The following is a 57,671-nucleotide window of genomic DNA, read 5'->3' on the forward strand; positions in this document are numbered from 1 at the left end:
GGTGGACTTTTTACTACTAAAAACCCTATTTTGTTTATTGATGAAATTCATAGATTTAGCAAATCGCAACAAGATTCCTTATTGCAAGCCGTTGAGAAAGGTTGGGTTACTTTAATTGGCGCCACTACTGAAAACCCTAGTTTTGAGGTTATTTCTGCTCTGTTATCGCGTTGCCAAGTGTATATTTTAAATGCTTTTGAAAAAAAGGATTTAGAAACTTTACTTAACCGAGCTATTAAACATGATGAATTTTTAGCTAAAAAAAATATTACATTACAAGAAACTGCTGCGCTTTTAAGGCTTTCTGGTGGTGACGGACGCAAACTTTTAAATGTTTTTGAGCTTATTGTAAGTTCTTTTGAAAATGATAAAGATATTGTAATTACTGATGCTATTGTGCTTGAAAAAGTGCAAAATAACACGGTGCGTTATGATAAAACAGGTGAACAGCATTATGATATTATTTCGGCTTTTATAAAATCTATTAGAGGTAGTGACCCCAACGGTGCTGTATATTGGCTAGCTAGAATGATTGAAGGTGGTGAAGACATAAAGTTTATTGCCCGCCGTTTATTAATTTTAGCTAGTGAAGATATAGGTAATGCCAACCCAACGGCTTTGGTTATTGCTAACAATGCGTTTCAGGCAGTTGCTACTATTGGTTACCCGGAGTCTCGTATAATTTTAAGTCAATGCGCCACGTATTTAGCCTGCTCGCCAAAAAGCAATGCTGCTTATATGGCTATAAATGAAGCACAACAAAAAGTGCGCGAAACAGGCGATTTAAGTGTGCCCTTGCATATTAGAAATGCGCCAACAAAACTTATGAAAGAGCTTGGTTATGGCGAAAATTACAGGTATGCACATAATTATGAAAACAACTTTGCCCAACAGGAGTTTTTACCCAATGAAATTAAGAACACTACGTTTTATAAACCAGGAAATAACGCACGTGAAAACGCACACCGTGAATTTTTAAAACAACGCTGGAAAAATAAATACAACTACTAAACTATAATTTTTTATTAAAATTTAATGTTAAGTGTTTCCTGTTTTAACTGTCCGTTTTGGTAATACTCTAAAAACCAAGCAGTGTCTTTTTTGTATAAAATAGCCGAAGTATCTTCAACTAAATACACATTATTTAAACCTGTTGTTTTAATTTTATATACCACTTTAGGCGAACTATCAACTAACTGAAATCCGTTTTCAATAGCTTGGGCATATAAAACATTGCTAGTTGATTGTTGTACTACTTTTGTTGTTACTTTTTGAGTTTGTACTGTGATTTGAGCGGGCGTATTAACTTCAACTACTTGCTTTTTTGAAGTTTTTAAGCTTTCAATTTCTGCTTTTAAAGCTTCAATTCCTTTTGAAACTTCATTTTTTTCGGCTGCATTTTTTGGTTGTGCTTTTGCTACTGTAGAAATAGATGTAATAGCGTCACTTGGTTGGTAAGAGTAATTTAAGTTTGCTATGTGGTTAAACGCTGCTCTTAGGGCTAAATTATAAGCTTTATCATACTCTTTTTCTCTACTTTCACCAACTGGTGAGGTATACACTACCCTATCATTACAATCTTTTAATTCTACTTGTAGTTTGGTTTTAAACATTCCGGAATCTTTTAAAACATCAGATTTTAAACCTAAACATCTGTTAAATTTTAAATCGTCTGGATATTCTTCACCTTCCATAATAGCCGTAAAGCCATATTTATTGAATAAAAATTGCGCTAACCCATTTAATTGATACTGATTTTTTTCTTTTAAGAAATCAAATTTGTTGGGTACAATAACGTATTTGTAGTTGTTTAAATTTTGCTGCGCATAAACCGATGTAAAAAGTAAACAAGTAATTATTAAAGATATAAACTTAAATTTCATTGTATTTTTTATTATTAGTGGTATTTGTAAAGATACATTTTATTATAAATATTCTTTTAGCTGAATTAGATTATCTATTGTTTTAACGCCATTAGCCTGCGTTGTATTATTTACTTTTAAATAAATTACATCCATACCTATATTTTGAGCACCTACAATATCGGCTTCATAGCTATCACCTATCATAACACTACTTTCTGCATTAGCCTGTGCTTTATTTAATGCGAAATTGAAAATTTTAGGGTTTGGTTTTTTTACACCAACCATTTCAGAATTTGTTATGGTTTTAAAATAATGTAAAATATTAGATTTTGTTAATTTTTTATGCTGAACCTCATCAAAACCATTAGTTATTATGTGTAATTTATATTGATTTTGTAAATAATTCAAAACATTTACCGTGTTATCTAACAAATAATTATAGCTTGTTAAATGTTTGATATAATCATCAGATAGTTTTAATATTACTTCTTTTTCAACATATGTATTTAATGCTGAAAAAGCATCGTGAAGCCTACCAAAACGTAATGATTCTTTATCTATTTTTTCATCTCTATACAGCTTCCAATAATTAAGGTTTATAGGCTGGTAAGCTTTCAAAAACTCTTCAATATTAATATCAATATTATTAAGTGTGAATATTTTATTAAAGGTAAGTGCAGAGTTTTTATCAAAATCCCACAAAGTGTGGTCTAAATCAAAAAAAACATCGGTTATATTTTTAGTCATTTTGAGCAGATTCTATTATTATATTAAATAGTTCTTTAAATCCTTTCCACCTGTAAACATCAGAAAAGGTATAGTTATGAAAAACAGGCACAAACTGCCCATTTACTTGCTTTACTTGGTTAATAATTTTATAAAGCGTTTGTTTTTTATCTAATAATGAGCGGTTTTTTAATAATACAAAATCCATGATATGGTACGGGTGAATCATTAAAGGTGTTTGCACTTCATAATCTAAATCATAAAAAAGAAAAGGTGTGCAAGAACCTGCCCTAAATCCGGCATGGTTTACATAACCCATACTGTAATCTTCATTAATTTCTAAATCAACTAAATTCCTGTAAGATTCGGGTAAATTTAACCTAGAAAACGAATGTCTAGATGCTTGCAGAGACATGTTTACTATAGATTCTATTTTGTTTTTTTCTTTTTTTAGAATTTCAACATCATCAATAGCAAAATAAGATGCTTTAAGCCCTACATTACAATAATCGGCTACATGTTTAATTAAAGATATAAAGTTTTTTTTGTTTGGGTTTATACCTTTATCAAAGGTTGAATAATCGCCTAGTAAAAAGAAAAACAAAAACTTATAATCACTAGATTTTTGCCTATTTATTATATACTTAAATGTATCATACGGATCATGTTTTAAGCCTAAAAGCACTGCAAACCTTAAGTATAAACTTTTAAACCTAAACCTTAATACATCTTTTATAACGCCACCCATTGTACGTACAATACCTTTTAGCTTGTAATTGTAAGCACAAGGTACATCTATAATAGGTTTTATGCTGTATGTTCTTTCTGGAAATACAAAATCTGGAAACTGTAGCTGTAATGCAGCTTTAAATTTATATGCCCAAATATCTACAACCGGCTGATGCAAAAACCCATGTTTAAACGCCAAACTTTGTATTGCTGTAAAACGGCCATATTCATCTTTTACATGTGGCAAATACTCTTCATAACGAGATAGCATATAAAATGTAGCCGAAAATATATCAAAAGGTATAGCGCCCTTTTCGCCTATATAAAAGAAGCATTTGGTGTTTTCCCAATCGTGCACGTTTATACTGATGTCTGACAAACCCTGTTCAAACATTATTTCATGACTTTTTATAAAAAACTCATTACCTAATTGTTGTTTAGTGTATGACATTTTAAGGCTATCATGCGCTATAAATTTTTCAATGGTTGTTGTAAAATCTACTTCTATACCCAAAACACGTGTGCAAATATGCTTAAAAGCATACTTAACTCTTGGTGATATTTTATGTGTATAAACTAGTAACATTACGGCTTCAGAATTTATTTAGTTAGCTATAAAATGGCTTCATCGGCAAAACTAAAATAGGCTTTTTCAGTAATAATTAAGTGGTCTAGCACTTTAATATCTAAACTTTGGGCGGCAATTTTAAGTTTATTGGTAATTTGTTTATCGGCTTCACTTGGTTTTAAAGTTCCTGACGGATGATTGTGTGCTAAAATTAAAGCCGTAGCACCAAGTTCTAAAGCTTGTTTAAACACTAAACGCACATCAACCAACGTACCTGTTATACCGCCTTTACTTAACTGATTTTTTTGCAGTACTTTATTTGAATTATTTAGATAGATTATCCAGAATTCTTCATGTTGAAGTTCGCCAATTATAGGTTGCATTAATTCAAAAACCGAAGTGCTTGAGGTTATTTGCCTTTTTTGTAGAGCCTCTTCTCCTCGCCTTCTTCTTCCTAATTCTAAAGCAGCGGCAATGGTTATGGCTTTAGCTTCGCCAATACCTTTAAATGCCATAAGTTGTTTAATAGATAATTTACCTAACGCACTCAAATTATTATCTACACTGGCTAAAATACGCTTACAAAGGGCTACAGCACTTTCGTTTCTGTTACCAGAACCTATTAAAATGGCTACCAATTCAGCATCACTTAAAGCGGTTTTTCCTTTGTAAAGTAGTTTTTCTCGAGGCTGATCATCTTGCGACCAATTTTTTATTGAAAACGATGTGCTTTTTTCTGGCATTTGATAAAGATAATTATTGTAAATTACTGCTGCAATAATAAATTTACTTACCCATGAAATCTTTATTTGAATCAGAAACTAAATTTGAAATACTTAATAGGCTCAATAAATTATCTCCTAAATCACAAGCAAAATGGGGTAAAATGAATGTTAATCAAATGCTTGTGCATTGCCAAAGACCCATTGCATTAGCACTTGATGAAATTACAATAAAAAAGCCCAACTTTTTAGTAGGTTTAATGATGAAAATGGTTGCGCCAAGTTTATACAATGACAAACCCTGGAAACAAGGCTTACCAACCGCTAACGAATTTATTATTGCTGGCCAAAAAGATTTTGTTTATGAAAAAGATATTCTTACTGAAAAGATTGAAAAAATGAGCAGCTCAAAAGGGTATTTTGAACCTAAAAAGAAACATCCTATTTTTGGGAGTTTTACTGCAGACCAATGGGGAAAAGCGCAATACAAACATTTAGACCACCATTTTAAACAGTTTGGTGTTTAACCCATTAAAATACTATGCAAGCTAATAACATATAACTAAAGAAAGTTATGAAACAACAGCAAAAAATCACATTAATTTTAAGTATATTCTTTATACTTTTTTTATTTATTGACCCAGTTTATGCAGGCCCTGGAGGTACTGTAGCCAAGGCTCTATTTAAAACTTGGTGGGGTAAATTAATAATGTCTATACTGGCAATAATTTTACTTCCTCTAATATTTTACATAAAAACTATTGAATTTATTGCTGTTAGAAAAGCAAAAAAACAATTAGCTAAACTTGGTAGAATTAATAAAGACTTTATGTGGTTAAATATTCAAAAAAATGTTTCTAACGTGTTTAGTAGAGTACATATAGCCTGGAATAAAGAAGATATGAGTGAAGTATCTAATTATGTTAACCATTGGTATTGGCAAAACCAACAGTTGGTTCATTTAGACCGGTGGAAAAGTGAAAACCTTAAAAATGTTTGTAAATTAGAACGCATTAAAAACATAAAACCTTTATACCTTGAAATATCTGATAGTAAAAATTTTGAAGGTTCTAAAATTGCTTTTAGCATAACCGCAAATATTGAAGATTATTTAATTAACAAACAAACTAGAAAAATTGTTGAAGGCAAAAGAGGTTTTGATGATAATACCAAAATTTGGATTATGGAATATAGCGAAGGAAAATGGTTGCTAGACGATATAAGGGATGACGGATTCTCTTTAAGTTTTGCTAAACTTGAAAATATTGTACCTGTTTTAGAAACAGCATAATCCCCACCTACACTATTAACGTTTTAACCTCATCAAAATCTAAACCACCATAATTACCAGAACTCATAAGCAATAACGATTTATTTGTAAAATTTTGAGAAAAGAGATAATTCTTAAAATCTTCAGGATTGGTATAAATTATTAAATCTTCTCTCTGAAAAGCATCAGCTATTTGCTTATGAGTAATGGTATCTAACTTTTTAATTTCAACAGCATGTGGTGAATAGAAAACCACAGCAACATCGGCTGCATTTAAAGCGCCTTTGTATTCTTTTAAAAATTGGGCATTTAAACTGCTATACGTATGTAATTCTAAACAAGCTACTAAGGTTCTATTTTGGTATTGCTCTTTTACCGCATTGGTAGTGGCTTCAACTTTACTTGGTGAATGCGCAAAATCTTTGTAAGCAACACTATTTGCGCTTTCAGCAATTTTCTCCAGACGCTTACTTGCCCCCTTAAAAGTGGCTATGGCTTCATAAAATTCATCTTCTTGAATACCCATATGCTGACAAATCCATTTGGCACCGGCTAAATTATTTAGGTTGTGTTTTCCAAATACTTCAATAGGCAAATCTCCTTCTGGCGTTTCTAAAAGTGTTTCGCCATCTTCAACAGTATACTCTGGTGTTTTATACGGTATTTTTCTAATGGTATTCTCGCTAGCTTCAACTACACGTTTTACCTCAGCATCTTCTTGGTTGTAGTTAATACTTCCACCGTTAACAATAGAATCTACAAATATGCTGAATTGTTCAACGTAGTTTTCATAAGTTGGAAACACATTAATATGATCCCAAGCAATACCACTTAACAACGCAATATTGGGTTTGTATAAATGGAATTTTGGTCGCCTATCAATTGGTGAGCTTAAATACTCATCGCCTTCTAGCACTATAAAATCGTTTTCCTCAGTAAGTTTTACCATTACATCAAAACCTTCTAACTGCGCGCCAACCATAAAATCAACATCTCTATCATGGTAATGCATAACGTGTAAAATCATTGAAGTAATAGTTGTTTTACCATGACTACCGCCAATAACTACACGGGTTTTGTGTTTACTCTGCTCGTACAAAAATTCAGGATAACTATAGATTTTTAAACCCAATTCTTGGGCTTTCAATAATTCAGGATTATCTTCTTTAGCGTGCATTCCTAAAACAATAGCATCTAAAGTAGAAGTGATTTTCTTGGGAAACCAACCAAAAGCTTCTGGCAACAATCCTTTTGCTTTTAATCTTGATTTTGAAGGTTCAAAAATAGTATCATCGCTTCCTGTTACCTTGTATCCTTTGTTGTGCAATGCTAAAGCTAAATTGTGCATTGCAGCACCTCCTATGGCTATAAAATGTACGTTCATATAACAAATATCTACTTATAAGCTTAAAGTTCAAAGTTTAATTTTGAAAAGTTTAATACCCTAACAGTAATAAATGGTTATAGACGGTTTTGATATGCGTTAGGGATTGAGGCATTTGTTGGAGCTCTTTTGTGAGGCACGAGCAAAAAGCGACTGCCGAAAGCCCGACCCCTTGTGGGTAACGCCCTAATTTATAGTCTTAAAATTTTATCTTTTTCTTCTTTAGCTTGTTTAAAGTTACTGCGGGTTGCCAAGGCTTTGTCTATCCATTTTAAAGCGGCGGTTTTGTCTTGTTTATTTTTGTGAATTTGGGCTAACCTAAAATAGGCCCATTCAATAGGTACACCATCTTTAACCGAGTGGTTTTTTATGTAGGCATGTAGGCATTTTTCGCCTTTTTCTAATTGAATATTATAGTCTGCGCATACTTTTCCTATTTGATAATGCATGGCATTACGGTTGTGTTTTTGGTAAGCTTGCTCAATATTTTGAATGGCTTGCTCTGGTTTGTTTTGTTTTTCGTAAAAATTGGTTAATTTTTCAAAACACGTTACAGAACCGCCTGTGTTTAAAGCTAATTTATAATATTTTTCGGCTTGTTCTGGTTCTTTATCGTATTCATAAATGTAGCCTTTGGCCAAATAACCATCTACTTTTGAAAGGTTTTGCAGCTCATTAGCATAATGTAATGCTTTGCTTTTACTGCCACCAATTATACCGGGTAGTTGCATGTATAATTCTACCAATGCCCAACGGGCATCAACGTGTTGTTTATCTAATTCGGCAGCTTTTAAAAAGGCAGCTTTTACATCATCAATAATAGTTAATGCTTTAATTTTACTTACCGATAGCGCTTTCATGCCCAAAGCACCACCGTATTTATATTGGTAATTGGCATTTTTAGCATTGGCGTTAACCAATATTTTGTAGTTATTTATTGCTTTATCCCATTTTTTTTGGTGGCCATAGGCATCGCCCAACAACTCTATAGCCAATAAATTATTAGGGTTTTCTTCAACAAATTTTACTAAAACAGGTTCTGCTTTGGCATACTGTTTTTTTGCTAACATGGTTTGCGCTTGCTCAATATTTAACTGTCCATAAGTTAAAACAGGCAACAACAGTAGGTATATTAATTTGTTCATAAGTTTTTTGTCGGTTTCACAAAGTTAAACATTACAAGTTTCTTTTAAAATGAGTAAATTAACTCACCCAAAATAGAGGTTTACTCATTGGCTATTTTTTGGTACAGCTTTTGAATTTAGCTTAGCAAAACAAGCCAATTAAAAAATAACCTTATACAACGTACAGTTCATGAAAAACTCACTATTAGCATTAATGATTATACTTTTTGCAAACATAACCAATGCCCAACACAACAATTACGAAGTACTTTGGCAAAAGGTTGAAAAACTTGAAATTGAGGGTTTACCTAAATCTGCACTTAAAATTGTTAATGATATTGCCCTTAAAGCTAAAAAAGATAACAACGCCCCACAACTTATTAAAACACTTTTATTTAAAAGTAAGTTTGCTTTAATTTTAGAGGAAGATGCGCAACTAAATATAATTAATGATTTTAAAACTACTATTGAAACTAGCAGTTTCCCAACAAAAAATGTTTTAGAAAATCAACTAGCTAATTTGTATTGGCAATATTTTAAACAACATAGATGGCAATTTTACAACCGCACCAAAACTGATAAAAAAGTAAATAAAACCGATTTTAGAACCTGGGATTTACAAACATTATTTAATGAAATTAATGTGCATTACCAAAATTCACTACAAAACGGCTTAATGCTTCAATTAGAAGATTTAGCAAATTATAATGCCATTTTAAACACCCAAAAAGACTCCAAGGTTTACAGGCCAACACTTTTTGATTTTTTAAACCATAATGCTTTAGAATTTTACAAAACCAACGAAACACACATTACCAAACCGGCATATAAATTTGAAATTGATAATCCAGATTTTTTAGCTAACGCTGAAACCTTTTCGGCATTAAACATTACATCAAAAGACAGTACTTCTTTGCAATTACAGGCTTTAAAAATTTATCAAAACTTAATGCATTTTCATTTAAAAAGCAAAAACGCAAAAGCTTTAGCCAATGTTAATATTGAACGCTTAAAATTTGTTGAAACGCATGCTACTTTCAGCAAAAAACAATCACTTTTATTAAACGCTTTAAAAACTGAAGCCGATAAAAATAAAACGAATGAAACTGCGGCTTTATACCATTTTGAAATAGCCTCAATTTATGTTGAATTAAGCAAAACCTACAACGGAAACACCAATAAAGAACACCGCTTTAAAGCCAAAGAGGCGCTAGAAATTTGCAATACTACCATGGCTAATTTTCCTGAAAGCTTGGGTACCGAAAAATGTAAAATTCTTAAAAAGCAAATATTAAAACCAACTCTAAACATTACTACCGAAAATTATTTACCAATACAACAGCATGCTAGAGTTTTGGTAAACTACAAAAATACTGACACACTGCACTTTAAAGCTTTTAAATTAAACGAAAAACAGTTTGAAAAATTTGCTAAAATTTATAATCAAGTTGATAAATGGGAATTTTTAAACACATTAAAACCTACTAAAACTTGGGAAAACTTACTACGCAATGAAAACGATTATCAGCGCCATAGTACCGAAATATTACTACCTAAACTAAACAATGGGCGCTATGTTGTTTTAGCCACAACTGACAAAAATAGCAATGCCTTTTTTGCTCAAACCACGGTACAAATCACCAATTTAGCTATGGTTGATGCTGAAAATAACACGCATCAAATTTTTCAATTAATTAACAGAAACAATGGCGAACCTATACCTAATGCCGCCATTAAAATGTCATACAGTTCCAGATACAACGGCAATAGAAAAACCCAAAACCACACCACCAATAGCCAAGGAAAAATAAGCATTAAAAAAACAAATAATTACTACCGCAACATAGCTATTAAAGTAAACCATAAAGATGAAACGGCTTATTTTGGAAATTACTGGATGGGTTCACACCAAAACAAGCAACAACAAAAAACACAGTACAAAGCTTTTGTTTTTACTGATAGAAGTATTTACAGGCCTGGACAAACCGTATTTTTTAAAGCCATTGCGCTTAAAACTAAAAACAACACTTCTGAAGTTTTAGCTAATGAAAATTTATATGCGGTTTTATACAATACCAATGGTGAAGAAATAAAAGAATTAGAACTAAAAACCAATGTATTTGGCTCTGTTAGTGGCGAGTTTATTTTACCAAACACAGGTTTAAACGGCCAGTATTACATTGAAATTGATGCTGATAGAAGTGATTTATATTCAAATCATTATTTCTCTGTTGAAGAATACAAACGCCCAAAATTTGAAACCACCTTTAACCCCGTTAAAGAAACTTTTAAAATTAACGATTCTGTTACCGTAAAAGGTAATGCTATTGCTTTTGCGGGTAGTAATATTACAAATGCTAAAGTTGTATATCGTGTACACCGTAAAGTGCAATATCCGCATTGGTTTTATTGGTACAGACCAAATTTTAACAGCGAGCCTCAAGAAATAACCCACGGCGAAACCGTTACCAATACCAATGGTGAATTCAGCATTACCTTTAAAGCGCTGCCAGACACGAGTGTAGATAAAAAAAGTCTGCCTATTTTTAAATACGAAATCACTGCCGATGTTACCGATGTAAACGGCGAAACCCGAAGTGCAACAACCCTTGTAAATGTTGGTTATCATGCTTTAACTGCCAAAATTATTATTAATGAAGCACTCAATAAAAACAATAAAAACCAAACACTAACTATTGATACAAAAAACTTAAATAACGAATTCACACCCGCTAAAGGCAGCATAAAAATTTACAAACTTAAAGCTCCAAATACTGTTGTAAGACCACGCCCTTGGCCTGCGCCAGATTATCAAGATTTTTCAAAAGAAAAATTTAAAAACTTATTTCCAAATGAGGCTTTTACAAACGAACATTTACCTAATGAATGGAACAAAGGTGCTCTTGTTTTAAATAAAACTTTTAATACCGAAATTTCAAAAACACTTGACTTAGGAAAAATTAAAAAATGGGAATCAGGGCAATACATCGTCATTTTAGAAACTAAAGATAAATTTAATCAAAAGGTTAAAGACGAAACAAAAATATCTTTATTTAGTGATAAAGATGATAGTTTAGCCGACAATCAATTATTTAATATAACAACAAACAAAACTACATACAACGCAGGCGAAACGGCTTTTATAACCTTAGCTTCGGCAGCAAAAAACATAGTAATTACAGTATCTATTGAAAAAAATCATGATATTATTGATACCCAAATAATTCGTTTAAATAACAATAAAAAAACATTAAGCATTCCTGTTACCCAAAATGATGTTGGTGGATTTGCTATTCATTACAGTTTTGCTGCTTTTAACAGTGCTCAACAAGGTACATTGCCAATTTTGGTACCATACCCAGAAACCGATTTGCAAATTGAAACCAACACCTTCAGAGACCGTTTGCAACCCGGAACAGATGAAACTTGGAATTTCAACATAAAAGGTCCAAAAGGCGACAAAGTTAGTGCCGAACTTTTAGCAAGTATGTATGATGCCTCCTTAAACCAGTTTAAAAACCATAATTGGTACTTCAACCCTATTAACAAACCCGCATATTATAGTGCTTTTAGAAGTAAAATGCACCAAAGTTTTGGCACCACAAACTTTAAAGTTTACAATTCATTAAGTTATAATTACCATTATCCAAAGCAATATTATGACACATGGAATTGGTTTGGGTTTTCAATGAACTTTAATAAATGGACGTATAACAGATATTTAAATGCATTAAGACCAAAATTTACATCAAAACATAAAGAAACTTTTGATAAAAATTTAAAAGCAGGTGTTATTAGCGGTACTGTTTATGATGAAGCTGGAGAGCCATTACCAGGAGCAAACATTATAATTATAGGAACAGAAAACAAAGCAATCACAGATTTTGATGGTAATTTTACTATTGAAGCAAAAAAAGGAAACACACTTAAAATTATCTATTTAGGCTTTTTAGATTATGAAGTTAAAATTGGCAATAATAATGTTTTAAAAATAGCCTTAGTTGAAGATAGCGCCCAATTAGATGAAGTTGTGGTGGTTGGTTATGGCACACAAAAAAGAAAAGAATTAACAGGAGCAGTATCTAAAGTTATGGCTGAAGAAGCTGAAGTTTCTGAAGGACAAGCAATGATAAAAGGACAGGCAAATGACAATGAACTAAATATTCCTCCGCCTCCTAAACCTGAGAGTCCAACTAAAACAGATTTTAGCGAAATCAAAATTCGAAAAAACCTAAAAGAAACCGCCTTTTTCTTTCCGCATTTAAAAACAGACAATGAAGGCAATGTAAGTTTTAGTTTTACAACTCCCGAAGCGTTAACACAATGGAAATTGCAATTATTAGCGCATACCAAAAACTTAAAAAGTGCCACAAAAACATTAACTACAGTTACTCAAAAAGAACTCATGGTTATACCAAATGCACCACGTTTTTTACGCGAAGGTGACAGTATTAATATAAGTACTAAAATTTCAAATTTAACCGTAAAACCACTTTCAGGACAAGCACTACTTATTTTAACAGATGCTATTTCAGGAAAAGATATTACATCAAAATTACTTGTGAATAATAATAGTACTTCAACACTTAAAAGTGTGCAAAATTTTTCAGTATCATCAAAAGGTAACACTCAAGTATCGTGGCGTTTATCAATACCTGATGATGTTCAAGCTATTCAATATAAAATTGTTGCAAAATCTGAAAGTTTTAGTGATGGCGAGCAAAATGCATTACCTGTACTTTCAAACCGCATGTTGGTGACAGAAACTTTACCCATGTGGATAAAAAGTAACGAAACTAAAACCTTTACATTAAATAAGTTAAAAAACAACACCTCTTCTACATTAAAACACCACAAATTAAGCTTAGAAATAACGTCTAATCCAGCGTGGTATGCTGTACAAGCATTACCTTATTTAATGGAATACCCTTATGAATGTAATGAGCAAACATTTAGCAGGTATTACGCCAATGCGTTAGCTAGCCATATTGTAAATTCTAACCCCAGAATAAAAGATGTTTTTAATCAGTGGGCATCAGAAGACGTGCTCATTTCAAACCTTGAAAAAAATGAAACATTAAAATCTATTTTAATTCAAGAAACGCCTTGGTTACGCGATGCACAAAGTGAAACCGAACAAAAAAAGCGTATTGCTTTGTTGTTCAATTTAAATAAAATGAATAACGCATTACAATTGGCTTTAAATAAACTAAAAGGCAATCAAATGTCATCAGGCGCATGGCCTTGGTTTAATGGCGGTTATGAAAGCCGATGGATTACACAACATATTATTACTGGTTTTGGGCACTTGCATAAACTTGAAGTAACCAATAACACTAGCGATACATCTCAAATGATTAAAAAGGCCATTAAATATTTAGATGAAGCTTTTATAAAAGAATACAAAGACCTAAAAAAATACAATAAAAATATTGATTTAAACAAAGACCATTTAAGCCATAATCAATTGCATTATTTATACATGCGTAGTTTCTTTCCGCAGGTAAAAAAATCTAAAGAAGTTGAAAATGTTATTGCATATTACCAATCACAAATTCAAAAATACTGGTTAAACCGTTCATTGTACGCCAAAGGTTTAATGGCTTTAATTTCACATAGAGCCAATGATGTAAAAACAGCTTCAAAAATTATAAAATCTTTAAAAGAAAATAGCATTACCTCTGAAGAATTAGGCATGTACTGGAAAGAAAACACAAACTCTTGGTTTTGGTATCAAGCACCAATTGAAACGCAAGCACTACTAATTGAAGCGTTTTCTGAAACTGGCACACGCATTCAAAATGAAACTAAAAATTTAGAAACTATAGACAACCTTAAAATTTGGCTACTTAAAAATAAACAAACTAACCGTTGGAAAACTACCAAAGCAACTACCGAAGCGGTGTATGCCTTACTACTTCAAGGTAGCAATTGGTTGGATGTTACAGATATGGTTGATGTTTCTGTTGGTGGAGAAACTGTAAATCCTTTAAAATTAGAAAACACCAAAATTGAAGCTGGCACAGGGTATTTTAAAACCTCTTGGAATGCCCAAGAAATTAAACCAAATATGGGCAATGTTACACTAACAAAAAAAGGTAATGGTATTGCTTGGGGTGGTTTATATTGGCAATATTTTGAAGATTTAGATAAAATTACTTCAGCTAAAACCTCATTAAAAATCTCTAAAAAATTATTTTTAAAACAAAACACCAATACGGGTGAAGCTCTTAGTGAAATAACTTCAAAAAGCAATTTAGAAGTTGGTGACCTGATACGCGTTAGAATTGAAATTAAAAACGACAGACCTATGGAATTTGTGCATATGAAAGATATGCGTGCCGCTGGTTTAGAGTCTGTAAACGTTTTATCTAACTACAAATGGCAAGACGGGTTAGGCTACTATGAAAGTACAAAAGATGCCAGTACAAACTTCTTTTTTGATTATTTACCAAAAGGTGTTTTTGTTTTTGAATATGATTTACGTGTAAACAACACCGGAAACATGAGCAACGGCATCACTACCATACAAAGCATGTATGCGCCCGAGTTTAGCAGCCACAGTAAAGGCCTAAGAATTCAGGTTAAGTAATGCTACTAAAATAACAAATTTACAGAAGCTCCAAAAAAATGGGGCTTCTTTAGTTTTAAGCAACAACACTAAACAGTTTTTAGTAACTTTGTGTTATGCAACGCCCCACAATATTATGTCTTCTTTTTTTAACCGCATGCTTGTTATTAAACTTAACGGCATGTGCAAGTAAAAATATAGAACCACCAACCCTTACCAAAAGCGGCAAACCCAAATTGCTTTTTATAAATTTTAATATAACACAAAGCAAAAACAGAAAACATATTACTTTAATTAATAAAATTGAAACCGAAGGTACACTTAAACAAAATAGCCTTTTAAAAAATGGTAAACAAGGCGATTTACTTTGCAGTTTACTAAACAAACAAGGGCGCATGCTTGAACAATTCAGTATAAAAAATCCGCTTGAAAAACACATGGAATATATTAACCATGATAAACAACTGCAAACAAAACATGTTCAGTTAAAAAAATCATCGTTTACTATTCGCATTCCTGCTTATGCTAACGTGTATTATTTAAGTGTTTCTGAAATTGATGCTTCAAACAAGAAAACAAAACCATTAATTAAAACCAAAATTAACCAGTGAAATATCTGCTACATATCATTGTAATATTGGTGAGTTTTGCATCTGCTTTTGCTCAAACTTTTGATGTTGAAGCCATAAAAATAACTGGTGATAATAACAAACGTATAAACTTAGTTATTTTAAGTGACGGCTACCAAACTACCGAGTTAAACACTTTTATTACAGATGCTACAAACTTTAGTGATTACCTTTTTAGCCAATCGCCTTATTTAGAATATGCTAATTATTTTAATGTATATGCTATAAAAGTACCTTCAAATGAAAGTGGTGCAGACCACCCAGGAACAGGTAGCGCTAGTCATGAATCTGGTTGGCCCGTACCCACACAAATGGTAGACACATATTTTAATGCAACTTATGATGCCTTTGGAAATCATTTTTTATTGTATTATGAAATTGATGGATTTAGCGCTAATAATACCCAAGCCAAAATAGAAACTGTTTTAGCTAACAACTTTCCAACTTATGATCAAGCACTTATACTTGTAAACTCGCCCTATTATGGCGGTAGTGGTGGTAAATTTCCAATGGCTTCAACCGGTACAAGTTCATTAGAAATTGCTGTTCATGAATTAGGGCATTCCCTTTTTGATTTAAAAGACGAATATTATCCTGGAGATATATTGGCTGCTGAGGCCATAAATATGACACAAGAAACCAACCCTAATACCGTAAAATGGAAAAACTGGATGGGTACAAACAATATTGGCATACACCAGCATACAGGCAGTGGCAATGCTTCAATGTGGTACAAACCAAGACATGCCGAATGTAAAATGGAAGTTTTAAACAAACCTTTTTGTGCTGTTTGTAAAGAAGGTATGATTGAAAAAATTCATAGCCTCATCTCTCCTATTGATTCTTTCACCCCAGAAACAACAACTCTTGAGGCTTTAAATTTTCCGCTTAATTTTCAGCTTAATTTAATAAAACCTATACCTAACACTTTAGAAAGTGTATGGACACTTAACAACGTTAATTATGCCAACAATGTTGATGATGTTTCTATTACTGAAACTAATTTAAATGAAGGCAGCAACACCCTTTCAGTAACCGTTACTGATAATTCTAATATGCTAAAGGTAGATAACCATGAAACATTTCATATTTACAATGTAAACTGGACTATTAATTACAGTGCTTTGGGTACTGAAACTATTACTAGCAACAAAAACACCTTTAAAATAAGCATGTTTCCTAACCCAACTAATACTTTTTTAAATTTTACAATTGAAAGTACTAACAGCCAAAAATTACGCATAGTTTTAAGCACAATTGATGGCAAACAAATTACATCTAAAAAACTAAATACCTCAACACAAATTAACACAAGTCATTTACAAACAGGAATTTACATTGCTAATATTTATGCAAATAATATACTTATTGCAAGTAAAAAAGTAGTAAAACATTAAGGTTTTGGCGGATAACCAGCTAAAATTTTATCGGTAATAGCTTTTAAGCGCGTTTCTCTGTTTTCAGGTGTTGCATTAGGATTAAAACTAGATTCGCTAACAGCTTGCCAAAACAAACCAATGCCTTTTTCATCAACAAAATCAACTGTAATTTGTCGGTTTACATTAGGTTGCCCAATAGGTATACCAATTGAAACGCCACCACCAACATTACGGCCGCCACCACCTAAACCTACGCCTACACGTTGCCTTGGTGCGCCTTGAAATTCAGCACTTTTTATATCAATTAAAAAATCGGGGTTTTCAGAAATTGAAAAACCTAATGTGGTCATTTTAGCATCAAAAGCATCTAAAAAACGTTTAGTGTCTAACGCACTTAAACCGGTTTTCATATCTCCAAAATATTGATAGGTTTTGTATTTTGAAAAATTAGTAGTGCGTTCATAATCATAATTCACCTTAATGGGTGCGCAACCTACTATTAAAAATATAAACAGAAGTAATTGTAAATGTTTCATTGTTAGCTAATTTTTAATTTAAAGATAATCAAAAATTATTCCAATGAGTTTTTGTTTTAAATTGAAATGAATTCTTGCCCACTAATCATTCAACATTTTCCAAAGTGTATCTTTTAACTCGGTGATGCCCTTTTGCGCTACCGATGAGATAAACATGTATGGAATTGGCAAATTATTATCAAGCTCTTGCTTCATTTCAGCTTTAAGTTCATCATCTAACATATCACTTTTAGAAATAGCAATAAAACGCTCTTTATCTAACATTTCTGGGTTGTATCGCCTTAATTCATCAAGTAAAATATCATATTGTTTTTTAATATCATCGGCATCGGCCGGAATTAAAAACAATAATACCGAGTTGCGCTCAATATGACGAAGAAAATAATGCCCAAGCCCTTTACCTTCAGCAGCACCTTCAATAATACCCGGAATATCGGCCATTACAAAGGTTTGGTAATCTCGGTATTTCACAATACCTAAATTAGGCTTTAGGGTTGTAAACTCATAATCGGCTATTTTTGGTTTTGCAGATGTTATTACAGATAGTAATGTAGATTTTCCGGCATTTGGGAAACCCACTAAACCAACATCGGCTAAAACCTTAAGCTCAATAGTAACATACTTTTCTTGCGTAGGCATACCTGGTTGTGCGTAGCGTGGTGTTTGGTTTGTAGACGATTTAAAATGCCAATTACCTAAACCACCTTTACCGCCTTCTACAATAATTTTTTCTTGCGCATGTTCTGTAATTTCAAAAAGGATGTTATTGGTTTCGGTATCTCTAACAACGGTTCCTAAAGGCACATCAATATACACGTCTTCACCATCAGCACCTGTGCTTCTACTTTTACTACCGTGTTCTCCATGGCCGGCGCGTATGTGTTTTTTAAATTTTAAGTGTAATAATGTCCATAAGTTTTCATTACCACGAATAATTACGTGCCCACCACGGCCACCATCGCCACCATCTGGCCCGCCTTTTTCAATATATTTTTCTCTGTGTAAGTGCGCAGAACCTTGTCCGCCTTTACCAGAGCAAACATACATTTTTACATAATCTACAAAATTTCCTTCTGTCATTTGTCTTTGTTTATTTGTTTTGCGTTAAGTCGTTTAGTCGTATATTCACTTTAAACAACTAAACAAATAAACGTTTACTATAAGGCGTCTATTACCGTACTTAAACGTTTTGTAATATCTTCAATACTGCCAACACCATCAACGCCGTAATATTTATTTTGTGCAGAGTAATAATCTTTTAAAATGGCGGTTTTATTGTAATATTCTTTAATTCTATTTCTAATAATAGACTCATCGGCATCATCTGCTCTTCCGCTAGTTTTACCTCTTTCAAGTAAACGTTTTACTAAAACTTCATCATCAACTTCAAGCGCTATCATGGCATTTATTGCAGAATCTTTAGAATCCATTAAGTTATCTAGAGCTTGCGCTTGAGCGTTTGTACGCGGAAAACCGTCAAAAATAAAACCATTTGCATCGGCATTTTTTTCAACTTCAGCATTTAACATGTCTATAGTTACTTGATCTGGCACTAACTCTCCTTTATCAATGTATGATTTTGCAAGCATTCCAAGGGCTGTTTCGTTTTTAATATTAAACCTAAAAACATCGCCTGTTGAAATATGAACTAAGTTATATTTTTCTTTTAAGAAGTTTGCTTGTGTTCCTTTACCTGCACCTGGAGGGCCAAATAGCACTAAATTTGTCATGTGTTGTGTTTCTTTTATTTGATATATTTCTGGTAAATCTCTACCTAAGTTATCGTAGTCTAAGCCATAGCCAACAATAAATTTATTAGGTATTTCTATACCAACATAATGTAATTTAAAATCTTTTTTATAAGCTTCGGGTTTGTAAAAAAGCGTTGCAATTTTTAATGCTTTAACCTTTTCATTTTGAAAAATACGGTGTACTTCGGCTAAGGTATTTCCTGTATCAATAATATCTTCTAAAATTACTACAGTACGCCCTGTTAAATCTTGCGTTAAACCTATTAAACGCTGTATATCTTCGGTAGATTTTACACCTTCATAAGATGCTAATTTAATAAACGTAACCTCGCAAGCCTTTGGGTATTTTTTCACAAAATCACTTGTAAACATAAAAGAGCCGTTCAAAATTCCAATAAAAACAGGTATTTCGTCTCCTAAATCGTTTGCTATTTCTTTAACCAGTCTATCAATTGCTGTATCAATTTGATTTGCAGTAATAAACGGTTTAAAATATTTGTTATGTAATTTTACCACCTTAAACGTATTTTTAAAGCTGCAAAGATAATTAAATGATTTACGTTTTTAGGCTTTTGAATTACGTTTTAGAATCCTTTTTTTAATATTTAAGTGTATTTTTGCATAACTTTAATACGTTTCATAAAAAAAACATGAATGAACTACTTCTCTTCTAACTTTAAACTAGGCATTTTAGGTGGCGGTCAATTAGGTAAAATGCTACTTTACAACACAAGAAAGTTTGATATACAAACCAATGTAATGGATGCTAGCCCTGAAGCACCAAGCAAACTAGCTTGTAACAATTTTACACTTGGTGATTTAATGGATTATGATGCCGTTTTTAACTTTGGAAAACACGTTGATGTATTAACTATTGAAATTGAAAATGTAAATGTTGATGCTTTAGAAGCTTTAGAAAAAACAGGTATAAAAGTTTACCCAGCAGCAAAAACACTGCGCACCATACAAAATAAAGCAAAGCAAAAATTGTTTTACGTTGATAACAACATACCAACAGCCCCATTTACACGTTTTGCTTATACTTCTGAAATAGAAGAAGCTATTAATCATGGCGGATTAACATTACCTTTTGTTTGGAAAAGTGCCCAATTTGGGTATGATGGCCAAGGCGTAAAAATTGTTAAAACGCTTAATGATTTACAAAACCTACCAAACGTAGAATGTATTGCCGAAACATTGGTGCCATTTAAAAACGAATTAGCTGTTATTGTTGCCCGTAGTGCTAACGGTGAGGTTAAAACTTACCCAGTGGTTGAAATGGAATTTCACCCAGAAGCCAACCAAGTTGAGTACGTAATTTGTCCGGCTAGAATTGATGACAACTTAGCAAAAAAAGCTAAAGATGTGGCTTTAAAAGTATCTAAAGCATTCAATCACGTAGGCCTTTTAGCGGTTGAAATGTTTCAAACAGAAAATGATGATATTTTGGTAAATGAAGTTGCCCCAAGACCACACAACTCTGGGCACCAAACCATTGAGGCTAGTTACACATCACAATTTGAACAGCATATACGTGCCATTTTAAATTTACCGCTTGGTAGAACCGACAGTAAAGTTGGTGGCGTTATGGTAAATCTTGTTGGTGCCGAAGGTTATACTGGTAATGTAGTTTACCAAAACATTGAAACTATCATGAAAATGGATGGTGTAACACCACATATTTACGGTAAAAAAGAAACCAGACCATTTAGAAAAATGGGCCATGTTACTATTGTAAATGAAGATTTAAATGAAGCCAGACGCGTTGCTGAAGACGTTAAAAAATCTATTAAAGTAATAAGCGAATAAATAATATTAAAAACTAAATATAAACTTTAAAATTTGGTTTTTTCAAAATTATAAATTTCAAAATTTATGAGTAAAATAGGCGTAATTATGGGAAGTAAAAGTGATCTTCCTGTTATGCAAGATGCTATAGACATCTTAAAAGGGTTTGATATTGAAGTTGAAGTAGATATAGTATCTGCACACCGTACACCCGAAAAATTATTTGACTACGGAAAAAATGCCCACACACGCGGTTTTTCAGTAATAATTGCAGGTGCTGGTGGTGCTGCTCATTTACCAGGCATGATAGCCTCATTATCGCCTTTACCTGTAATTGGCGTGCCTGTAAAAAGCAGTAATTCAATTGATGGTTGGGATTCTGTTTTATCTATTTTACAAATGCCAGGTGGTGTACCTGTGGCTACAGTTGCATTAAACGGTGCTAAAAATGCTGGTATTCTAGCTGCACAAATTATTGGAGCGCATGATACTTGTGTTTTAGATAAAATTATAGCCTATAAAGAAGGCTTAAAAATTAAAGTAAACGAATCTGCTAAAGATTTATAGCCATAAAAAAACCTCGAATAAAAATTCGAGGTTTTCAAGCTATTAACATATAATCCTTATGAGTTAGTCACTCGCAAAAATCTGTCGGGTGCAAATATAAAACTTTTTTTTATTATGCATGCATAATAACTAAACTTTAACATTTCATTATAAACTTATGTCATACAAAATATTACTTGAAACGTTTAATACGCCATACAACACAGCTCCTTTTTCTAAAATTGAAGACAGTTATTACCTTCCTGCCTTTAAAGAAGCTATAGAAAATGCTAAAGCCGAAATTGATGCCATAGTTAATAATACTGAAGCACCAACTTTTAAAAATACCATTGAAGCTTTAGATTTTTCAGGTGAACAATTAGATAGAATTTCAAGTGTATTTTTCAATTTAAATTCTGCTGAAACTAATGAGACTATTCAAAAAATAGCTCAAGAAGTTTCACCTTTACTTTCAGAATTCAGTAACGATATCACGTTAAACCAAGCTCTATTTCAACGTATAAAAACCGTTTATAACGCCAAAAACACCTTAAACTTGACTATTGAACAGCAAACGCTGCTTGACAAAAAATACAAAAGTTTTTCTAGAAATGGCGCTAATCTTTCAGATGATAAAAAAGAAACTTTAAGAGCTATTGACAAAGAGCTTAGTAAATTAAAACTTAAATTTGGTGAAAATGTATTGGCAGAAACCAATGCCTTTGAAATGTTAATTACAAATGAAAAAGACTTAAGTGGTTTACCCGATGGCACAATTGAAGCTGCAAAACAGTTAGCCGAAAGTAAACAAAAAGAAGGCTGGCTTTTCACTTTAGATTACCCTAGCTACATACCTTTTGTAACCTATGCAGATAACCGAGAACTGCGTAAAAAAATAAGTTTAGCCGCCGGTAGCAAAGGTTTTAAAAATAATGATTTAAACAATCAAGATATTGTTTTAAACATTGTAAAACTTAGGCACCAACGCGCAAACCTTTTAGGTTACAAAACCCACGCCCATTTTGTTTTAGAAGAACGTATGGCACAAACGCCCGAAAATGTCACTAATTTTCTTAATGAATTATTAGAAAAAGCAAAACCTGCCGCCACTAACGAGTTTGAAAACCTTCAAAATTTTGCTAAAAATATAGATGGTATTGAGCAACTTCAAAAATGGGACGGTGCTTATTATGCTGAAAAATTAAAACAAAAACTTTTTAGTTTAGATGACGAAAAACTAAAACCTTATTTTAAATTAGAAAATGTAATTGAAGGCGCATTTACAATTGCCAAAAAATTATTCAACTTACATTTTGAAGAAATAAATAGTATTGATAAATATCATAAAGACGTTTTAACATACAAAGTAAGCAACACTAATGGCGATTATATTGCTATACTTTACGCCGATTTTTTCCCAAGACCAGGCAAAAGAAACGGTGCGTGGATGACAGTTTACAAACCACAGTACATTAAAAATAATGAAAACTCTAGGCCACATATATCTATAGTTTGCAACTTTACAAAACCAACAAAAAGCAAACCATCACTCCTTACTTTTAACGAAGTAACCACGTTGTTTCATGAATTTGGTCATGCGCTACACGGTATGTTAGCCAACACCACTTACCCAAGTTTATCGGGCACCAGTGTATTTTGGGATTTTGTTGAATTACCAAGCCAAATAATGGAAAATTGGTGTTTTGAAAAAGATGCTTTAGAGTTATTTGCAACTCATTATGAAACTGGCGAGGTTATTCCAATGGATTTAGTAGAAAAAATTAAAGCCTCGGCTACATTTCATGAAGGCATGCAAACCTTACGCCAGTTAAGTTTTGGCTTATTAGATATGAGTTGGCACGGTGGTGATTCTCCAGAGTCAATAACTTCTGTAAAAGCGCATGAAAATAAGGCATTTAGCAACACAAAACTATATCCTGATGTTGAAGAAAATTGTATGAGCACAGCCTTTGCACACATTTTTCAAGGCGGCTATTCTTCGGGCTACTACAGCTATAAATGGGCCGAAGTTTTAGATGCTGATGCTTTTGAATATTTTAAACAAGAAGGTATTTTTAACACAAAAGTAGCCAACAAATTTAAAGACCATGTTTTAAGTAAAGGCGGTACCGAAAACCCAATGACGCTATACAAACGCTTTAGAGGTCAAGAGCCTAAACCTGAAGCTTTATTAAAGCGTGCAGGATTAATTAAAAAATAAATGTTTTTATTGAATGTATTAATATTTACAACTTAAAACGGTTTCATTTTTTTATTTTACTTTTGATAAAAGAAAACACGCAATATGCCCAACCATCAAATTAATCCGAATAATTGGATCGATTTATATTCCGACTATCTCTACAATTACACCATTACCCGTGTAAATGACAAAGACATAGCGAAAGACCTTGTACAAGATACTTTTCTGGCGGGCTTAAAATCAATGAAAAACTTTAAAGGCGAAGCCAGTGAACGCACTTGGCTTATTAGTATTCTTAAAAGAAAAATAATTGACTATTACCGAAAAATTAATTCTAACAAAGGTAAAGCCGAAGTTAGAATGAATTATAACGACGCTGAAAGTGAAGGCGATTGGTTAGAAGAACGCGTAGCAGATCCGTTTGACAAAACAGCCGAAGATGATATGCAAAACAATGAACTTGGTGAAGCCATACATAATTGCTTAGGCAAATTACCCAGTAAGCAAGCCAATGTTTTTAAAATGAAAACCATTTTAGGCTATGAAACCGAAACCATTTGTAATGAATTAAACATTACACCGTCTAATTTATGGGTAATTATTCACAGAGCACGTACTGCTATGGCCGATTGCCTAGAAAAAAACTGGTTTTAACAATGGAAAATATGAAGAAGAGCTTTTTATTTGTAAGCTGTGATGAAGCGCAACATTTATGCGACAAAGCACAATATAATGAGGCTAGTTTATTTGATAAAATAAAACTTAACCTAAGACTTACATGGTGCCACGTTACAAGAGCCTATTACAAACGCAACACAAAACTAACCAAAAAAATAAACGAAGCTAATGTTGATTGCTTAACTCCAGAAAGCAAAGAAAACATGAAAAAAGAGCTTGAAAATGCTATAAAAAAACAGGCCAATTAACCTGATAACACAACTAATATTACAGCCCATAAAACAGGTATTCCTTCAACCCAAAACGAACTGTAATATTTTGTTTGCTCCTTTTTTGAAAACAACAAAAAAAGCAACGTAATCAATAAAACAACACATAAAGTAAGTGTATGCATTAATTGTTTTTCGGTTTTAAAAACCTCTAAAACAGCTATAAAAAACAACAAGAATACGCCTATTATTTTGGTGCGCTTTGCTCCTATTCTCTGTGGTATTGTAGATAGCTTAACACTATCAAACTGTAAATCTCTAATTTCAAAAGGAAACATTAAAACTATAATGTAAATAAAGCGTTGTGCAACTATTAAAATAACATTTATAGTAACATCAAAAGAGGTATTAACTACGGGTAAAACAACCGTAACTCCTGCCCAAACCAAGGCTATTAAATAAATTTTTAAGCCACCAATACTTCGTAAATTTTGTTGCTTATCAATAAACAAATGTTTTGGTAAAAATGGTATAGCATAAAAAAAAGTAACAACACCAAAACAAGCAATACACACACGAGTTTCTGGTTGTAATTTACTACCAGAATAACACATAAAAACAAAACAGAAAAACGAAAACACCTGTATAGCCTTTAACCAACTTGCTAAACGCCTATGATGGAATTTTGCCATACCAAAAAACTTCACAAAATTATAACCTGTAATAGTAGCAAAAAATAAAAACAACAATAACACAACATCAATAGAAAAACCCAACTCAATTTGTGTTACAACAGCCAAAGCACACACAGACAAAGCCACATGAATACTACTATTTATATAAAAATTTAAAAGCTGTTTAAAATATTGCATCAAACAAAAATAATTAAACTGTTAACAACAGATTCAAATAGTTAAAAACTTTCCGTTTTCTGCAACAAAACCCTTTAAATTTTACTTATTTTTGCGAATTATTTAACAATTTGAAATTAAATGAACACAAACGCTTTTGCTTTACGTCATATTGGTCCAAATGAAACAGACCAACAAGAAATGCTTAACGCCCTTGGCTTAGAGTCTTTAGATCAGTTAATTTACGAAACGCTTCCAGACGATATTCGTTTAAAAAAACCTCTAAATTTAGACGAGCCAATGACCGAGCATGAGTATTTACTTCATATTCATGATGTTTCAAAAAAGAATAAAGCTTACAAAACATACATTGGTTTAGGTTACCACCCAACCGTTATGCCTGCTGTAATTCAGCGTAACATTTTAGAAAATCCGGGTTGGTACACCGCCTATACGCCCTATCAAGCAGAAATTGCCCAAGGCCGTTTAGAGGCACTTTTAAATTTTCAAACCATGGTTATTGAGCTTACAGGTATGGAAATTGCCAATGCCTCATTATTAGATGAAAGTACTGCAGCTGCCGAAGCTATGAGCCTACTTTTTGCCGTTAGAGAACGTGACCAAAAAAAAGCAGGTATCAACAAATTTTTTGTTTCTGAAAATATTTTACCTCAAACACTTTCATTGTTAGAAACAAGGGCAAACCCCATTGGTATAGAGTTAGTTGTAGGTAATGAAGATACTTTTGATTTTTCTTCTGAATTTTTTGGTGCTATTTTACAATATTCGGGAAGAGACGGCCAAATAACCAACATTAAATCGTTTATTGAAAAAGCAAAAAGCACACAAATTAAAGTAGCTATAGCTGCCGATATTTTAAGCTTAGTAAAACTAGAAGCGCCCGGTCATTTTGGTGCCGATGTTGTTGTAGGCACCACACAACGTTTTGGTATTCCCATGGGTTATGGTGGTCCACATGCAGCTTATTTTGCAACAAAAGAGGCGTTTAAACGTGATATTCCTGGACGTATCATTGGTGTAACTAAAGACGCCAATGGAAACAGAGCGCTAAGAATGGCTTTACAAACTCGCGAACAGCATATTAAAAGAGACAGAGCTACATCAAACATTTGTACCGCACAAGTTTTACTAGCTGTAATGGCCGGTATGTATGCCGTTTTTCACGGGCCAAAAGGCTTAAAATTTATAGCCAACAAAGTGCATAATAAAGCATCTAAATTAGCCGAAGTTTTAGAAACACTTGGTTACAATCAGGTAAATTCATCGTTTTTTGATACACTTCAAATAAAAACAAAAGCTATCAAAATAAAAAAGATTGCTACAAAGAAAAAAGTAAACCTTTGTTACCCAGATAAAAATACGGTTACCATTTCTATAAATGAAACCACATCAATTCGGGATATAAACTATTTAATTAGTGTTTTTGCCGAGGCTGCAAACAAAAAACCTATTATAATTTCTGAAGTAATACAAGCTAATAACATTGAAACTTCGGTTAAAAGAACAACGCCATTTTTAGAATTAGAAGTGTTTAACAAACACCATTCTGAAACACAATTGATGCGTTACATAAAAACATTAGAGCGTAAAGATTTATCATTAAACCACTCTATGATTTCATTAGGTTCTTGTACAATGAAATTAAATGCTGCAGCCGAAATGCTACCATTAAGTTGGTTTAAATGGGGCAATATACACCCTTTTGCTCCTAAAAAACAGGCGCGCGGTTACAGAAAAGTGTTAAAAGCGCTAGAAAATCAGCTTACTGAAATTACAGGTTTTGCAGCCACATCATTACAGCCAAACTCAGGTGCTCAAGGTGAATTTGCAGGTTTAATGGTAATAAAAGCATACCATGAATCTCGTAATGATCATCATAGAAATATTTGCTTAATTCCATCATCTGCACACGGAACAAATCCTGCAAGTGCCGTTATGGCAGGCATGAAAGTTGTAGTAACAAAAGCTACTGAAGAAGGTAATATTGATGTTGAAGATTTAAGAGAAAAAGCCATTAAGCATAAAGATAATTTGGCTGCTTTAATGGTTACATATCCTTCTACACATGGTGTGTTTGAATCTGCTATTAAAGAAATAACGCAAATAATTCATGATAATGGCGGACAGGTTTATATGGACGGTGCCAACATGAATGCCCAAGTAGGACTTACAAATCCGGGTAGTATAGGTGCCGATGTTTGTCACCTTAACCTTCATAAAACATTTGCAATACCACATGGTGGCGGTGGCCCAGGTGTTGGCCCTATTTGTGTTGCCAAACAGTTAGTGCCGTTTTTACCGGGTAACCCTTTATTTAAAACCGGTGGAGAAAAGGCTATTTCAGCTATTTCGGCTGCGCCTTTTGGTTCTGCTTTAGCTTGCTTAATATCATACGGTTACATAAAAATGTTAGGTACTGAAGGTTTAACACAATCTACCAAAGTAGCTATTTTAAATGCCAACTACATTAAACACAGGTTAGATGGCAATTTTAACACATTATATTCTGGAGAACGCGGTAGAGCCGCTCATGAAATGATTGTAGATTGTAGACCTTTTAAAGCTAATGGTATTGAAGTTACAGATATTGCAAAACGCTTAATGGATTACGGTTTTCATGCACCAACAGTATCATTCCCTGTAGCGGGCACATTAATGATTGAACCTACAGAAAGTGAAAGTAAAGCCGAAATTGACAGATTTTGTGATGCCATGATTTCTATTAAAAACGAAATTGACAATACCTCAAAAGATGATGCTAACAACGTATTGAAAAATGCACCACATACTTTAGATGCAATTACCGCCAATGAGTGGTATTACCCTTACTCTAGAGAAACGGCTGCATTTCCGTTAGATTATCTTAGAGATAATAAATTTTGGCCAACTGTAAGACGTGTTGATGATGCCTACGGAGATAGGAATTTAATATGCTCTTGCGCCCCTATCGAAGACTATATTGAGGCTTAATTTTGCCTGTTGAACATCGTAATAAAAAAGTAATTAAAATTGCTTTTTTGTTTTTACAAGGTAAATTAGCTTTTTAGTAAACTAAATAGCATTATGAATATTAAAATAACCGGTACAGGCAGCTATATACCTGACACTATTGAAAAAAATGAACGTTTTCATAACCATGAATTTTTAAATACTGATGGCTCTGTTATTAATGCCCCTAATGAGGTTATTGTTGAAAAATTTAAAGCTATCACAGGCATTTCTGAACGTAGGTATGCAAAAAAACATCACACCTCATCAGATTTAGGTTTTTTTGCTGCTGAAAAAGCCATAAAAGATGCCAACATAGACCCTGAAACTATAGATTATATTATTGTAGCACATAACTTTGGCGATGTAAAGCACAACACCATTCAAGCTGATATAATTCCATCTTTAGCAACCAGAATTAAACACAGTTTACGTATTAAAAACCCAAAATGCATAGCTTATGACATCCTTTTTGGTTGCCCGGGTTGGGTTGAAGGTGTTATACAAGCACAAGCATTTATTAAAGCTGGTATGGCTAAACGATGCTTGGTAATTGGTACAGAAACCTTATCTAGAGTTGTTGATAAACACGATAGAGATGCCATGATTTTTTCAGATGGTGCTGGCGCTACAATTGTTGAAACTACAAATGAAGAAGGTGGTATTTTAGCTCATGAATCAGCAAGTTTCACTTATGATGAAGCCTATTATTTATACTTTGGAAATTCAAACAATCCAGAATTAGATAAAGATACCCGCTACATAAAAATGGAGGGACGCAAAATTTATGAATTTGCACTTTTAAACGTGCCAAAAGCTATGAAAACGTGCTTAGATAATAGCGGTGTTGATATTTCTGAAGTTAAAAAAATATTCATTCACCAAGCCAATGAAAAAATGGATGAAGCTATTTTAAAACGTTTTTACAGACTTTACAGAACCGATATTCCTGAAAACGTTATGCCTATGAGCATTCAAAAATTAGGAAACAGTTCGGTAGCAACCGTTCCAACTTTATTTGATTTGGTAAAAAACAACCAACTAGAAAACCATAACATCAACAAAGGCGATGTGGTTATTTTTGCAAGCGTAGGTGCTGGTATGCATATTAATGCCATTATTTACAAATACTAACAATGTACGAAAAAAGCTTCCCAAATAAACGCTTTAAACACACGTTAACGTTTTTACAAAAACACATAAAAAGCAGCGAAACTATTTTAGATTTAGGTGTTGAAAATCCGTTTTCTGGAATAATGAAAGACAAAGGTTTTTCGGTTACAAATACTAACGGCGAAGATTTAGACGAAGATACAAGGACCCTTATTAACACAAAAACAGACGTAGTTACGGCCTTTGAAATTTTTGAACACTTACTATCACCATACACCGTTTTAAAAAATATAAAAGCAGAAAAACTAGTAGCTAGCGTACCTCTAAAATTATGGTTTTCTTCTGCTTACCGAAGTAAAACAGACATTTGGGATAGACACTACCATGAGTTTGAAGATTGGCAATTTGATTGGTTACTTGAAAAAACTGGCTGGAAAATTATTGATAGCCAAAAATGGACCAATCCAACAAAAAAAATTGGTATTCGCCCCTTGTTACGCTGGTTTACACCTAGATATTACATTGTGTACGCTGAAAGAATACACAAATAAGCTACTTAAAAAACTTGCTGTTTGATTTTTTTATATTGAAATTTATCAAATGAAATTTTATGTTGTAATACCAGCACATAACGAAGAAAGCTCAATTGGTTTAACCTTAAATTCACTTGTAAACCAAACACTTCAACCCAAGCAAGTTGTTGTTGTAAATGATAATTCTACCGATAAAACTGAAAGTATTGTTGAGGCTTTTGCCAACAAACATCCTTTTATAAAACTTGTCAATTCAAAATCTACCAATCAGCATTTACCTGGAGCAAAAATTATAAACGCTTTTTACAAAGGCTTTAATGTTTTAGATGATGATTATGATGCTATTTGTAAGTTTGATGCAGATTTAATTTTTCCAAATAATTATCTTGAAACTATAGCTAATCATTTTCATGAAAACCCCAAATTAGGCATGGCAGCAGGCTTTTGTTTTATTGAAAAAAATAACGATTGGGTTTTAGAAAACCTTACTAGAAAAGACCACATTCGTGGCGCCCTTAAAACCTATAAAAAAGACTGTTTTTTAGATATAGGAAAACTTAAACCATCAATGGGTTGGGATACTGTTGATGAACTTTTAGCTAAATACTACAATTGGGATATTTTAACTGATGATTCTTTACATGTAAAACACTTAAAACCAACTGGTATTAGCTACAATAAAGCATCAAAATACATGCAAGGTGAAGCTATGTACAAAATGCGCTATGGCTTTACAATAACTTGTATTTCTGCATTAAAACTAGCTTACAAAAAGAAAAGTTTCAAATTATTTAAAGATTATATGAGTGGTTTTTTTAAAGCTGCCAAAGAAAAACCAGAACAACTTGTAACGAAACAACAAGGTAAATTTATTAGAAATTTGCGCTGGAAAGGTATGCTTAGTAAATTATTTTAAGCCCTTTGCTTTTGACATGCTGAAACAAGTTTATGAAGACAAATAATACCGCTAAGTAAACTAAAAACTCCACCCTTTGTAACTTTTAGAGGCTTCTAATTTGTTTTCAATAGTATCGTCTAATTCAGGAAAAAAATTAATGCCTGTTAAATTTTCAATAGTATCAACTGGCACAACAAATTCATATAAAGGTTTGTTAGAATCTTTATGCGGCAATAAAAACGCTATCATTTTAGGGTTACCCGAATTAGCATCAATAAGCACCTTATAAAACTGGTTTGGTACAGACACGTTTTCAGTACCAATAGTTTTCATATTTCCTTTTAAAACACCACCTGTCACCACATAAACACCGTTGTATTTACGTGCCCAATAGCGAACTTTTTGCTCTAGCCTGTTCCAAATTCCAGAATTAAAATCGTGGTTTTGCGGAGTTATATTACTTGTTAAAAAGGTTTCATCATGGGCTTCTTTACTAAAACGCCTATCGGCTGCAGGACATAAATGTCCGCGATCATAACCTGAATTTTTATAATTACGCCAATGAGCTGCATCGGTTTTTACAGCTTGGTCAATTTCAAAATAAGGTCTTTTAAAATTTGTATTTGAAAGGTGTGATTTTTTCAATTCATACGCCACCCATTCGGCCTGTTCATGTGTTTCATTATAAGACAAAGAATAATTATTGTGATGAATTATTTGCCCTGTAGTTGATGCTGGTAAAAAATAAGTATTAGTTTCTTTTTTTACTTCGGCTCCTTTATTAACCGTTTTAGTTTTTTCTTCGTCATTTAAAAGGTTTTCATAAGTAAAAACCGCTAAAAGGATAAGTACCGCTAGTATTGAAAAAAATGTTTTTTTACGCATATTATTTTAAAACAAACTGTAATGGTTGTCCTGTTGCACCGTTAGGAAAACTTATACCTAAAAGTGCCGAAACTGTAGGAGCAATATCTGGAATTACTGTTTTTTGTAAAGTTTCGCCATGTTTTATACCATTGCCAAAAAATAATAAAGGCACATGTGTATCATAATTAAAACCACTGCCGTGTGATGTACCAGTTGCTCTGTAATTAATATACCCTGGATAAGGAATTATTAAAACATCTCCAGATTGTTTTTGGTTATAGCCGTTTTGTAAGGTGTTTTCAATGCCTTTATTAAAAGATGTGGTACTCATGGTTGTTGCCGAAAATACTTTATAAACGTTTTTATATGTAATAAGTTCATTAACTAAGGCTTCCTGAACTTCAGATAATTTTAAACCTAAATTTACTATTTTTTCTCTATTTAAGAAAACCTGATGATTACTAACATTTTTAATTAAACTATCAGCTTTAAAAATACGCAGCATAAACGCATTAAGTTTTGCTTTGGTTTCAGTGTAAGTAAGATAACCCGCAGGAATTTTTACAGATTTTAAATAATTTGGCACATCAACCACTCCATGATCGGCAGTTAAAAACACGGTGTAATTACCCGTTCCTACTTCTTCATCTAAAACTTTAAAAAGGCGCTCTAAATCTTTATCTAAACGCAAATATGTGTCTTCAACTTCTTTTGAATTTACCCCAAACCTATGCCCAACATAATCTGTACTTGAAAAACTCACTGTAAGCACATCTGTATCATTATCTTTTCCTAAGGCTTCATTTTTAATAGCTTCAATAGCAAAATCTGCTACTATACTATTGCCGTATGGTGAGTCTTTAAGTATATCATACCCGCCATTTATTAAAAACATTGACTTTAAATCATACGGAAAAGTAGCTTCTTTTTTACCGTTAAATTTACCTTCAAAAGCATTTAAATCTGTACCACTTTCAGTATAAGTGTCAATGTCATATAAAGTATTCCATTCTTTTAAATATGATTTTACTATACCCGATTTATTAAATTTTTGCACCCATTTTGGTAATGTTTCCATGTAATATGTACTGCTAACAAAATTACCTTCTTTTTTGCCTCTAAACCAATATGCTGCATTAGCGGTGTGTCCTGCTGGTAAAATAGCTCCTCTGTCTTTAATTGATATGCCTATACTTTTTCCTCGCATTTGAGTAAACAATCTATTTTCATCAGCAAAGGTGGTGGTTTTCATTCTATGCGGAGACATGCGTTCTTTTAAGGACGTTGTTCCAACAGGCATAACGCTATCATCTTGTGCGCAATATACCATAGCATCAATATATTTATCATACCAATCGTTAGCTATAATACCATGATGTTTTGGTGTTGTTCCTGTATAAATTGAGGCGTGCCCTGGCCCTGTGTAAGTAGGCATGTAATTATAGTGATGGTTTTTACAATTAAAGCCTTCATTAATCATACGCTTAAAACCGCCATTGCCATATTTACTTTCAAAACGTGTTAAATAATCATAGCGCATTTGGTCTACAACAATGCCTACTACTAATTTTGTTTTATTGTTTTGAGCCTGCATAAACAAGCTAACAAATACAAGAATTATGATTACAATGCTTCTTTTCATTTTTAATTTAAATATTTTAAGGCATCAAAAATAGTGCTTTTAAAATAGCATTATTTAAAATTAAAGTTAAATACCACTAAGTTTTTTTTACTTTAGCAGTAACAAAATTTTCTATGAAATATCTTCATAACATTGGTTTATATTTTTTAATGATTGCAGAAATGTTTAAAAAGCCTACTAAATGGCCTGTTATGCGCTCATTAATACTTAAAGACATAGACGATTTGATAATAAACTCTCTGGGTATTATTGCTTTCATTTCGTTTTTTGTTGGAGGTGTTGTAACCATACAAACAGCTTTAAATATAGACAACCCTTTAATACCAAAATATTTGGTTGGTTTTGCCACAAGGCAATCGGTTATTTTAGAGTTTGCACCAACATTTACCTCTATAATTATGGCTGGTAAAGTAGGTTCTTTTATAACTTCCAGCATTGGCACTATGCGTGTTACAGAACAAATTGATGCCCTTGAAGTTATGGGTATAAACTCATTAAACTACTTAGTTTTTCCAAAAACAATTGCATTATTACTTTACCCTTTTGCCATTGCCATTGGTATGTTTTTAGGTATTTTAGGCGGTATGGCTGCCTGTGTTTTTGGTGGATATTCTACCTTAACAGATTATATAACCGGTATACAAACAGATTTTGAAACATTTCATGTAACCTATGCTTTTATAAAAACCTTTATGTTTGCATTTATTTTAGCAACAGTTCCTTCTTTTTACGGTTATTACATGAAAGGTGGCGCTTTAGAAGTTGGTAAAGCAAGTACCACGGCCTTTGTATGGACATCGGTAGTAATTATTCTTTTAAATTATATAATAACCGGAATGCTTTTAGGATAATGATAGAGGTAAAAAATTTACATAAATCGTTTGGTAACACCAAAATTTTAAAGGGTATTAACACCACTTTTGAAAAAGGAAAAACCAATCTTATAATTGGGCAAAGTGGCTCTGGTAAAACGGTATTTTTAAAGTGTTTATTAGGTTTATTTACTTATGAAGAAGGAAGCATTGCTTATGATGGTAAGATTTTTTCTAGTTTAACCGAAGACCAAAAACGCGATTTACGTGCCGAAATTGGTATGGTATTTCAAGGAAGTGCACTTTTTGATTCTATGACCATTGTTGAAAACGTCATGTTTCCGCTACAAATGTTTACCAAAATGAGCAAAAGCGAAATGGAAGACAGAGCAAATATTGTTTTAAAACGTGTTAACTTACCAGACGCCCATTATAAAATGCCAAGTGAAGCCTCTGGTGGAATGCAAAAGCGTGTTGCCATTGCACGTGCCATAGTTAACAACCCTAAGTATTTATTTTGTGATGAACCAAACTCTGGATTAGACCCAAAAACAGCCATTGTAATTGACAATTTAATACAAGAAATAACCGATGAGTACCAAATTGTAACAGTAATTAACTCACACGATATGAACTCGGTTATGGAAATTGGTGAAAAAATAGTGTTTTTAAGAAATGGATTAAAGGCCTGGGAAGGCTCCAATAAAACCATTTTTAAAACCGATAATGAATCTGTTACAGACTTTGTGTATTCTTCAAATTTATTTAAAAAAGTGCGTCAAATGTACTTAGAAGAAAACGCGTAAATTAATTTATGTTTACTCTGGCTTTTCTAAAATTATACCTTGAACATTGGAGTTGTAATTTTCATAATCATACCACGGCCCATTAAGCCATAACAACACTTTATACCCTTGATTAGCAACTACTATGGGGCGAATATTTCTGTAATTAGAATTTGATGTTACTGCTTTCCATGAAATGGTATTAATATCATCGTTTACACCAATATTTGCTTCATAAATTTCGTGAACACCACCTAAATCTTTTCCTGTTGTAGGGTTTACATCAGATGAAATATATACTTTTGAAGGGTTTTCTGGGTCAAAAGCCATTAATCCGGTATAGCTACTTTCAACTTTATATAAATATTTACCGGCATAAGCTATTTCTCTATCATGCCATTTCTCACCGTCCCATGAAGCAATTCTATATCTATGGTCATCATCTTTTAAATATAAGGAATACCCTATATGTGGGTTATTTTTAGCATCGGTAGCCATGGCACATGTCCATGCACTATTGGGCACACTTTCTGTTACTATAGATTTCTTAAAGGTGTCACTTCCTTGATATAATTTTTCACCTTCAGAAGTTCTTAAAGGACCTTCTTTTAAATCTTTAATTTTAGAGCCATCAGCTTTATAAAATGCGCCGTTAGAATATTCAGCATAAAACAAATTATTACCATATTGCCTTGGGTGACCATCTGTATAAGAAATACCGATAGTATTTTCATCAACCTGAAAATATCGCGCATATGGCCGTTGGTATCCTTTAATATCATTAGCTATAAAATGTGTGTATTCCCCCCATGTTTCTCCATGATTTTTAGAGGTTACAAACGAAGGATTAAACGTTTCTCCACTTCTAAAGAAATTATATAGCTTATCTTCATTCTTCAAGTAGTATAAGTTCATGTAAGTAACACCATTTTTATGGTTATACTCATGCTGTATAGTACTTGTTTCTTCCCATTTTAAATAATTTGGAGCTGATGCTGTACTGTAATAATGCACCTTTTCATTACCGTGTTTGGCCCATACTGCAAGAACGCTGTTATCTGGTTTAATATATAATGCAGGTACGTTGTGGTCATCTCTTTGTAATTTTTCATGTAATACCAAGGTACTATCATTTTTTTCAGATTTTAAATCATACACACCTAATCTAACATCACCACTCTGCCCGCTTAAACCACCAATAAGCAATTTTCCGTTACTTATAACGGCTCTAGGATCTTGGTACCAGCACCAACCTCCATCTTCCATAAAGGTTTGGTATTGCGTATCTCTGGCTAAAGGGTGAAATTTATTAAGGTACTTATATAATTCTGAACCAGCCGCTAAAAAAGCGCCTATACCGTAAACCTCTGTATAATCTTTAAAACTTTCTCCTGGTGCAGCTCCAATAGGTTGCACATAACCAAGCATGCCTTCTTCATTTACACATTTAGCTAAAGCATTCCACGCCTTGAACAAAACGGGTTCATAAGTTGCTTTATCTAGTAAACCGTTGTTTATACCCCAAGCGATTCCGAATGCAAAGAATGATGTTCCGCTAGTTTCAACATTTTCATAAACATCTAAACCACCTAGCATTCCTGCAGACCATGTACCATCTTCACGTTGGGTTTTAACTAATGTTTTGGCTATTTTTTTAAAAATATCTACATAGAACGCTTTTCCTTCCCAGTCTTTTGGAAAATCAGGAATCATTAATGCTAAACCGCCAAAAACCCATCCGTTACCGCGCGACCAAAATATTTTGTTGCCATTCTTTTCTCTTTTATCAAAATAAGATTTATCTCTAAAAAACAATTGCTCTTCGTCATCCCAAAGTTCATCATACGTTTTATGGTATTGCTTATCCATGTATTGAAGATATGTGCTATCTTTAGTTACTTTAGCCAATCTTGCCCAAACTGGTGGTGCCATAAAAAGAGCGTCACACCAATTCCAATGATAATTATTAGCTTTTTCACTTTTTAATATAGAATCAAATTGCTTTTTTATTGGTGCTATTTTTGCAGTATTCCTAAATCTTAAATGTTGGTGAAGGTTAAGATACATTTGCCCAACGGCATGATCATCGGCATGATACAAACGCTTGTAAAGTTGCCAATTATTTCTTTCTCCTAATTCTGCCAACCAGTTTATGTAATTTGGATAATTAGACACTTTGGTAAGCTCAAACATACCAGAATAAAGCGCAGCATTTGTCCAATCTAATTCATGATGTTTGTTTCTATTATGCCATTTCTTTCTATTTTCTGGTGAAGGAAGAGCTCTGTACTTGCCCATTTCTTCAAAAGTTTCTATTTGCCAATTGGCTACTTTTTCGGTAAGTTTTAAAACTTCTTTTTGATTGGGCGTGTTTATAATTTCATGTTTCTTTTCGCAATTAAAACATAAAAAAAATGCCAATAAGTAAAATAGAAATTGTTTCATTGAGTAGTTTAGTTATAGTTGAAATAAAAATACAATCGATTGTATTTTTCAAAAATAAACATATAATTTATATCTAAAAAATATTTTTACCGTAGTATAGTTTTAATTACCCCTTTTAACCACCAAAGAATCTAAGTTTAATTTTTGTTTAAACCATTTTTCAAGCTTTGCTCTTTCGGCTTTTCGGGTAGCATCATTAGTAAGTGAATCAATCCATTTAACTTCAAAAACTGATATGGTATCAATTTTTTTAAAGTTAGATTTAATAACATTTGAAAATGAAATGCTCTCTATTTTTTCGTAGTTAATTTGTACTTCTTTAGTTAAATCATTAAAAGGAATACTATTTTTTTCAAATCTAGAAAGTTGTTTAACGCGCTCTTCAAGAAAGTTAATTTTTTCGTTTTGTGTAAGTAAATCTAAAGAATCTCTTGTGCGCAATTCTTCCATATACTCTAAATTATTAATATGCCTGTTTTTAACTTGATTTATATAGAGTTTTGTGTTACTAAGCGCGCTGTAATTAGATAATCTTTGTACTAAAATATCCTTTGTGCCATCTGGAATTTCATCTGTTCCAAAAGGAATTAATTCAATTATAGATTCTCCTTCAGGATCATAAGTAAACGAAGCATTTTTTTGAATATAATTGGCGTTTGGCAGTGTTTTAAGTTCTGTATTTATATACTTATCTGCATCAATATTAAACATGCTTTCTTTATAAACACTCCAAAAGGTGAACGATGCCGGAATCATTACAATTATGGCAATTAATGAGGCTAATTGTGCTATCCGCTTACGTTTTTTAGAGTTAGCATACTTAAGCATTGGAAAACGTAAAATTTTAAGTACTAAAAAGGTTGCAAGGGCAATAAAAATGGTATTTATTGTGAATAAATACATGGCTTGCCCAAAATACTCCCAATTAGCTTTTGCCAAACCGTAACCTGCTGTACACAAAGGTGGCATTAAAGCCGTTGCAATAGCAACACCAAAAATTACTGATGCAATTGTGCCTTTTTTGGTACGAGCAATTATTAATGCCGAACCACCAAAAAACGCAATTAAAACATCACGAATATCTGGTTTTACACGTCCTAAAAGTTCTGAAGTATCTTCACTTAAAGGAAAAAATCTAAAAAACAAAAACGCCGTTAGTAAACTTAAAACTATCATAATAGCTAAGTTTATTAACGAGCGTTTTAAAGTATCAATATCATTAATAGCAATAGAAAGCCCAACACCTAAAATTGGTCCCATAAGAGGCGAAATTAACATGGCACCAATTACCACTGCTGTTGAGTTGGCATTTAAACCAATAGAAGCCACAAAAATAGAACAGATTAAAATCCATGCTGTTGCTCCTTTAAAGGGTATATCTCCTTTTATGGCTGCAATGGTAGCATCTCTATCGGTATCATCTCTAAAATCCAATAGTTCACTAAAAAAGGTTTTTATACTTTTAAATAAACCTTGAGCATCTTTTTTTACAGCTTGTTTAGATTGCTCTACATTTTTTTGTGATTTCACCTCATCTTCAGTGAAATTGAATTTACTTTCTTCGCTCATAAAATTTTATCCGTATTGTTCTCCAAATGTGTCTTTTACCTTTTTAAGTACCTTTTTAATATCCTGTTCTTTTGCTTTTGGATAAATAAGTAACACATCTTCTTTATCTACAACAATATAATCATTTAAACCATCTACAACTACAATTTTATTGTTTTTGGTTCTAATCATATTTCCTTTAGCGTCTTCGGTTAAAGTTCGGGCATTTACAACGGCATTACCATTGTTGTTGGCGCCTAATTTATCGTATAAACTGCCCCAAGTTCCTAAATCATTCCAATCAAATTCTGCGGCAATAACAAACACATTTTTAGATTTTTCCATGATGGCATAATCTACCGAAATGTTTTCTGCTAACGGATAATTTTCTTTAATAAAAGCCGCTTCATCGTTTGTATTATAAACCGGTATTCCTGCTTCAAAATGTTTATATAATTCAGGTTGATTTGTTTCAAAAGCCTTTACAACACTTTTTGCACTCCACATAAAAATACCAGCATTCCACAAGAAATTTCCTTGAGAAATAAACGATTTTGCAGTTTCATAATCTGGTTTTTCTCTAAATTGATTTACAGATTTTATGTCTTCGGAAGCATTTTTATCAAATTCAATATAACCATAGCCTGTATTTGGAAATGTTGGTTGTATACCAAGCGTCATTAACGCATCATTATTGGTGCAATAATCAAATGCAGTTTGTACATTTTTGGCAAATGTAGCTTCATCTTCAATCCAATGGTCACTTGGTGCAACTATCATTACCGCATCAGGATTTTCTTTTTGAATTTTTAGTGATGCATATAAAATACATGGCGCAGTATTACGCATTGCGGGTTCTAAAACTACTTGGCGTTGTTTAACTTCGGGCAATTGCTGTAAAACCAAATCGTTATAACGCTCATTGGTTAAAATAAAAATGTTTTCTTTAGGGATTAAGCGCGATAACCTTTGAAATGTTTTTTGAATTAAGGTATCACCTGTACCTAACATATCGTGAAACTGCTTAGGGAATTCTTGTGTGCTTACCGGCCAAAACCTTGAGCCTACACCACCTGCCATTAATATGGCATAATAATTTTTATTCATGGTTGTTTTGTATGAGTTCAACTTCTGTATTTGGGTTAAAAAGATACAACTTTCCTGTATTAATTTCTATACATTCATAACGTTTTGTACGTTTTTTCACTTTTTTAAAAATACGGCCATTGTATATTTTAAAAATACTATTTAAAGGTAACTCAAATACATACACTTTATCATTGGGCTCGTTAAACTGTTTTAAAGCTAAGGCCAATTGGGTATCTGTATCGCTAGACGCTTTTGGATTTTTAAAATGATTAGCCAATAATGGCAATAAATTATTTGGAAATACTTGGGGGTTTAAAAATGGCAACATTAAATGCTTAAAAGTGTATTTCCATTCTTTACCGTGAGGTTTTATACGTGTTCCGTAGGCTTTATAGGCTTCAAAATGAGCTATTTCGTGTATTAGTGTAATTAAAAACCGATATTCGTTTAAGTTAGAATTTACGGTTATTTGATGTTTTCCATTAGGTAAAGACCTATAGTCTCCGTGGCGTGTTTTACGTTCATTTTTAATTTTTACCACTAAATTATCATGAGCTAGCAATTGTTGTACTTGTGCCCATGCTGCTTGTGGAATAAAATTTTGTATAGAGGTTTGCATTGGAGTAAATTTAAAAGAAATATTACATGCAAAAAATAATTGGTTTTATGAATATTCTGGTTTTTGAAATATTAAAGAAGAAAATAAAAAGGCTTCTATTTATTTTACTTCTTCCTATCTATTACATAATTAACCATTAGTTTTAAAGAGGTTTTAAACTCTGAATCTGGATACTCATTTAACATAGATAAGGCCTCTTCTTGAAACGCTTTCATTTTATTGATGGCATACTCTAACCCGCCGTTATTTTTAACAAAATCAATTACTTGTTTAACACGTTTTGTGTCTTTATTATGATTTTTTATAGAGTTAATTAACCAACGTTTATCTTTTTTTTCAGCATTATTAAGGGCATAAATTAAAGGTAAAGTCATTTTTTGCTCTTTAATATCAATGCCTGTTGGTTTACCTATGGCGGTATCACCATAATCAAATAAATCATCTTTAATTTGAAAAGCCATACCTATAAGCTCACCAAACTTGCGCATTTTTTCAACATGCAGAGAATCTGGTTTTACTGAGGCCGCCCCCAAGCTACAACAAGCAGCAATTAAAGTGGCTGTTTTTTGCCTAATAATTTCATAATACACCTCTTCAGTAATATCTAATTTTCTAGCTTTTTCTATTTGAAGTAACTCACCTTCACTCATTTCGCGTACAGCCACCGAAATTATTTTAAGCAAATCAAAATCGTTATTATCAATAGAAAGCAATAACCCTTTTGACAGTAGAAAATCGCCTATTAAAACAGCTATTTTATTTTTCCAAAGTGCATTTACTGAGAAGAATCCGCGTCTTTGGTTACTATCATCAACAACATCATCATGCACCAAAGTTGCTGTGTGAATAAGCTCTATAACCGATGCACCACGATAGGTACGCTCTCTAACATCTCCACCAGATACCATTTTAGCCACCAAAAACACAAACATTGGGCGCATTTGTTTACCTTTTCGGTTAACAATATAATGTGTAATTCTGTTTAACAACGCCACTTTACTAGACATTGAAAGCTGAAACTTTTGTTCAAAAAGTTCCATTTCAAAAGCTATAGGTTGTTTAATTTGCTCTACTATTTTCAATGTGTGGTTTTTGAGAGTTTACAAAGATAGCACTTCAATTGTACTTATAATTATTTTTAATAGCATTTTATAAATGTGCTTTTCATATTTATTTTTACTTAATAAATAAAAAACTATTTGCTTTTATTTGCTAATTGCCCGCAAGCAGCATCAATATCTTTACCACGGCTACGGCGTACAGTTACCGTTATATTATTAGCCTCTAATACATTTTGGTACATATTTAATGCTTCTGGATTTGCTTGTTGAAATGCGCCATCATCTATAGGGTTGTATTCTATTAAATTTACTTTACTTGGTGCAAACTTACAGAAGTTAACTAGTGCATCAACATCTTTTTGTTTATCATTAATACCGCGCCAAACCACATACTCATAGGTTATGCGGTTTTTTGTTTTTGCGTACCAATATTCTAAAGCCTCTCTTAAATCTTTTAAAGGAAAATTTTCATTAAATGGCATTATTGAAGAGCGCACCTCATCTATTGCAGAGTGTAGTGATACGGCTAGTTTAAATTTAACATCGTCATCGGCCATTTTTTTTATCATTTTTGGCACGCCCGATGTAGATACTACAATACGCTTTGGAGACATGGCCAACCCTTCGGGTGATGTTATTTTATCTATGGCTTTTAATACGTTATTGTAGTTCATTAGTGGCTCGCCCATACCCATAAACACAATATTACTTAATGGCCTATTGTGGTATAACCTGCTTTCTTTGTCTATGGCTACTACTTGATCATAAATTTCATCGGGGTTTAAATTACGCATGCGTTTTAGGCGTGCGGTGGCGCAAAATTTACAGTCTAAACTACAGCCTACTTGACTTGATACGCAGGCGGTTGTTCTGGTTTTTGTGGGTATTAAAACAGATTCAACCACCAAACCATCGTGCAGGCGTATGGCATTTTTTATGGTACCATCATTGCTGCGCTGCATGGTATCTACCTCTACATGGTTTATTACAAAGTTACTTTCTAGCATTTGGCGTGTTTGTAGTGATATGTTTGTCATATCATCAAAAGTATGAGCGGCTTTTTGCCACAACCACTCATATACTTGATTGCCACGAAATGCTTTATCACCTTGTTTTACAAAAAAATCTCTTAATTGTTCTTTGGTTAGCGCGCGTATGTCTGTTTTTTTTTCTGCCATAAGTTTTGCAAAAATAGTGAAAGGAATGTGTAAATGCGAGTTTTGGTTTTAGAATTACGTTGGGTTTGCATTAGGGATTGAGGCATTTGTTGAAGCTCTTTTTGTGTTGTTGCGCCTATGCAACACAAAAAAGCGACTGCCGAAAGCCCGACCTTTATACTGAACTCTTTTCAGGATAAAGGTAATGCCCAAATAAAAAGCCCCGATAAAACGAGGCTTTTAATATATTTTTTTTAGTATGCTAGACTAAATGATTAACATAGCATCACCGTAACTGTAGAATTTGTATTTTTCTTTTACGGCTTCTTCATAGGCTTTCATTACAAAATCATGACCTGCAAAGGCAGACACCATCATTAATAGTGTTGATTTTGGTGTGTGAAAATTGGTAATCATTGAATCTGCAATACTAAAATCATAGGGTGGAAAAATGAATTTATTTGTCCAACCGTCCATTTCGTTTAATAAACCGTTTGAAGATACTGAGCTTTCAATGGTTCTCATGGCTGTTGTACCAACTGCACATACACGTTTTTTGTTTTTAATGGCTGTATTAACTGTATCTGCAGCTATTTTATCAATGATAATTTCTTCGCTATCCATTTTGTGTTTAGATAAATCTTCAACTTCAACTGGGTTAAAGGTTCCTAAACCTACGTGTAGTGTTACTTCGGCAAAGTTTACACCTTTTATTTCTAAACGTTTTAATAGGTGTTTTGAAAAATGTAAACCTGCTGTTGGTGCTGCTACGGCACCTTCGTTTTTGGCGTAAATGGTTTGGTAACGGTCTTCATCTTCTGGTTCTACCTCTCGTTTTATGTACTTTGGTAGTGGTGTTTCTCCTAATTCTTGTAGTTTTCTGCGGAACTCTGAGTATGACCCGTCATATAAAAAACGTAGTGTTCTACCGCGTGATGTTGTGTTATCTATAACTTCGGCTACTAAGGTATCATCATCACCAAAATATAGTTTATTACCTATTCTAATTTTACGTGCTGGATCTACTAAAACATCCCAAAGGCGTTGTTCTTCGTTTAATTCTCTTAATAAGAATACTTCAATTCTTGCGCCGGTTTTTTCTTTATTTCCGTATAGTCTTGCAGGAAATACTTTAGTATTGTTTAGTATTAGTACATCATCTTCATCAAAATAATCTATAATATCTTTAAACAGTTTGTGTTCTATGGTTTGTTCTTTTCTGTTTAAAACCATTAAACGTGCTTCATCTCTGTTTTCTGATGGGTACTCTGCTAAAAGTTCATTTGGCAAGTCAAAACCGAAGTTAGATAATTTCATTTACTCTTATTTTAGTTATTTTACTTTAGTTTCTTAAAAAAAAGAAACTAGCACAAAGCAACGTATTACTTTATGTTATTATTTTTCACAAAGTTGCAAATATACAATCTGCGAATAGGGGTTGTCAAGTATTTAGGTAATTATTTAGTATCTATTTTAAAACCAATAGTTTTTAGATCTTCCCAAAAGGTTGGATAACTTTTTGAAACCACCATGGCATCTTCAATTATAACGGGCGCTTTTAATGCCACAGGTGCAAATGCCATTGCCATTCTATGATCATTATATGTAGCAATTGATACCATTTCATTTATTGCTGTAGCTGCTTTTAAATGCAATGATTTGTTGGTTATTTCAACATTGCCTCCTAGTTTTTCAATCTCTGTTTTCAAAGCAACTAACCTATCGGTTTCTTTAATTTTTAGGGTATGAAGCCCTGTTAAATTACATGAAACACCTAAAACAAAACAGGTTACTGCAATGGTTTGTGCAATATCTGGAGCATTTTTTAAATCTAAATCTAATGGCGCTACATTTAATCTTACTTTTTTAAGTGTTATTGTATTTTCACCAAAGGTAGTTTCTACTCCAAAATGTTTATAAATTTTCACTAATGCAGAGTCTCCTTGTAATGATGTTTCTTTATATGCTGAAAGTGTAATTTCTGTACCAATTGCGCTTATTGCAACTATACTGAAGTAGTATGATGCCGAAGACCAATCTGACTCTACCGTTAAGGTTGCTTCCTTTTGATTGTTTGCTGAAGGTTTAACCGTTATAACGTTTTCATTAAATGAGGTTTCAACACCTATTTGATCTAACAGGCTCAATGTCATTTTAATGTAAGGTACTGATGTTATTTCGCCTTGCAAAGTAAGCTCTAAACCATTTTCTAATTTTGAAGCTATTAGTAATAATGCAGAAATATATTGGCTGCTAACATTTGCTGCTAATGATACTTTGCTTTTGGTTATTTTTTTTCCGGTTATTTTTAATGGCGGAAACCCTTCATTTTCAACATAGGTTATATCTGCACCTAAAGTTTTTAAAGCTTCAACTAATACTTTTATTGGGCGTTCTTTCATACGTTTAGAGCCCGTAAGTGTTACTTCTCTGCCTTCTTGAATTGAAAAATAAGCTGTTAAAAAACGCATAGCAGTACCTGCATGGTGAATATCTACTATGTTTGATGATGTAGTTAATGCGTTTGTCATTAAATTACTATCATCAGAATTTGAAACATTTTCTAAATTAAAAACCGGATATAAAGCTTTTAATAATAGTAACCTGTTTGATTCACTTTTAGACCCTGTTATTTTTACTGAAGATTTTTGAAGTACTTCAGATTTTTGAAGCGTAATTTGCATGCTAATTATGGTTTGTTATAAACAAGCGTCAAATTTACTTTTTAATACAGATTAATACTATGAATTTACGTGTTTTTTTAGAAGTTTTTATGTTGAAATGTGTATTTATTGAGGCTTTATTTTAATTTTTGGTTGTTGTGATGCCTATCATGGTCTCGTTTGGCTTTTTTATCCATACGTTTATCAAAAGCAGCCTGCAAATCTGTATCTGTTTGGTTTGCTAAGCATAGTAACACGAATAACACATCGGCTAATTCTTCACCTAAATCTTTATTTTTATCGCTTTCTTTTTCGCTTTGTTCACCATAGCGGCGTGCTATAATACGGGCAACTTCACCTACTTCTTCGGTTAATTGCGCCATATTTGTTAGTTCATTAAAATAGCGTACACCGTGTTCTTTAATCCAATTATCTACTTCTTTTTGAGCGTTTTTTATGTTCATTATGCTTTAGTTAAAACTATTTGTTCGGCTTCTTTTTCTATAATTTGATTGAAAAATTGTTTTAAAAATAAATATTTATCGGCATTTATAACCGATTTTTTCATTTTAAACTCTACCATTAACTTTAGCTTATTACCAAGTAGGGTTGGCATATATTTAAATTCGCCTAAATTATTAGGCATTCTAAACATCACTGGGCTTGATTGGGTTTCGGCTTTATAACCCTCGGGTATTTCAATTGTGATGATACTTCTTTCTAAAAAAGCATACCCAAAATCAACTGGAAATAAGCGTTCATTTGGTTTAAAAGGGTTTTCATCTATTTTTAAAATTGAAAATGGTTGTATGTATATTTTACCGTTAATTACCTCGGCTCCATTTTCTTGATAGTAATTGAATGACTCTTTCACTTCTCCACTAAAGGTTTTGGCGTTTTCAACTTTATAGTCTGATATTTCAATGTTATTATATAAAGACTCTCGGCTGGTAATAAAATCTTCTAAAACTTCATCTTTAAAAGCATCTCTAAACTCATAGGCTTTATGCTTTAAATATTTGGCTTGAAAATTGCCCTCAATTACTCCTTCTTCATCTAATTTTGCATTTATAGCATATTGCCCAATTGCCATTTCGGGTTCTTTTAAGTTTATTTTTTGCCAAACCTTATTATGGTTATCAATTAAAATACCAGACCAATTATAATCTTTTACAGGCATAACATTAATGTCGCTAAATTCTTCTGTGGCATCTAAAAAATACTCTTTGTTATTAATTTTGGCGTAAGCAATTACAGTATTCAACCTATCAACGGTTGGAAATATGGTTTTACATTATCTTTTGTACTTATTACAACCGGATTTGCATGTATACCAGCGGTTCTTAACATAGCCACTAATGTTAGATTGATATCTGCAGAATTTCCTTTTTTCTCTTTTAACGCCTTTCTTATACCGTTGTAAAAATATTTTCCATCCATTCCATTCCAAGCAATATTATCTTTAACATGCTTGAATATTAATGTCATTTTATCAACTTGATTGTTTGCACCATCTATGAGGCTTTCTAAATCATCATCAAAAGATTTTGTTTTATCTAATCCGTTTCTATAATCCTCAGTGCTCCCTATAGTTTTGGCTACATCGCCCCATGATTGAGCGTAATATTTACTAAAAGTTCCTGGTAATGTTATTGAAACAAGCTCAAACATTACACCTGCTCTGTAATTGTTTATATTATCTACGTATCTTTCTTCTTTTAAAGCGGGTACGTTTTCTAATTCATAGGTATTTATAACCATACCCATATTTAAATTCAAATCATGATCTGTGCTTCTTTTAGGGTATGCTTGTAAGTAACCTTTTGATGTTGTTTTAAAATCTATACCATCAATAGTTTTTAATTTTAAAATTTCTTTTTTTACAGGTATACTGTATTGTAGTACAAAATCATCAATACTCCAAATAAATGGCGAAGCTACCCTGTACCTAAATTCTATTACCGAACCTTCTTTAACTTTAGGCATAGTAAACTTAACCTGATCATTGTTAGTATTTACCTCTTCTCTAAATATTTGGTCTTTTTTAAGCTCAGTTTTTTCTATTTTACCATTGTTTAAGTTGTATGTGTAAGCTTTTAATTTACTTAAAAACTCATTAGCTCCGCTTGTTTTAAAAAGATTTATTTCTTCGGTAGCATTTTCAAACCCATCTTTGTTATAAATTTTAATGCGTTTATGAATTTCGGTATATAATTCTAATCCACTGTTAGCAAGCGTAAAGTATGAACTCCTGTAGTTATAAAGTATTGCCGCATTAGCTGAAGAGTCTATTGGGCAGGCTTTTTCTAAAAGTTCGTTTTTTGACACTTTACCAAACTTAAAATCTTGTGCATTTAAATACAGCCCAAGCATTAGTAATATAATGGTTAGTTTATTTTTCATTTATTTTTGTTTTACGAATTACCAAACTTAAATTATCAAACTTTGCTACACTTTTACGAAAACTTCTGTATAAGCTATAGTCTTCTTTCGTGTAGTTTCCAGCTTTTATTAATAGTTTTCGTTTGTATAAAATTTTTGTTCCATCTACTTCAAATGATATTGAATACTCACCAAACTTATTAGTTATAAATTCATTTTTAGGCACACCGTCTAAGGTATAACCAGCTGGAATTTCTATGATAAATTCATCTTCATCAAAATAGCCACGTTGTATTTTTAATGGTAATTTTCTATTTCTGTATCTATTGGGTATATATAAATTCCTGTTGAAGCTGTTGGGTTTAAAAATTAAACCATCGCCTAGTTTTGCTGCATAATTTTGAGCATTTACTTTCACTATTTCTGTAAACTCAACTGCCTTTTTGTTATTTGTAAATGTGTAATTGTTTATATTTAAATTATTAATATAATCCCATAATTCTTTATAAAATTCATTAATATTTTTATCAGATTCGCTTTCTATGAAAAAACGCCTATCATATTTAATACCATGAGATTTGATGGAAATATTGGCTTGAATATTTCCAGTTTCAGTTAAATAAACATGAGCATTTGTTGCTTTGTGGTTTACTTTATTTTTGTATGATGTGGTTTTAATTATTTGGCTTGCATTAGGTTTTATAACTAAAACATTTCTATCATCAGTAAAATCTCCAATAAAACCAAACGGATGTTTTTGGCTTGTACAATCTATCCATATATTTTCATTGGCATTTGGTATGCAAAGTATAATATGATTACCTTGTTCTAAAGAATAGAAATTTTCATGAAAATCTACTTTTTCATTACCAGCCTCAACCATTGTGTAATATGATTTTACACCCGCTATAGCTAATAAAGATTGGGTATAGTTGGTTAAACCTTTACAGTCTCCGTATTTTAGCCTATCAACGTCCATTGCTGGAATTGGCTGTACGCCGCCAATACCAACTTGAACACTTATGTATCTTGTATTGTCTTGAACATATTTATAAACTATCTCTGCTTTTTTTAAAGGATCGGTATAGTCTTTTGTAAGGCTAATTATTTTATTTTTTGTGGCTTCAGATACTTCTCTTCTATCTTTTAAAAGCCTGTTCTCAATCCAATCTCCAAATTCTAACCAATTACTTGCTTTACCATTAACACCGTAGAAATGAAAATTTTCTAATGTAAACATAGCTTTTGGTGTAAACCATGATAAACTTGGACCTATACTTTCTGGTTTAACAGCTGTAGCATTAGTTAATTCAAAAATAGATTTATTACCTAACTCATTGGTTTTTACATTGAATTCTTCAAAATTAACTGGCTGTTTTTTTAAACCCAAACTAGCATTATCTGCAACGGTATACACATCTTTTTCAACACTTAAATAGTAACCATCAATTGGCCGCCAACTAGGAATAGCCGCTGTATTTGGTGTTTCTATTTCACATAAAAAGGCTACTGTTAAAGGGTAGCTTACGGGCATGTAAGACATGAATAAAACTCTAGAGTCTGAATACAACGTACCACCATCAACAGCACTATGATCTATAAAATCTTTCTTTTTTATTTTTTTAATTTCGTTACCATTCGCGTCAAAAATTAAAGCTTCTAATTTTTTAATTTTACGGTATTTATCATAACCAACATATGCACCAACATGCTTAAAACCTGCTTCATTTAAAACCGTAATTATGCGTTTTGATGTTATTACCATATCTTGCTGAGACTCTATTGAAACTTTGGTTTCATTAAGTCTAACAACAGCATTAGCATTAGTTAATAAGCTTTCTGGAATGGTTTTACTTGTGTATAAATTTTCTTGCGCTAAAAAAGTGAAGTGAATAAATAGCATTAATGCTAGCACAAAATTTTGTTTCATTTAGTTAGGGTTGTTTGTTTAGTAAGATTTTAAGCAAAACGCCCTCAAAAAAAAATAAACTTAAACCAATAAACATTTAGCGAAACAAAAAATCTTACAGCTAATATATGAAAATATATTTATCATTTGTTGCTTATTCTTATGCTTTATTTTTAGAATCTATAATTATAGTTACAGGGCCATCATTTACTAATGCAACTTTCATATCTGCACCAAATTGCCCTGTTTGTATGGTTTTACCAAAATCTGCTTGCAATTGTTTTATAAAGTCTTCATACAAAGGTATGGCAATATCTGGTTTTGCAGCTTCAATGTAACTTGGTCTATTTCCTTTTTTGGTTAATGCGTGCAACGTAAACTGGCTTACAACTATAATATTACCGTTTATATTTTTTACACTGTTGTTCATCACGCCATTTGCGTCTTCAAAAATACGAAGGTTTACTATTTTATTACTTAACCATTTTATATCCTCTTGAGTATCATTATTAACAATACCTAGCAGAATTAATAATCCGGTTTCAATATTTGCAACGCTTTCGTTATTTATGGTTACACTTGCTTGCGAGACTCTTTGTATTACTATTTTCATTTAATCTTTATCCCAATTATCAGTGCGATAATGTTCATCTTCGCCTTCAAGAATTTGCAAATAACTTCTGTATCTAGAAAAGGCTATTTCATCATTATCTAAAGCGTCTTTTACGGCGCATTTAGGCTCTTTAACATGTAAACAATTATTGAATTTGCAATGTTGTTTTAGTGCGAAAATTTCCGGAAAGTAATCGCCTACTTCTTCTTTATCCATATCAACTACACCAAAACCTTTTATACCCGGTGTATCAATAATTTTTCCTCCAAAATCTGTATCATACATTTCGGCAAACGTAGTTGTGTGTTGCCCCTGCATATGTAAATTTGAAATCTCTTTGGTTTTTAAATTTAAATCTGGCTGAATAGCATTTACTAGTGTAGATTTACCAACACCTGAGTGCCCCGAAAACATACTAACCTTATCTTTCATTAAGGCTTTAATTTTATCTACATTTTTACCAGTTTTGGCTGAAACCCCTATGCACTCATAACCAATTTTTCGGTATATGTGTGCTAAATATTTAACTTCAAGTAATGTATCATCATCATACGCATCAATTTTATTAAATATTAAAACGGTTTTTATTGAATAAGCTTCGGCAGTTACCAAAAAACGATCTATAAAACTTGTTAAAGTTGGCGGATTATTAATGGTTATAAGAAGAAAAACCTGATCTAAATTAGCCGCAATAATATGTGTTTGCTTTGATAGGTTAACAGATTTTCTAACAATATAATTAGCCCTGTCATGAATATTAAATATAACACCAGACTCTAAATTATTAGCTTCTTCTAGCTCAAAATCTACCATATCACCAACAGCAATAGGGTTTGTACTTTTTATACCTTTAATACGAAATTTGCCCTTAATTCTGCATTGATAGGTTTCACCTAATTGATTTTTTACGGTGTACCAACTTCCGGTAGATTTATAAACGCGTCCTGTCATTAATTTAATTGTTTTACAAAACTAACAATATTTAAATTGATTAATGCTACAGTTAAATTGCTTTTTTATAATTGAAAAAAATAAATAATTTATGCAACTTTTAAAAAAATGATTTGTCTTTATAAGAAAGCTATTAAATAATTTAAGTTAAAATAACATTTAACTTGATTGTATTTTTTTATTTAGCTTTATCGTTTAATAACAAACATCAACAACATGAAAAAATTAATTTTAAGTATTGCTATTGCCGTTTTAGGCTTAGCCGAAATGAATGCACAAGTAGAGTACAAAGTAGTTACAAGTGTAGAATCTATTGTACCTAACGGATTGGGGCGTTCTAGAATTATTAGTGCCAATGACACTAAAGATTACAAAGAGTTCACCTCTACACAAACCGAAGAAGATAATACCCGTAACAAATCTAAACGTGGTGATATTAGGGTAAAAGGCTTTGATGAAACTAAGCTTTTAAATTTTTACAACTTAGGTGGTATTAGATTTCAAAACATTGCTGCAAATGATGCTCTTATAGAATCTAAAATAAATACAATGATAGAAGAAGGCTGGGAACTTGCTTTTGTAACAAGTGCTGTTGAAAGTGAAGGTGGTAAAGGCGACGGCCAAGGTATTTTTATAACCAGATATCTTTTTAAAAGACCAAAACAGTAAAACATAAAAAGCCTCACAAATGTGAGGCTTTTTTATATTTAATAAACTATTATTAACCGTTAATAATTTTTTCTTGGTGATTAATAGATTCTTGATGAACAGCTTTAAACATTTTTAAAATAAACTCTTCACTTAAACCGTGTTGTTCACCTTCTAAAACCATTCTACCTAAAATCTCGTTCCAACGTTTGCTTTGTAATACAGCTACGTTTCTGTCTTTTTTAAGCTGACCAATACCATCTGATGCTTGCATACGTTTACCTAACATATCAATAATTTGATTATCAATAACATCAATTTGTGCTCTTAAATTATCTAACTTACTGTTGTACTCAGCTTCAGGATCACCTTCTTTTTTCACTTTTAAATCGCGCATAATTTGCACTAAGGTAGATGGTGTTACTTGTTGTGCTGCATCACTCCATGCGTTATCAGGATCAAAATGCGTTTCAACCATTAAACCATCAAAATTTAAATCTAAGGCTGTTTGGCAAACATCAAAAACCATATCGCGCTTTCCTGTAATATGCGACGGATCGTTAATTAAAGGAATATCTGGGAATTTATTTTGAAACTCAATAGCCATTTGCCACTCTGGGTTGTTTCTATATTTTGTTTTTTCATATGTTGAAAACCCTCTATGAATAGCGCCAATATTTTTTACACCAGATGCATAAATACGCTCTATACCACCTAACCACAATGCTAAATCTGGGTTTACTGGGTTTTTAATTAATACTGGCTTATCTGTACCTTCAAGAGCATCGGCAATTTCTTGCATGATAAACGGACTAACAGTAGAACGAGCACCAATCCAAAGCATATCAATATCATGCTCTAAAGCTAATTTTACATGTGCTGCATTTGCAACCTCTGTACAAACTTTCATACCAGTTTCTGCTTTAACTTTTTGTAACCACTTTAAACCTAAAGCGCCTACACCTTCAAAGTTTCCTGGTCTGGTTCTTGGTTTCCAAATGCCGGCTCTAAAGTAGCTAACATCAGTATCTTTTAAATCGTTTGCAATTTTAAGTACTTGCTCTTCGGTTTCAGCACTACAAGGTCCTGCAATTACTAACGGATGATTTAAGTTTAAATCATCTAACCAAGCTCTCATTTCTTTGTTGTTTTCCATAATCTTCAATAAAATTTCAATTTCCAAATTCCAAATATATTTTGAAATATGGGGTTTACTAGTTGTATTCTTGTTTTAATTTATTCCGTTTAAAATATCTTTTATATGATTGGTGTTTTGCATTTCTTTAAAAATGGCATCAAAATCATCTTGTTCCATAAACTCTTTAAACTGTGTTAAGTTGTTTATGTATTCATTTAAAGTTTCAATAACGTTTACTTTGTTTTGTTTGAAAATAGGCGTCCACATTTCTGGCGAACTTTTAGCTAAACGAACCGTTGATGCAAATCCGCTGCCTGCCATATCAAAAATATCACGTTCATTTTTTTCTTTTTCAATAACCGTTTTACCTAACATAAAAGAGCTTATGTGCGATAAATGCGATACATAGGCTATATGTTTATCATGCGCTTCCGGATTCATATAACGAATGCGCATACCTATAGCTTTAAAAATTTCTAACGCTTGCTCTTGTAATTTAAAGGCTGTTTTTTCAACCTCACATATTATATTGGTTTTACCTTTAAACAAGCCGCTAATTGCTGCATTGGGTCCTGAATATTCTGTACCAGCAATTGGGTGCGCCGCTAAAAAATTTCGGCGTTTTGGGTGATTTTCAACCACTTTACAAATAGCTTCTTTTGTTGATCCGGCATCTATTACCAAACCTGTATCTGGTATTTTATCTAATATAGATGGCAATAGTTTTACGGTAGCATCAACTGGTATTGATACTATAACCAAATCGGCATACTGCAAATCATCTAAAGTGGCTTTTTTATCTATTAAACCTAATGATAATGCTTGTTCTAGCGTAGCATCTTTTCTGCTAATGCCGTGTATAACCACATTGGGGTTGTGTTGCTTAATATCTTTTGCTAAGCTACCACCAATTAAACCAACACCTATTACGTATATATTTTTCATTTTTAACTTACTCTTGCTATACATTCTTCAATAGCTTCTGTTGAAGCGCATAAAGAAAACCTTATGTAACCTTCGCCTTGGCTACCAAAAATGGTTCCTGGTGTTATAAAAATGTTGTTTTCTATTAACACGCTATCTATAAATTCTTCGGCTTTTATACCTTGGGGTAATTTTGCCCACACAAACATGCCTGTGGCGTTTTCATCATAGGTACAGTTTAATGCTTTGACTAACTTCCAAATTAGCTCTCGGCGCTTTTTATACACGCTATTTAAAGTAACATACCACATTTTAGAGCATTTTAGCGCCTCTATTGCACCTTTTTGAATGCCATAAAACATACCAGAATCCATATTACTTTTTACTTTTAATATATTTTCAATATGCGTACTGCTACCCAACACCATACCTACTCGCCAACCGGCCATATTAAATGTTTTACTTAATGAATTAAGCTCTAAACAAACATCTTTAGCGCCTTCAACATTTAAAATACTTGTTGGGTTTTCATTAAGCACAAAGCTGTACGGGTTATCATTTACAATTAAAATATTATTACGCTTTGCGAAATCTACTATTCCTCTAAAAGCTATTTTTGAAGGTTGTGCACCTGTTGGCATATGCGGATAATTAACCCACATTAATTTTACTTTACTTAAATCTAACTTTTGAAGCGCATCAACATCTGGCAACCAATTATTTTCGGCTTTTAAATTGTAAAAAACAGGTTTAGCGCCAACCAGTTTAGTAACCGATTGATAGGTTGGATATCCTGGATTTGGTATTAACACCTCATCACCTTCATTTAGGTATGCCATTGATATGTGCATGATGCCTTCTTTACTACCCATTAATGGTAACACATTGGTGTTTGCATTTAAGTTAACCAAAAAGTGTTCTTTATAAAAAGCTGCCATAGCTTCACGTAACTCTGGCAACCCTTGATAGCTTTGATATTTATGCGCCGTAGCATCTTGTAAACTTGTAACAATAGCCTCTACAACCTTTTTTGGAGGTTGTAAATCTGGGCTACCAATACCTAAATTTATTACTGGTTTACCGCTAGCCACCATTTGGCCAACTTCGCGTAATTTTCTTGAGAAGTAGTATTCTTCTACGGTATGCAACCTATTAGCTACTTGTATCATAACTTGGCATTTTTATATTCACCTAAAACTTTAAAGCCTTCGGCCATAATTTTTATTAATGATTTTGCTTTATCAAAATCGGCGTATGTTTCAAAAGTAACATCAACAAAAAAGGCATATTTCCACGGCGTATCAATAATTGGTAGCGATTGTATTTTTGTTAAACTCAACTTACAGTCGCTCATTACATTTAAAATGGCTGCTAAACTGCCTCGTTTGTGGTTAGCTTCAAACTTGACTGATGCTTTATTAATAGCTTCTTTCTCAACTTCAGAATTTGTTCGTTTTACAATAGCAAAACGTGTTTCATTGTGCTTAATAGTTTGAATACTGTGTGCCAACACATCTAAATTAAATATGTTTGCCGCCAAAACACTAGCAATAGCACCAACACCTTTTAATTGGTTTTTATTAATTCTATCAGCAACTTCTGCAGTGTCTTTATCTTCTACCAATTTAATGTGCGGATGATTTTTAAAAAACTCTTTACATTGCAATAATGCCATTGGATGCGAGTATACTTCTTTAATATCACTTATAGTTTGCCCTGGTAGTGCCATTAAATTATGCTGAATATCTAAATAATGTTCACCAACAACATGTAAATTATAATTATCAATTAACGCATAGTTGGGTATTATTGAACCTGCTATAGAATTTTCTAAAGCCATAATAGCCGCATCACATTCTTTGCTAATTAACGCTTCAACAACTCTATCAAACGTTAAGCACTCTATAAGGCTTATGTTTTCATCAAAATATTGTTGTGAAACAATGTGATGAAAAGATCCTTTTACTCCTTGTATTGCTACTGATTTTATCATAAAAAAAAGTCTCGATTTTCACCGAGACTTATACTTTAATTTATACTTTAAATTTATACATACATTGTCTCGTTCCTTTTGCTAAAAAAGAAATAATAAAAACCAAAATATGTATAAACTGCTGTTGTTCTCATAATTATGTGGCTAAAGTAAATAATATTTTAAGAAATCAAAATTGTGAAAATACTTTTTTGTGCTTTTTAAAACAGTTTTATAAATTTTTCAGTAAATAACACTTTACGTTGAGTTATCGTTTGTTTTTACAGTACAAAAAATTAAATTTTTCATTGATTAAGCGTTAATAACCGTTTACTTGTACCTTATTTTACTACAAACAAAAAAAATCATGTACTTTTGGTATAAATAATAAAGTATTATGTCTATTACGGTTAAAGGTATTTCAAAACATTACGGCAACCAAAAAGCACTAAATAATGTGTCTTTTGAAGTTAACCAACCCGAAATTGTTGGTTTTTTGGGGCCTAATGGTGCTGGCAAATCTACCATGATGAAAATTTTAACCACCTATTTACAGCCAAGTAATGGCAACGCAAGTGTTAACAACCATAATATAACCAATAGTAAAAATGTACAATTAAGTGTTGGCTATTTACCAGAACACAATCCGTTATATATAGATTTATACGTAAAAGAATACCTTGCTTTTAATGCTGGTATTTACAAAGTTAAAAAAGCACGAATTAATGAGGTTATTGAACTTACAGGTTTAACACCCGAAGCGCACAAAAAAATTGGGCAACTATCAAAAGGTTACAGGCAACGCGTTGGGTTAGCCACAGCTCTTTTACACAACCCTGATGTTTTAATTTTAGATGAACCTACTACAGGCCTAGACCCCAACCAGTTAATTGATATTAGAAACCTTATTAAAACCATTGGCAAAACCAAAACGGTATTTCTTTCAACACACATAATGCAAGAGGTTGAAGCCATGTGTAACCGTGTAATTATAATTAATAAAGGTGAAATTGTTGCCGATAAAAAGCTTACAGAATTACGAAACAATAAAGAACAAACTGTTATTGTAGAGTTTGATTACCGTGTTGAAGATGCCTTTTTAAAACAACTACCAAAAGTTAGTAAGGTTACCAACACACATGATTTTGTTTACGAAATTACGTTTAACACCACAGAAGATATGCGCGCTCATGTTTTTGATTTTGCTCATGATAATAAGTTAAAAATTCTTCAACTAAATCAAAAAAACGCAAGCTTAGAAAATTTATTTACAGAATTAACTACATCATAAAAACACGTATTGGTTAACCAATTTTCATGTTTCTGTGAATTTATGATAATTGTCATCTTAAAAAAAATACACC

At 32.5% G+C, this 57,671-nt stretch carries 49 protein-coding genes (1 of these 49 only partly in view); 19 read left to right on the forward strand and 30 right to left on the reverse strand.

The window, feature by feature from the left end:
- Positions 1-1,011, forward strand: partial view of a replication-associated recombination protein A gene (locus tag ACXAG4_RS08660; protein ID WP_475295677.1) — the 3' portion only. Its footprint begins 270 nt before the window's first position; only the last 1,011 of its 1,281 coding nucleotides appear in the window; the start codon falls outside the window, past its left edge; it ends in the stop codon at positions 1,009-1,011.
- Between the two features lie 14 nt (positions 1,012-1,025).
- Here ACXAG4_RS08660 and ACXAG4_RS08665 read toward each other — a convergent pair whose 3' ends face one another.
- From ACXAG4_RS08665 to radC, 4 genes are read right to left on the reverse strand one after another with little or no spacing between them, the layout of a single operon-like run.
- Positions 1,026-1,883, reverse strand: coding sequence for a hypothetical protein (locus ACXAG4_RS08665; protein WP_475295678.1), 858 nt, complete (start codon positions 1,881-1,883; stop codon positions 1,026-1,028).
- 42 nt (positions 1,884-1,925) lie between these two features.
- Entirely contained in the window at positions 1,926-2,612 is a 687-nt protein-coding gene (locus tag ACXAG4_RS08670) for a YjjG family noncanonical pyrimidine nucleotidase (RefSeq protein ID WP_475295679.1), read from the reverse strand.
- Positions 2,605-3,906, reverse strand: a complete 1,302-nt coding sequence (locus ACXAG4_RS08675) for a polysaccharide deacetylase family protein (RefSeq protein ID WP_475295680.1) — start codon at positions 3,904-3,906, stop codon at positions 2,605-2,607. The genes ACXAG4_RS08670 and ACXAG4_RS08675 overlap by 8 nt, the downstream gene beginning before the upstream one ends.
- A 26-nt stretch (positions 3,907-3,932) precedes the next feature.
- Entirely contained in the window at positions 3,933-4,631 is a 699-nt protein-coding gene (radC, locus tag ACXAG4_RS08680; RefSeq protein ID WP_475295681.1) for a RadC family protein, read from the reverse strand.
- 53 nt (positions 4,632-4,684) lie between these two features.
- Between radC and ACXAG4_RS08685 the strand changes: the two genes are divergently transcribed.
- Positions 4,685-5,137 carry a DUF1569 domain-containing protein gene (locus tag ACXAG4_RS08685; protein ID WP_475295682.1) on the forward strand — a complete coding sequence of 151 codons (453 nt, stop codon included), beginning with the start codon at positions 4,685-4,687 and terminating at the stop codon, positions 5,135-5,137.
- A 47-nt stretch (positions 5,138-5,184) separates the two neighbouring features.
- Entirely contained in the window at positions 5,185-5,901 is a 717-nt protein-coding gene (locus ACXAG4_RS08690) for a hypothetical protein (protein WP_475295683.1), read from the forward strand.
- Between the two features lie 7 nt (positions 5,902-5,908).
- On the opposite strand, the gene ACXAG4_RS08695 is transcribed toward ACXAG4_RS08690, so the two are convergent.
- Positions 5,909-7,264: a UDP-N-acetylmuramate--L-alanine ligase gene (locus ACXAG4_RS08695; protein ID WP_475295684.1), complete on the reverse strand. Its 1,356-nt coding sequence runs from the start codon at positions 7,262-7,264 to the stop codon at positions 5,909-5,911.
- A gap of 191 nt (positions 7,265-7,455) precedes the next feature.
- Positions 7,456-8,409, reverse strand: a complete 954-nt coding sequence (locus ACXAG4_RS08700; protein WP_475295685.1) for a tetratricopeptide repeat protein — start codon at positions 8,407-8,409, stop codon at positions 7,456-7,458.
- Between the two features lie 169 nt (positions 8,410-8,578).
- Between ACXAG4_RS08700 and ACXAG4_RS08705 the strand changes: the two genes are divergently transcribed.
- The 3 genes from ACXAG4_RS08705 to ACXAG4_RS08715 all read left to right on the forward strand — a co-directional run bounded on the left by ACXAG4_RS08705 (position 8,579) and on the right by ACXAG4_RS08715 (position 16,985).
- Entirely contained in the window at positions 8,579-14,980 is a 6,402-nt protein-coding gene (locus ACXAG4_RS08705) for an alpha-2-macroglobulin family protein (protein WP_475295686.1), read from the forward strand.
- 95 nt (positions 14,981-15,075) lie between these two features.
- Positions 15,076-15,570 (forward strand): hypothetical protein, encoded by a 495-nt coding sequence (locus tag ACXAG4_RS08710; RefSeq protein WP_475295687.1) that lies wholly within the window; start codon positions 15,076-15,078, stop codon positions 15,568-15,570.
- Positions 15,567-16,985: a T9SS type A sorting domain-containing protein gene (locus ACXAG4_RS08715; RefSeq protein WP_475295688.1), complete on the forward strand. Its 1,419-nt coding sequence runs from the start codon at positions 15,567-15,569 to the stop codon at positions 16,983-16,985. Before ACXAG4_RS08710 ends, ACXAG4_RS08715 begins: the two co-directional genes overlap by 4 nt.
- Here the strand turns inward: ACXAG4_RS08715 and ACXAG4_RS08720 are convergent.
- The 3 genes from ACXAG4_RS08720 to ACXAG4_RS08730 form a co-directional block, all read right to left on the reverse strand.
- The gene (locus ACXAG4_RS08720) at positions 16,982-17,503 is read right to left on the reverse strand and encodes a DUF4136 domain-containing protein (RefSeq protein ID WP_475295689.1); all 522 of its coding nucleotides are present in this window, start codon (positions 17,501-17,503) and stop codon (positions 16,982-16,984) included. The genes ACXAG4_RS08715 and ACXAG4_RS08720 overlap by 4 nt on opposite strands.
- 81 nt (positions 17,504-17,584) lie before the next feature.
- The gene (gene obgE, locus ACXAG4_RS08725) at positions 17,585-18,583 is read right to left on the reverse strand and encodes a GTPase ObgE (protein ID WP_475295690.1); all 999 of its coding nucleotides are present in this window, start codon (positions 18,581-18,583) and stop codon (positions 17,585-17,587) included.
- A 77-nt stretch (positions 18,584-18,660) separates the two neighbouring features.
- Positions 18,661-19,770: an adenylate kinase gene (locus ACXAG4_RS08730; RefSeq protein WP_475295691.1), complete on the reverse strand. Its 1,110-nt coding sequence runs from the start codon at positions 19,768-19,770 to the stop codon at positions 18,661-18,663.
- A gap of 138 nt (positions 19,771-19,908) precedes the next feature.
- Between ACXAG4_RS08730 and ACXAG4_RS08735 the strand changes: the two genes are divergently transcribed.
- The 5 genes from ACXAG4_RS08735 (at position 19,909) to ACXAG4_RS08755 (ending at position 24,717) form a co-directional block, all read left to right on the forward strand.
- Positions 19,909-21,063 carry a 5-(carboxyamino)imidazole ribonucleotide synthase gene (locus tag ACXAG4_RS08735; protein WP_475295692.1) on the forward strand — a complete coding sequence of 385 codons (1,155 nt, stop codon included), beginning with the start codon at positions 19,909-19,911 and terminating at the stop codon, positions 21,061-21,063.
- A 66-nt stretch (positions 21,064-21,129) separates the two neighbouring features.
- Entirely contained in the window at positions 21,130-21,609 is a 480-nt protein-coding gene (purE, locus tag ACXAG4_RS08740) for a 5-(carboxyamino)imidazole ribonucleotide mutase (protein ID WP_475295693.1), read from the forward strand.
- Between the two features lie 157 nt (positions 21,610-21,766).
- On the forward strand, positions 21,767-23,809 hold the full coding sequence (locus tag ACXAG4_RS08745; protein ID WP_475295694.1) for a M3 family metallopeptidase: 2,043 nt from the start codon (positions 21,767-21,769) through the stop codon (positions 23,807-23,809).
- Between the two features lie 84 nt (positions 23,810-23,893).
- On the forward strand, positions 23,894-24,445 hold the full coding sequence (locus tag ACXAG4_RS08750; RefSeq protein ID WP_475295695.1) for a sigma-70 family RNA polymerase sigma factor: 552 nt from the start codon (positions 23,894-23,896) through the stop codon (positions 24,443-24,445).
- An 11-nt stretch (positions 24,446-24,456) separates the two neighbouring features.
- Positions 24,457-24,717: a hypothetical protein gene (locus tag ACXAG4_RS08755; protein ID WP_475295696.1), complete on the forward strand. Its 261-nt coding sequence runs from the start codon at positions 24,457-24,459 to the stop codon at positions 24,715-24,717.
- Here the strand turns inward: ACXAG4_RS08755 and ACXAG4_RS08760 are convergent.
- Positions 24,714-25,550, reverse strand: a complete 837-nt coding sequence (locus ACXAG4_RS08760; protein WP_475295697.1) for a UbiA prenyltransferase family protein — start codon at positions 25,548-25,550, stop codon at positions 24,714-24,716. The genes ACXAG4_RS08755 and ACXAG4_RS08760 overlap by 4 nt on opposite strands.
- 120 nt (positions 25,551-25,670) lie before the next feature.
- Here ACXAG4_RS08760 and gcvP point away from each other — a divergent pair, with 120 nt between their 5' ends.
- The 4 genes from gcvP to ACXAG4_RS08780 all read left to right on the forward strand — a co-directional run bounded on the left by gcvP (position 25,671) and on the right by ACXAG4_RS08780 (position 31,100).
- Positions 25,671-28,520, forward strand: a complete 2,850-nt coding sequence (gcvP, locus tag ACXAG4_RS08765) for an aminomethyl-transferring glycine dehydrogenase (RefSeq protein WP_475295698.1) — start codon at positions 25,671-25,673, stop codon at positions 28,518-28,520.
- 93 nt (positions 28,521-28,613) lie between these two features.
- A complete protein-coding gene (locus tag ACXAG4_RS08770; protein WP_475295699.1) occupies positions 28,614-29,672 on the forward strand; it encodes a 3-oxoacyl-ACP synthase III family protein in 1,059 nt (352 codons plus the stop codon).
- A gap of 2 nt (positions 29,673-29,674) precedes the next feature.
- A complete protein-coding gene (locus tag ACXAG4_RS08775) occupies positions 29,675-30,202 on the forward strand; it encodes a class I SAM-dependent methyltransferase (RefSeq protein ID WP_475295700.1) in 528 nt (175 codons plus the stop codon).
- A gap of 49 nt (positions 30,203-30,251) precedes the next feature.
- Positions 30,252-31,100, forward strand: a complete 849-nt coding sequence (locus ACXAG4_RS08780; protein ID WP_475295701.1) for a glycosyltransferase family 2 protein — start codon at positions 30,252-30,254, stop codon at positions 31,098-31,100.
- A 60-nt stretch (positions 31,101-31,160) separates the two neighbouring features.
- Here the strand turns inward: ACXAG4_RS08780 and ACXAG4_RS08785 are convergent, their stop codons facing one another.
- Positions 31,161-31,967 carry a DNA/RNA non-specific endonuclease gene (locus ACXAG4_RS08785; protein WP_475295702.1) on the reverse strand — a complete coding sequence of 269 codons (807 nt, stop codon included), beginning with the start codon at positions 31,965-31,967 and terminating at the stop codon, positions 31,161-31,163.
- A gap of 1 nt (position 31,968) precedes the next feature.
- Positions 31,969-33,591, reverse strand: coding sequence for an alkaline phosphatase PafA (gene pafA, locus ACXAG4_RS08790; protein ID WP_475295703.1), 1,623 nt, complete (start codon positions 33,589-33,591; stop codon positions 31,969-31,971).
- Between the two features lie 113 nt (positions 33,592-33,704).
- On the opposite strand from pafA, the gene ACXAG4_RS08795 reads away from it, so the two are divergent.
- The gene (locus tag ACXAG4_RS08795; protein WP_475295704.1) at positions 33,705-34,442 is read left to right on the forward strand and encodes an MlaE family ABC transporter permease; all 738 of its coding nucleotides are present in this window, start codon (positions 33,705-33,707) and stop codon (positions 34,440-34,442) included.
- Positions 34,442-35,209, forward strand: a complete 768-nt coding sequence (locus tag ACXAG4_RS08800) for an ABC transporter ATP-binding protein (RefSeq protein ID WP_475295705.1) — start codon at positions 34,442-34,444, stop codon at positions 35,207-35,209. The genes ACXAG4_RS08795 and ACXAG4_RS08800 overlap by 1 nt, the downstream gene beginning before the upstream one ends.
- A 12-nt stretch (positions 35,210-35,221) precedes the next feature.
- Here the strand turns inward: ACXAG4_RS08800 and ACXAG4_RS08805 are convergent, their stop codons facing one another.
- From ACXAG4_RS08805 to rsgA, 14 genes are all read right to left on the reverse strand, one after another.
- Positions 35,222-37,633, reverse strand: coding sequence for a glycoside hydrolase family 88 protein (locus ACXAG4_RS08805; RefSeq protein ID WP_475295706.1), 2,412 nt, complete (start codon positions 37,631-37,633; stop codon positions 35,222-35,224).
- A 102-nt stretch (positions 37,634-37,735) separates the two neighbouring features.
- A complete protein-coding gene (locus tag ACXAG4_RS08810) occupies positions 37,736-39,202 on the reverse strand; it encodes a DUF389 domain-containing protein (protein ID WP_475295707.1) in 1,467 nt (488 codons plus the stop codon).
- A 6-nt stretch (positions 39,203-39,208) separates the two neighbouring features.
- Complete coding sequence (locus ACXAG4_RS08815) at positions 39,209-40,288, reverse strand: mannose-1-phosphate guanylyltransferase (protein WP_475295708.1); 1,080 nt, start codon at positions 40,286-40,288, stop codon at positions 39,209-39,211.
- Positions 40,281-40,889 carry a SprT-like domain-containing protein gene (locus ACXAG4_RS08820; RefSeq protein ID WP_475295709.1) on the reverse strand — a complete coding sequence of 203 codons (609 nt, stop codon included), beginning with the start codon at positions 40,887-40,889 and terminating at the stop codon, positions 40,281-40,283. The genes ACXAG4_RS08815 and ACXAG4_RS08820 overlap by 8 nt, the downstream gene beginning before the upstream one ends.
- Before the next feature lie 104 nt (positions 40,890-40,993).
- Positions 40,994-41,971: a polyprenyl synthetase family protein gene (locus ACXAG4_RS08825; protein ID WP_475295710.1), complete on the reverse strand. Its 978-nt coding sequence runs from the start codon at positions 41,969-41,971 to the stop codon at positions 40,994-40,996.
- A gap of 113 nt (positions 41,972-42,084) precedes the next feature.
- Entirely contained in the window at positions 42,085-43,128 is a 1,044-nt protein-coding gene (rlmN, locus tag ACXAG4_RS08830; protein WP_475295711.1) for a dual-specificity RNA methyltransferase RlmN, read from the reverse strand.
- Positions 43,129-43,374: 246 nt separating this feature from the next.
- Entirely contained in the window at positions 43,375-44,424 is a 1,050-nt protein-coding gene (gene queA / locus ACXAG4_RS08835) for a tRNA preQ1(34) S-adenosylmethionine ribosyltransferase-isomerase QueA (RefSeq protein ID WP_475295712.1), read from the reverse strand.
- Between the two features lie 140 nt (positions 44,425-44,564).
- Entirely contained in the window at positions 44,565-45,791 is a 1,227-nt protein-coding gene (locus tag ACXAG4_RS08840; protein WP_475295713.1) for a 3-phosphoshikimate 1-carboxyvinyltransferase, read from the reverse strand.
- A gap of 116 nt (positions 45,792-45,907) precedes the next feature.
- Positions 45,908-46,234: a nucleotide pyrophosphohydrolase gene (locus tag ACXAG4_RS08845; RefSeq protein ID WP_147135178.1), complete on the reverse strand. Its 327-nt coding sequence runs from the start codon at positions 46,232-46,234 to the stop codon at positions 45,908-45,910.
- Positions 46,234-47,034, reverse strand: coding sequence for a hypothetical protein (locus ACXAG4_RS08850; RefSeq protein WP_475295714.1), 801 nt, complete (start codon positions 47,032-47,034; stop codon positions 46,234-46,236). The genes ACXAG4_RS08845 and ACXAG4_RS08850 overlap by 1 nt, the downstream gene beginning before the upstream one ends.
- Positions 47,031-48,173: a transglutaminase family protein gene (locus ACXAG4_RS08855; protein WP_475295715.1), complete on the reverse strand. Its 1,143-nt coding sequence runs from the start codon at positions 48,171-48,173 to the stop codon at positions 47,031-47,033. The genes ACXAG4_RS08850 and ACXAG4_RS08855 overlap by 4 nt, the downstream gene beginning before the upstream one ends.
- Complete coding sequence (locus ACXAG4_RS08860) at positions 48,163-50,082, reverse strand: DUF3857 domain-containing protein (RefSeq protein WP_475295716.1); 1,920 nt, start codon at positions 50,080-50,082, stop codon at positions 48,163-48,165. The genes ACXAG4_RS08855 and ACXAG4_RS08860 overlap by 11 nt, the downstream gene beginning before the upstream one ends.
- 139 nt (positions 50,083-50,221) lie before the next feature.
- Positions 50,222-50,674 (reverse strand): D-aminoacyl-tRNA deacylase, encoded by a 453-nt coding sequence (dtd, locus tag ACXAG4_RS08865; protein WP_475295717.1) that lies wholly within the window; start codon positions 50,672-50,674, stop codon positions 50,222-50,224.
- Complete coding sequence (gene rsgA / locus ACXAG4_RS08870) at positions 50,675-51,625, reverse strand: ribosome small subunit-dependent GTPase A (RefSeq protein ID WP_475295718.1); 951 nt, start codon at positions 51,623-51,625, stop codon at positions 50,675-50,677.
- 216 nt (positions 51,626-51,841) lie between these two features.
- Here rsgA and ACXAG4_RS08875 point away from each other — a divergent pair, with 216 nt between their 5' ends.
- On the forward strand, positions 51,842-52,294 hold the full coding sequence (locus ACXAG4_RS08875; RefSeq protein ID WP_475295719.1) for a hypothetical protein: 453 nt from the start codon (positions 51,842-51,844) through the stop codon (positions 52,292-52,294).
- Positions 52,295-52,346: 52 nt separating this feature from the next.
- Here the strand turns inward: ACXAG4_RS08875 and ACXAG4_RS08880 are convergent, their stop codons facing one another.
- From ACXAG4_RS08880 to ACXAG4_RS08895, 4 genes are all read right to left on the reverse strand, one after another.
- Positions 52,347-53,429 carry a chorismate mutase gene (locus ACXAG4_RS08880; protein ID WP_475295720.1) on the reverse strand — a complete coding sequence of 361 codons (1,083 nt, stop codon included), beginning with the start codon at positions 53,427-53,429 and terminating at the stop codon, positions 52,347-52,349.
- Between the two features lie 75 nt (positions 53,430-53,504).
- Positions 53,505-54,356, reverse strand: coding sequence for a prephenate dehydrogenase (locus tag ACXAG4_RS08885; RefSeq protein ID WP_475295721.1), 852 nt, complete (start codon positions 54,354-54,356; stop codon positions 53,505-53,507).
- A 2-nt stretch (positions 54,357-54,358) separates the two neighbouring features.
- On the reverse strand, positions 54,359-55,504 hold the full coding sequence (locus ACXAG4_RS08890) for a pyridoxal phosphate-dependent aminotransferase (protein ID WP_475295722.1): 1,146 nt from the start codon (positions 55,502-55,504) through the stop codon (positions 54,359-54,361).
- Positions 55,501-56,328: a prephenate dehydratase gene (locus ACXAG4_RS08895; RefSeq protein WP_475295723.1), complete on the reverse strand. Its 828-nt coding sequence runs from the start codon at positions 56,326-56,328 to the stop codon at positions 55,501-55,503. The genes ACXAG4_RS08890 and ACXAG4_RS08895 overlap by 4 nt, the downstream gene beginning before the upstream one ends.
- Before the next feature lie 376 nt (positions 56,329-56,704).
- Between ACXAG4_RS08895 and gldA the strand changes: the two genes are divergently transcribed.
- The gene (gene gldA / locus ACXAG4_RS08900) at positions 56,705-57,598 is read left to right on the forward strand and encodes a gliding motility-associated ABC transporter ATP-binding subunit GldA (RefSeq protein ID WP_475295724.1); all 894 of its coding nucleotides are present in this window, start codon (positions 56,705-56,707) and stop codon (positions 57,596-57,598) included.
- Positions 57,599-57,671: the final 73 nt, after the last annotated feature.

The sequence above is a fragment of the Seonamhaeicola sp. ABD4_175 genome, from assembly GCF_056160885.1.

Coding starts and splice junctions, on each gene's coding strand:
- ACXAG4_RS08735 (WP_475295692.1), top strand. CDS start 19,909: ATGAACTACTTCTCTTCTAACTTTAAACTAGGCATTTTAGGTGGCGGT.
- radC (WP_475295681.1), bottom strand. CDS start 4,631: ATGCCAGAAAAAAGCACATCGTTTTCAATAAAAAATTGGTCGCAAGAT.
- ACXAG4_RS08810 (WP_475295707.1), bottom strand. CDS start 39,202: ATGAGCGAAGAAAGTAAATTCAATTTCACTGAAGATGAGGTGAAATCA.
- ACXAG4_RS08845 (WP_147135178.1), bottom strand. CDS start 46,234: ATGAACATAAAAAACGCTCAAAAAGAAGTAGATAATTGGATTAAAGAA.
- ACXAG4_RS08795 (WP_475295704.1), top strand. CDS start 33,705: ATGAAATATCTTCATAACATTGGTTTATATTTTTTAATGATTGCAGAA.
- ACXAG4_RS08805 (WP_475295706.1), bottom strand. CDS start 37,633: ATGAAACAATTTCTATTTTACTTATTGGCATTTTTTTTATGTTTTAAT.
- ACXAG4_RS08880 (WP_475295720.1), bottom strand. CDS start 53,429: ATGGAAAACAACAAAGAAATGAGAGCTTGGTTAGATGATTTAAACTTA.
- ACXAG4_RS08720 (WP_475295689.1), bottom strand. CDS start 17,503: ATGAAACATTTACAATTACTTCTGTTTATATTTTTAATAGTAGGTTGC.
- ACXAG4_RS08750 (WP_475295695.1), top strand. CDS start 23,894: ATGCCCAACCATCAAATTAATCCGAATAATTGGATCGATTTATATTCC.
- ACXAG4_RS08670 (WP_475295679.1), bottom strand. CDS start 2,612: ATGACTAAAAATATAACCGATGTTTTTTTTGATTTAGACCACACTTTG.
- ACXAG4_RS08700 (WP_475295685.1), bottom strand. CDS start 8,409: ATGAACAAATTAATATACCTACTGTTGTTGCCTGTTTTAACTTATGGA.
- obgE (WP_475295690.1), bottom strand. CDS start 18,583: ATGACAGAAGGAAATTTTGTAGATTATGTAAAAATGTATGTTTGCTCT.
- ACXAG4_RS08745 (WP_475295694.1), top strand. CDS start 21,767: ATGTCATACAAAATATTACTTGAAACGTTTAATACGCCATACAACACA.
- ACXAG4_RS08785 (WP_475295702.1), bottom strand. CDS start 31,967: ATGCGTAAAAAAACATTTTTTTCAATACTAGCGGTACTTATCCTTTTA.
- ACXAG4_RS08890 (WP_475295722.1), bottom strand. CDS start 55,504: ATGATACAAGTAGCTAATAGGTTGCATACCGTAGAAGAATACTACTTC.
- ACXAG4_RS08800 (WP_475295705.1), top strand. CDS start 34,442: ATGATAGAGGTAAAAAATTTACATAAATCGTTTGGTAACACCAAAATT.
- queA (WP_475295712.1), bottom strand. CDS start 44,424: ATGAAATTATCTAACTTCGGTTTTGACTTGCCAAATGAACTTTTAGCA.
- ACXAG4_RS08755 (WP_475295696.1), top strand. CDS start 24,457: ATGAAGAAGAGCTTTTTATTTGTAAGCTGTGATGAAGCGCAACATTTA.
- ACXAG4_RS08855 (WP_475295715.1), bottom strand. CDS start 48,173: ATGAAAAATAAACTAACCATTATATTACTAATGCTTGGGCTGTATTTA.
- ACXAG4_RS08695 (WP_475295684.1), bottom strand. CDS start 7,264: ATGAACGTACATTTTATAGCCATAGGAGGTGCTGCAATGCACAATTTA.
- ACXAG4_RS08690 (WP_475295683.1), top strand. CDS start 5,185: ATGAAACAACAGCAAAAAATCACATTAATTTTAAGTATATTCTTTATA.
- ACXAG4_RS08770 (WP_475295699.1), top strand. CDS start 28,614: ATGAATATTAAAATAACCGGTACAGGCAGCTATATACCTGACACTATT.
- ACXAG4_RS08840 (WP_475295713.1), bottom strand. CDS start 45,791: ATGCAAATTACGCTTCAAAAATCTGAAGTACTTCAAAAATCTTCAGTA.
- ACXAG4_RS08760 (WP_475295697.1), bottom strand. CDS start 25,550: ATGCAATATTTTAAACAGCTTTTAAATTTTTATATAAATAGTAGTATT.
- gldA (WP_475295724.1), top strand. CDS start 56,705: ATGTCTATTACGGTTAAAGGTATTTCAAAACATTACGGCAACCAAAAA.
- dtd (WP_475295717.1), bottom strand. CDS start 50,674: ATGAAAATAGTAATACAAAGAGTCTCGCAAGCAAGTGTAACCATAAAT.
- ACXAG4_RS08895 (WP_475295723.1), bottom strand. CDS start 56,328: ATGATAAAATCAGTAGCAATACAAGGAGTAAAAGGATCTTTTCATCAC.
- ACXAG4_RS08815 (WP_475295708.1), bottom strand. CDS start 40,288: ATGAATAAAAATTATTATGCCATATTAATGGCAGGTGGTGTAGGCTCA.
- ACXAG4_RS08875 (WP_475295719.1), top strand. CDS start 51,842: ATGAAAAAATTAATTTTAAGTATTGCTATTGCCGTTTTAGGCTTAGCC.
- gcvP (WP_475295698.1), top strand. CDS start 25,671: ATGAACACAAACGCTTTTGCTTTACGTCATATTGGTCCAAATGAAACA.
- ACXAG4_RS08685 (WP_475295682.1), top strand. CDS start 4,685: ATGAAATCTTTATTTGAATCAGAAACTAAATTTGAAATACTTAATAGG.
- ACXAG4_RS08860 (WP_475295716.1), bottom strand. CDS start 50,082: ATGAAACAAAATTTTGTGCTAGCATTAATGCTATTTATTCACTTCACT.
- ACXAG4_RS08665 (WP_475295678.1), bottom strand. CDS start 1,883: ATGAAATTTAAGTTTATATCTTTAATAATTACTTGTTTACTTTTTACA.
- ACXAG4_RS08710 (WP_475295687.1), top strand. CDS start 15,076: ATGCAACGCCCCACAATATTATGTCTTCTTTTTTTAACCGCATGCTTG.
- ACXAG4_RS08885 (WP_475295721.1), bottom strand. CDS start 54,356: ATGAAAAATATATACGTAATAGGTGTTGGTTTAATTGGTGGTAGCTTA.
- rsgA (WP_475295718.1), bottom strand. CDS start 51,625: ATGACAGGACGCGTTTATAAATCTACCGGAAGTTGGTACACCGTAAAA.
- ACXAG4_RS08775 (WP_475295700.1), top strand. CDS start 29,675: ATGTACGAAAAAAGCTTCCCAAATAAACGCTTTAAACACACGTTAACG.
- ACXAG4_RS08705 (WP_475295686.1), top strand. CDS start 8,579: ATGAAAAACTCACTATTAGCATTAATGATTATACTTTTTGCAAACATA.
- ACXAG4_RS08675 (WP_475295680.1), bottom strand. CDS start 3,906: ATGTTACTAGTTTATACACATAAAATATCACCAAGAGTTAAGTATGCT.
- rlmN (WP_475295711.1), bottom strand. CDS start 43,128: ATGGCAGAAAAAAAAACAGACATACGCGCGCTAACCAAAGAACAATTA.
- purE (WP_475295693.1), top strand. CDS start 21,130: ATGAGTAAAATAGGCGTAATTATGGGAAGTAAAAGTGATCTTCCTGTT.
- ACXAG4_RS08820 (WP_475295709.1), bottom strand. CDS start 40,889: ATGCAAACCTCTATACAAAATTTTATTCCACAAGCAGCATGGGCACAA.
- pafA (WP_475295703.1), bottom strand. CDS start 33,591: ATGAAAAGAAGCATTGTAATCATAATTCTTGTATTTGTTAGCTTGTTT.
- ACXAG4_RS08780 (WP_475295701.1), top strand. CDS start 30,252: ATGAAATTTTATGTTGTAATACCAGCACATAACGAAGAAAGCTCAATT.